The 47,486-nt window shown below is 71.7% G+C and carries 38 protein-coding genes and 1 pseudogene (1 of these 39 cut by a window edge); 23 read left to right on the plus strand and 16 right to left on the minus strand.

Annotation, left to right across the window (positions count from 1 at the left end; translation table 11 throughout):
• Window positions 1-274, minus strand: partial view of a hypothetical protein gene (locus tag ACZ6TV_RS22885; RefSeq protein WP_465299239.1) — the 5' portion only. 230 nt of this gene lie to the left of the window's left edge; the window shows 274 of its 504 coding nt (coding positions 1-274); the start codon lies at window positions 272-274; the stop codon falls past the left edge of the window.
• Window positions 275-395: 121 nt separating this feature from the next.
• Between ACZ6TV_RS22885 and ACZ6TV_RS22890 the strand changes: the two genes are divergently transcribed.
• The 3 genes and pseudogenes from ACZ6TV_RS22890 to ACZ6TV_RS22900 all read left to right on the plus strand — a co-directional run bounded on the left by ACZ6TV_RS22890 (window position 396) and on the right by ACZ6TV_RS22900 (window position 3,163).
• Window positions 396-1,103 carry an SDR family NAD(P)-dependent oxidoreductase gene (locus ACZ6TV_RS22890; RefSeq protein ID WP_465299240.1) on the plus strand — a complete coding sequence of 236 codons (708 nt, stop codon included), beginning with the start codon at window positions 396-398 and terminating at the stop codon, window positions 1,101-1,103.
• A gap of 213 nt (window positions 1,104-1,316) precedes the next feature.
• A pseudogene (locus ACZ6TV_RS22895) lies at window positions 1,317-2,003 on the plus strand (proprotein convertase P-domain-containing protein); the annotation flags it as partial.
• A 131-nt stretch (window positions 2,004-2,134) separates the two neighbouring features.
• On the plus strand, window positions 2,135-3,163 hold the full coding sequence (locus ACZ6TV_RS22900) for a fibronectin type III domain-containing protein (RefSeq protein ID WP_465299241.1): 1,029 nt from the start codon (window positions 2,135-2,137) through the stop codon (window positions 3,161-3,163).
• A 3-nt stretch (window positions 3,164-3,166) separates the two neighbouring features.
• On the opposite strand, the gene ACZ6TV_RS22905 is transcribed toward ACZ6TV_RS22900, so the two are convergent.
• Entirely contained in the window at window positions 3,167-4,165 is a 999-nt protein-coding gene (locus ACZ6TV_RS22905; RefSeq protein WP_465299242.1) for a CU044_5270 family protein, read from the minus strand.
• Entirely contained in the window at window positions 4,165-4,737 is a 573-nt protein-coding gene (locus ACZ6TV_RS22910) for an RNA polymerase sigma factor (protein ID WP_465299243.1), read from the minus strand. Before ACZ6TV_RS22910 ends, ACZ6TV_RS22905 begins: the two co-directional genes overlap by 1 nt.
• A 138-nt stretch (window positions 4,738-4,875) precedes the next feature.
• On the opposite strand from ACZ6TV_RS22910, the gene ACZ6TV_RS22915 reads away from it, so the two are divergent.
• The gene (locus tag ACZ6TV_RS22915; protein ID WP_465299244.1) at window positions 4,876-6,192 is read left to right on the plus strand and encodes an FAD-dependent oxidoreductase; all 1,317 of its coding nucleotides are present in this window, start codon (window positions 4,876-4,878) and stop codon (window positions 6,190-6,192) included.
• Window positions 6,193-6,234: 42 nt separating this feature from the next.
• On the opposite strand, the gene ACZ6TV_RS22920 is transcribed toward ACZ6TV_RS22915, so the two are convergent.
• From ACZ6TV_RS22920 to ACZ6TV_RS22955, 8 genes are all read right to left on the minus strand, one after another.
• The gene (locus tag ACZ6TV_RS22920) at window positions 6,235-7,083 is read right to left on the minus strand and encodes a maleylpyruvate isomerase N-terminal domain-containing protein (RefSeq protein ID WP_465299245.1); all 849 of its coding nucleotides are present in this window, start codon (window positions 7,081-7,083) and stop codon (window positions 6,235-6,237) included.
• 15 nt (window positions 7,084-7,098) lie between these two features.
• Complete coding sequence (locus ACZ6TV_RS22925; protein ID WP_465299246.1) at window positions 7,099-8,034, minus strand: hypothetical protein; 936 nt, start codon at window positions 8,032-8,034, stop codon at window positions 7,099-7,101.
• Window positions 8,035-8,141: 107 nt separating this feature from the next.
• On the minus strand, window positions 8,142-9,197 hold the full coding sequence (locus tag ACZ6TV_RS22930) for an enediyne biosynthesis protein (RefSeq protein ID WP_465299247.1): 1,056 nt from the start codon (window positions 9,195-9,197) through the stop codon (window positions 8,142-8,144).
• The gene (locus ACZ6TV_RS22935) at window positions 9,194-11,167 is read right to left on the minus strand and encodes a CRTAC1 family protein (protein ID WP_465299248.1); all 1,974 of its coding nucleotides are present in this window, start codon (window positions 11,165-11,167) and stop codon (window positions 9,194-9,196) included. The genes ACZ6TV_RS22930 and ACZ6TV_RS22935 overlap by 4 nt, the downstream gene beginning before the upstream one ends.
• Window positions 11,168-11,261: 94 nt before the next feature.
• The gene (locus tag ACZ6TV_RS22940) at window positions 11,262-12,617 is read right to left on the minus strand and encodes a cytochrome P450 (protein WP_465299249.1); all 1,356 of its coding nucleotides are present in this window, start codon (window positions 12,615-12,617) and stop codon (window positions 11,262-11,264) included.
• Window positions 12,614-13,147 carry a flavin reductase family protein gene (locus ACZ6TV_RS22945; RefSeq protein ID WP_465299250.1) on the minus strand — a complete coding sequence of 178 codons (534 nt, stop codon included), beginning with the start codon at window positions 13,145-13,147 and terminating at the stop codon, window positions 12,614-12,616. The genes ACZ6TV_RS22940 and ACZ6TV_RS22945 overlap by 4 nt, the downstream gene beginning before the upstream one ends.
• Window positions 13,144-13,584, minus strand: a complete 441-nt coding sequence (locus ACZ6TV_RS22950) for an acyl-CoA thioesterase (protein WP_465299285.1) — start codon at window positions 13,582-13,584, stop codon at window positions 13,144-13,146. Before ACZ6TV_RS22950 ends, ACZ6TV_RS22945 begins: the two co-directional genes overlap by 4 nt.
• A 2-nt stretch (window positions 13,585-13,586) precedes the next feature.
• Window positions 13,587-19,370 carry a type I polyketide synthase gene (locus ACZ6TV_RS22955; RefSeq protein WP_465299251.1) on the minus strand — a complete coding sequence of 1,928 codons (5,784 nt, stop codon included), beginning with the start codon at window positions 19,368-19,370 and terminating at the stop codon, window positions 13,587-13,589.
• 501 nt (window positions 19,371-19,871) lie between these two features.
• Between ACZ6TV_RS22955 and ACZ6TV_RS22960 the strand changes: the two genes are divergently transcribed.
• The 3 genes from ACZ6TV_RS22960 to ACZ6TV_RS22970 are packed head-to-tail and all read left to right on the plus strand — an operon-like array spanning window position 19,872 to window position 23,067.
• Window positions 19,872-20,441 (plus strand): DUF5987 family protein, encoded by a 570-nt coding sequence (locus ACZ6TV_RS22960; RefSeq protein ID WP_465299252.1) that lies wholly within the window; start codon window positions 19,872-19,874, stop codon window positions 20,439-20,441.
• Complete coding sequence (locus tag ACZ6TV_RS22965; RefSeq protein ID WP_465299253.1) at window positions 20,438-22,075, plus strand: GMC family oxidoreductase N-terminal domain-containing protein; 1,638 nt, start codon at window positions 20,438-20,440, stop codon at window positions 22,073-22,075. Before ACZ6TV_RS22960 ends, ACZ6TV_RS22965 begins: the two co-directional genes overlap by 4 nt.
• Window positions 22,072-23,067, plus strand: a complete 996-nt coding sequence (locus ACZ6TV_RS22970; protein WP_465299254.1) for a carboxymuconolactone decarboxylase family protein — start codon at window positions 22,072-22,074, stop codon at window positions 23,065-23,067. The genes ACZ6TV_RS22965 and ACZ6TV_RS22970 overlap by 4 nt, the downstream gene beginning before the upstream one ends.
• Before the next feature lie 40 nt (window positions 23,068-23,107).
• Here the strand turns inward: ACZ6TV_RS22970 and ACZ6TV_RS22975 are convergent, their stop codons facing one another.
• Window positions 23,108-23,752: a MerR family transcriptional regulator gene (locus tag ACZ6TV_RS22975; protein WP_465299255.1), complete on the minus strand. Its 645-nt coding sequence runs from the start codon at window positions 23,750-23,752 to the stop codon at window positions 23,108-23,110.
• A gap of 216 nt (window positions 23,753-23,968) precedes the next feature.
• Between ACZ6TV_RS22975 and ACZ6TV_RS22980 the strand changes: the two genes are divergently transcribed.
• Both ACZ6TV_RS22980 and ACZ6TV_RS22985 read left to right on the plus strand, forming a co-directional pair.
• Window positions 23,969-24,409: a winged helix-turn-helix transcriptional regulator gene (locus ACZ6TV_RS22980; RefSeq protein WP_465299256.1), complete on the plus strand. Its 441-nt coding sequence runs from the start codon at window positions 23,969-23,971 to the stop codon at window positions 24,407-24,409.
• Between the two features lie 531 nt (window positions 24,410-24,940).
• The gene (locus ACZ6TV_RS22985; RefSeq protein ID WP_465299257.1) at window positions 24,941-26,428 is read left to right on the plus strand and encodes an MFS transporter; all 1,488 of its coding nucleotides are present in this window, start codon (window positions 24,941-24,943) and stop codon (window positions 26,426-26,428) included.
• A 99-nt stretch (window positions 26,429-26,527) separates the two neighbouring features.
• Here ACZ6TV_RS22985 and ACZ6TV_RS22990 read toward each other — a convergent pair whose 3' ends face one another.
• Together ACZ6TV_RS22990 and ACZ6TV_RS22995 are read right to left on the minus strand one after the other, a co-directional pair.
• Window positions 26,528-27,499 (minus strand): ScyD/ScyE family protein, encoded by a 972-nt coding sequence (locus tag ACZ6TV_RS22990; RefSeq protein ID WP_465299258.1) that lies wholly within the window; start codon window positions 27,497-27,499, stop codon window positions 26,528-26,530.
• A 582-nt stretch (window positions 27,500-28,081) separates the two neighbouring features.
• A complete protein-coding gene (locus ACZ6TV_RS22995) occupies window positions 28,082-28,630 on the minus strand; it encodes a dihydrofolate reductase family protein (RefSeq protein ID WP_465299259.1) in 549 nt (182 codons plus the stop codon).
• A gap of 820 nt (window positions 28,631-29,450) precedes the next feature.
• Between ACZ6TV_RS22995 and dpgA the strand changes: the two genes are divergently transcribed.
• The 3 genes from dpgA (at window position 29,451) to ACZ6TV_RS23010 (ending at window position 32,035) form a co-directional block, all read left to right on the plus strand.
• Window positions 29,451-30,593, plus strand: a complete 1,143-nt coding sequence (gene dpgA, locus ACZ6TV_RS23000) for a 3,5-dihydroxyphenylacetyl-CoA synthase DpgA (protein WP_465299260.1) — start codon at window positions 29,451-29,453, stop codon at window positions 30,591-30,593.
• Window positions 30,587-31,333, plus strand: a complete 747-nt coding sequence (gene dpgB, locus ACZ6TV_RS23005) for an enoyl-CoA-hydratase DpgB (protein WP_465299261.1) — start codon at window positions 30,587-30,589, stop codon at window positions 31,331-31,333. The genes dpgA and dpgB overlap by 7 nt, the downstream gene beginning before the upstream one ends.
• 228 nt (window positions 31,334-31,561) lie before the next feature.
• A complete protein-coding gene (locus ACZ6TV_RS23010; RefSeq protein ID WP_465299262.1) occupies window positions 31,562-32,035 on the plus strand; it encodes an acyl-CoA thioesterase in 474 nt (157 codons plus the stop codon).
• 20 nt (window positions 32,036-32,055) lie between these two features.
• Here the strand turns inward: ACZ6TV_RS23010 and ACZ6TV_RS23015 are convergent, their stop codons facing one another.
• Window positions 32,056-32,862 carry an AfsR/SARP family transcriptional regulator gene (locus ACZ6TV_RS23015; RefSeq protein WP_465299263.1) on the minus strand — a complete coding sequence of 269 codons (807 nt, stop codon included), beginning with the start codon at window positions 32,860-32,862 and terminating at the stop codon, window positions 32,056-32,058.
• 193 nt (window positions 32,863-33,055) lie between these two features.
• Entirely contained in the window at window positions 33,056-33,916 is an 861-nt protein-coding gene (locus ACZ6TV_RS23020; RefSeq protein ID WP_465299264.1) for a MaoC family dehydratase, read from the minus strand.
• A 42-nt stretch (window positions 33,917-33,958) separates the two neighbouring features.
• On the opposite strand from ACZ6TV_RS23020, the gene ACZ6TV_RS23025 reads away from it, so the two are divergent.
• The 11 genes from ACZ6TV_RS23025 to ACZ6TV_RS23075 all read left to right on the plus strand — a co-directional run bounded on the left by ACZ6TV_RS23025 (window position 33,959) and on the right by ACZ6TV_RS23075 (window position 46,951).
• Window positions 33,959-34,933 carry an alpha/beta fold hydrolase gene (locus ACZ6TV_RS23025; protein WP_465299265.1) on the plus strand — a complete coding sequence of 325 codons (975 nt, stop codon included), beginning with the start codon at window positions 33,959-33,961 and terminating at the stop codon, window positions 34,931-34,933.
• 270 nt (window positions 34,934-35,203) lie between these two features.
• Entirely contained in the window at window positions 35,204-35,530 is a 327-nt protein-coding gene (locus ACZ6TV_RS23030; RefSeq protein WP_465299266.1) for a phosphopantetheine-binding protein, read from the plus strand.
• A gap of 52 nt (window positions 35,531-35,582) precedes the next feature.
• A complete protein-coding gene (locus ACZ6TV_RS23035; protein ID WP_465299267.1) occupies window positions 35,583-36,953 on the plus strand; it encodes a condensation domain-containing protein in 1,371 nt (456 codons plus the stop codon).
• Window positions 36,954-37,427: 474 nt separating this feature from the next.
• Window positions 37,428-38,609: an acyl-CoA dehydrogenase family protein gene (locus ACZ6TV_RS23040; RefSeq protein ID WP_465299268.1), complete on the plus strand. Its 1,182-nt coding sequence runs from the start codon at window positions 37,428-37,430 to the stop codon at window positions 38,607-38,609.
• Between the two features lie 315 nt (window positions 38,610-38,924).
• Window positions 38,925-40,121, plus strand: coding sequence for an MFS transporter (locus tag ACZ6TV_RS23045; RefSeq protein ID WP_465299269.1), 1,197 nt, complete (start codon window positions 38,925-38,927; stop codon window positions 40,119-40,121).
• Window positions 40,122-40,758: 637 nt separating this feature from the next.
• Window positions 40,759-42,369 (plus strand): FAD-binding oxidoreductase, encoded by a 1,611-nt coding sequence (locus tag ACZ6TV_RS23050; RefSeq protein ID WP_465299270.1) that lies wholly within the window; start codon window positions 40,759-40,761, stop codon window positions 42,367-42,369.
• A gap of 176 nt (window positions 42,370-42,545) precedes the next feature.
• Window positions 42,546-43,571, plus strand: a complete 1,026-nt coding sequence (locus ACZ6TV_RS23055) for an IS630 family transposase (protein WP_465299286.1) — start codon at window positions 42,546-42,548, stop codon at window positions 43,569-43,571.
• A gap of 94 nt (window positions 43,572-43,665) precedes the next feature.
• On the plus strand, window positions 43,666-44,217 hold the full coding sequence (locus tag ACZ6TV_RS23060; RefSeq protein ID WP_465299271.1) for a dihydrofolate reductase family protein: 552 nt from the start codon (window positions 43,666-43,668) through the stop codon (window positions 44,215-44,217).
• Window positions 44,218-44,771: 554 nt separating this feature from the next.
• Complete coding sequence (locus tag ACZ6TV_RS23065; protein ID WP_465299272.1) at window positions 44,772-44,936, plus strand: hypothetical protein; 165 nt, start codon at window positions 44,772-44,774, stop codon at window positions 44,934-44,936.
• 30 nt (window positions 44,937-44,966) lie between these two features.
• A complete protein-coding gene (locus ACZ6TV_RS23070; RefSeq protein ID WP_465299273.1) occupies window positions 44,967-46,136 on the plus strand; it encodes an epoxide hydrolase family protein in 1,170 nt (389 codons plus the stop codon).
• Window positions 46,133-46,951 carry an SAM-dependent methyltransferase gene (locus ACZ6TV_RS23075; protein WP_465299274.1) on the plus strand — a complete coding sequence of 273 codons (819 nt, stop codon included), beginning with the start codon at window positions 46,133-46,135 and terminating at the stop codon, window positions 46,949-46,951. Before ACZ6TV_RS23070 ends, ACZ6TV_RS23075 begins: the two co-directional genes overlap by 4 nt.
• The last annotated feature ends 535 nt before the right edge of the window (window positions 46,952-47,486 follow it).

Consider the following 47,486-nt stretch of genomic DNA (forward strand, 5'->3'; position numbering starts at 1 on the left):
CGTGCTCCATCGGCCCGGGCCATTCGTCGTGGGTGTCGCCGAAGCAGGTCCCGGCGGCCAGGATCGGCGCGGCCTCGTCGTCGCCCAGCCACCGCCAGGCGACCTCGCCCCCGTCGTAGGTGAACTCGGCGACCCGCCCGCCGACGACGTCGCGGAAGCGGCGGCTCAGCCCGATCGCGGCGAACTCCAGCAGCCACGCGACCGCGCCGTCACCCTCGGCGACGTCGGCGTCGGCGACCAGGTCGAGAACGCCCGGCCCGTACGACGTACCCATCAGCCCGCACCTCACATCATCGGCAGCGTCATCGGCGCACCATCATCCACCCGGGTCGCATCACGGCGCGGATCGCGGGTAGGCCGCGGCAGTCCCCGCACAGCGGAGCATGGAGCGTCCCATGAGCACTCAGCACGTCGCCGTCGTCACCGGCGCCTCGCAGGGCATCGGCGCGGCCGTCACCGCCGCGTACCGCAAGCTCGGCTACGCCGTCGTCGCCACCTCCCGCTCGATCGGGCCGTCCGGCGACCCGCTGCTGGCGACCGTCGCCGGTGACATCGCCGACCCGGCCGCCGGCGCCCGCGTCGTCGAGCGGGCCCTGGCCACGTTCGGGCGCGTCGACACGCTCGTCAACAACGCCGGGGTGTTCGTCGCCAAACCGTTCACCGACTACACGTCCGCCGACTTCGACCTGGTCACCGGCGTCAACCTGCGCGGCTTCTTCGACGTGACGCAGCGCGCCGTCGCGGCGATGCTCACCCAGGGCGGCGGGCACGTCGTCAACGTCACGGCCAGCCTCGCCGACCACCCGACCCCGGGTGCGCCGTCGGCACTCGCCGCGCTCACGAAGGGCGGGCTCAACGCCGTCACGAAGTCCCTGGCCGTCGAGTACGCGGCCCGCGGCATCCGGGTCAACGCCGTCGCCCCCGGCGTCGTCCGCACCCCGATGCACGCGCCGGAGACGCACGACGCACTCGCCGCGCTGCAGCCCACCGGCCGGATCGGCGAGCCGGGTGACATCGTCGACGCCGTCCTCTACCTGGAGACCGCCGGCTTCGTCACGGGCGAGGTCCTGCACGTCGACGGCGGCCGGGCCGCCGGTCTCTGACCCTCCGGGCCCGGGTGTCGGGTTCACGACGTCCGGTTCGCCGCCGCCGGCCGTCCTCCTCGTGACCTTTGCGGGAAACAAGGAGGAACGATGCGCACAGCGGGAACATCGGCACTGCGGTGGATCGGCGCCGGGCTGCTGGCACTGTCGGCGGCGGCGGTCACCCTGGCGGTGGGCGGCAGCCCCGCCGCCGCGGCCGGGACCTGCACCGCCGTCAACAACACGGACGTCGCGATCGTCGACCTGACGACGGTGGAGAGCACGGTGACGGTCTCCGGCTGCACCGGCAACGCGTCGGCCACCAGCACGGTCGAGGTGCACATCGTCCACACCTACCGCGGCGACCTCGTCGTCACCCTCGTCGCGCCCGACGGCACCCCGTACATCCTGCACAACCGCAGCGGGGGCAGCGCCGACAACATCGACCAGACCTCGACCGTCAACCTGTCGTCCGAGGTCGCCAACGGCACCTGGCGGCTGCGGGTGCAGGACGCCGCGGCGTCGGACAACGGCTACATCAACACGTGGACCCTCGACGCCGGCACTGGGTCCGGGCCCAGCTGCACCGGCACCAACCCCGCCGACGTGACGATCGTGGACCTCGCGACCGTGGAGAGCCCGATCACGATCAGCGGCTGCGCCGGCAACGCGTCGGCCGCCAGCACCGTCGAGGTGCACATCGTCCACACCTACCGCGGCGACCTCGTCGTCACCCTCGTCGCGCCCGACGGCTCCACGTACATCCTGCACAACCGCAGCGGGGGCAGCGCCGACAACATCGACCAGACCTCCACCGTCAACCTGTCCTCCGAGGCTCGCAACGGCACCTGGCGGCTGCGGGTGCAGGACGCCGCGTCGTCGGACAACGGCTACATCAACGCCTGGACCCTCACCCTCTGACCCTCTCGCCGGCCGGGGCGCCTCCCACCTGGGAAGGCGCCCCGGTCATTGACATCCGTAGTTCAGGAAGGTTTCCTTACAGAATCGCGGCCGGATCGGTGGCCGGTCCGGTTCGGGTGAAGGGGCATGCCATGCACCGGCTGATCGCTGCCGCCCTGGCGGGCGTCCTGGCAGGCGGCACGGCAGGGGTTCAGGTGGCGCCGGGTGCTGCCGCCGCGATCCCGCCGCCGGAGGTCGACCTGCTGGCGAACCCCGGATTCGAGTCGGCGGCGTACGGGCTGCCGCTCACCCGGTGGACCTGCGACCCGGGCACGGCCGCCACCTGGGGCGGGCACTCCGGGCAGTACTCGCTGACCGGGACGCCCACGCCGGCGTCGAAGGCCGAGTGCGCGCAGGTCGTCCCGGTGCGGCCGGGCTCCTCCTACACCCTGTCCGGCTGGGTCCGCGGCGGGTACGCCTTCCTCGGCACCGAGCTCGGCGGGACCTGGGCGCCGCCGGGCGAGCAGTGGACCCGGCTGTCGGTCGCCTTCGCCACCGGACCGGCGACGACGGCCGTCCGCGTGTACGTGCACGGCTGGTACGCCCAGGCCGCCTTCGACGCGGACGACCTCGTGCTCTCCGGCCCGGACAGCACGAGCACCGTCCCGGCGCCGCCGGCCGACCTGGCACCGTCCGAGGCCACCAGCCACTCGGTGCGGCTGAGCTGGACCGGTTCGCCGGGCGCCGGTCGGTACCGGATCTACCAGGACGGCGCGTTGCGGGCCACCACCGCGGGCTCCGAGCCGACCGCCGTGCTGACCGGGCTCGCTCCCGGCAGCTCGCACACGTACGCGGTGTCGGCGGTCAGCGCGGCCGGCGAGTCGGCGCCGTCGGGGCCCGTCACGGCCAACACGATGCCGAGCCGGGACACGCCGCCCTACGCGCCCCGTTCGGTCGTCGCCACCGTCGCCGGGCCCGGCCAGGTGTGGCTGGCCTGGGAGGCGGTCCAGACCGCGACCGACGGCTACGACATCTACCGCGACGGTGTCCGGATCGCCTGGGCGTACGGCCCGGCGCAGCTGGTCACGAACGTGGCCGCGGGCCCGCATACGTTCGAGGTGACCGCGCTGAACTCCGCCGGGGCGTCGCCGAGGTCCATCGCGGTCACCGTCGTCGGGTGACCGCTACCGGGTGTCCCCGGGGCGGTCGACGATGGTCATCGTCGCGTAGATGACCTGGCGGTACACGTCGCCGCGGTGGCTGACCAGGTCGGCGTCGTCGCCGTGGGTCACGTGGTCCTCGACCGCGACCAGCCGCTCGCCGATGAACCGGTAGGTCTGCTTGTCGAACAGCAGCTCCTGCGACAGGTAACCCTCGAGGATCCGGCCGAGCCCGACCGCCGGGCGGCCGTCGATGTTCACCGCGTCAGGGTTGACGGTCATCCCCGGCGACCGGGCCAGGTGCCGGAAGATCGCCGCCTGCACGTTCGGCGGCACCACGTACTGGCCGATGAACCCGTCCACGTCGACCGCCATCGACCCGGGGCCGGGCACGGCGTCCGGGACCTTGTCCGGGCCGGTCATCGACGTGATCGTCGACCAGGGGACCCGGCCCCAGGTCACGCCGCCCTCCCCGCGCCTGGTCACCACGAGCCGGCCGTTCTCGTAGCCGGCCCTGACCTGACCGTCGACGCTGTTCCACTCCTGGATCCTGCGGTTCTCGCTCAGCTCCGGCCTGATCGCGGCGTTCGGGTGCTCGTTCTCGTACGCCGGCTTGTTGCGCAGCTCGAGCGTCTCGATGTACATGAACTGGTCCGGCCGGGGGTGCTTCCACGGCCGGCGCTCGGCGGACCAGGCGGCGTTCTCCAGGTACTCCGCGGCGCTGGCCGGCACGGCGAACGGCAGCACCGCGGACAACGCCGGCCCGGTGCCCGGCACCGGCGGGCCGTCGCCGTCCCTGGTCACCGCGACGGCGACGACCGCGGCGGCGACCATGGCGGCGGCCGCCGCGGCGATCCCGGCCGTGAACGCGAAACGCTTCCGGCGGTGCCGGTCCAGGCTGGTCACCCGCTGCTCCTTCGAAGACATCCGCTCGCGCAGGGCCGCCCGGGCCCGGCCTTCCGCCGCCCGGCCGGGGACCTCGTCGGGCCCGAACGCCTCGCGCAGCACACTGATCTCGTCCATCACTCACTCATCTCGATCTCGGCGCCGAGCGCCTGCCGCATCTCCTGACGCGCCCGGTGCAACCGGGACCTGGCCGTGCCGGCGGGAATGTCGAGCGCCGCCGCGGCCTCCTGCTGGCTGAGCCCGGCCCACGCCACGAGCAGCAGCACCGCCCGCACCGGCTCCGGCAGCCGCCGCAGCGCGCCGGCGAGCCGGCCACGCACGGCCGTCGCGTCGATCCGTCCCGCGACGGCGTCGGCGTGGTCGGCCGCGTCCTGCCCGTCGCCGGCCCTGGCCAGGGCCCGGTACCTGCGCGTCTCGGCCCGCGCGTGCCGGGCGATGAGGTTCGACGCGATGCCGTACAGCCAGGGCCGCACGTCGGCGCGCGCGCTGTCGTACGTGTGCCGCCGGTCGAACGCGATCAGGAACGTCTCCGACGCCACGTCCTCGGCCAGGTCGGGCCCGAGCCGGCGGGCCGCGTACGCGTAGATCTGCCGGTAGTGCCGGTCGAACACGGCGGTGAACCGCTCGGGCGCGGCTGTCGCCTGCGCGATGAGGTCGGCGTCGGTGTCCGGCTGTGTCACCACTGCCACGTCCGCCTCCTCCACGTCGTCCACAGTTGCATCACACCCGTACTTCGCCGGACGCGGCAGAAGTGTTCGCGGGGTCCCCATGCGAGGTGCGCATGCGGGAAGACGACGGGCCCGGCCGGCCCGCCTAGCGTCGGGGCCATGGTCTCCGCAGGCAACGCCGTGGTGCTCGGCGCCGGCATGGCCGGCCTGATCGCCGCCCGGGTGCTCAGCGACGCGTACGACACCGTCACGGTCATCGACCGCGACCCGCTGCCCGACGTGCCGTCGGCACGGCGCGGGGTCCCGCAGTCCCGCCAGCTGCACGTGCTGCTGGCGCAGGGCCGGCGCGCGCTCGACGAGCTCTTCGAGGGCCTCAGCGGCGAGCTGTGCGCCGCCGGCGCGCCGCTGGTCGACCTGCACGACCAGGTGCACTGGCGCAACGACGGCCACCCGATGCGCCGGGCCGCGTCGGACCTCGTCGGCGTGGGGGTCAGCCGCCCGCTGCTGGAGGGCACGGTGCGGGCCCGGGTGCGGAGCCTGCCCAACGTCCGGTTCTGCCCGCCCGCCGAGGTGACCGCGCTGCTGAGCACCGAGGACCGCGGCCGGGTCACCGGTGTGCTCGTGACGCCGCGCACCGGTGCCGGGTACCGGATGCGCGCGGACCTGGTGGTCGACGCCTGCGGCCGGGCGTCGCGCAGCCCGGTGTGGCTGGCCGGGCTCGGCTATCCGGCCCCGCCGGAGCAGCGGGTCCCGGTCGACGTCACCTACGTCACCCGCCTCTACGAGCGCGACCCCCGGCACCTCGACGGCCTGCTCGGCGCGCTGACCAATGCCGTGCCGGGCCGCCCGCGCACCGGCATCGTCGCCGCGCAGGAGGACGGCCGCTTCGCGGTGGCGCTCAGCGGGATGCTCGGTGAGCAGCCGCCGCCGGACGAGGAGGGCTTCGCGCGGTTCGCCGAGTCGCTGGGGATGCCGGTGATCAGCGAGGTGGTGCGCGGCGCCGTCCCGGTGGGCGGCCCGGCGCGGATGCGCTACCCGGCGAGCGTGCGCCGGCACTACGAGCGGCTGCGCCGTTTCCCGCTGGGCTACCTGGTGGTCGGCGACGCCGTCTGCAGCTTCAATCCCGTGTACGGCCAGGGCATGACGGTCGCCGCCACCGAAGGGCTGCTGCTGCGCTCGCTCCTGCCCGGCGGCCCGGACCGGCTGGCACGGCGCTTCTTCCGCGGCGCCGGCAAGCTCATCGACGGCCCGTGGTCCATCGCGGTCGGCACGGACCTGCGTTTCCCGCAGGTGCCGGGGCCGCGCTCGGCCCGGGTGCGGCTGGTCAACTGGTACGTGCACCGGCTCCACGCGGCCGCCGTCGCCGACGCCGTGCTGGGTGCGGCGTTCCTGCGCGTGCTCAACCTCGTGGACCCGCCGGCCCGGCTGCTGCGCCCCTCGATCGTGCGCCGGGTCCTGCGCGGCGGGACCCGCTGACCCGGCACCGCCTCCGCCCGCGGTGTCACCGCGGGCGGGGTGTCATTTCGGGCAGCGGACCTTGCGCATGAAGGCGGGCAGCAGCCAGGGCCGGCGGCCGCCGACGCGGACGCCGCCGGACAGCGCCGCCCGCACCGGCGAGACCCGGCCGAAGAGCATGAGGTTGAACACGACCGGGTCGTAGCCGACCCGGACGTCCGGTCGCGTTCCCGGATCGGCGACGCTCACCACGTTCCCGGCGAGCAGCAGGGTCACCGGGTCCGTGTACCGCGACTCGAACGCGACCGCCACCCGGACGTCGGGCAGTGCCTTCTCGGTGTCGAGCAGGTGGCCGTACCCGTCGCGGACCAGCCCGACGAAGAAGACCTCGAAGAACGGCGCCGCCTCGGCGGGCGGGACCACGTGCGGGACACCGGCGGCCCGGGCGATGTCCCGGCCGTGGATGTGGAACTCGTTGACGATGTGGGCGAACAGCCCCGCCATCGTCAGCGTCGAGCTGCCCAGCCAGGGCAGCGGCGACGACGGGTCGACGTGGCGCGTGGCGTCGAGCATCGCCGCGCAGTCCGCGCGGATCCGGGCGGCGAGGGTCGCCGGGTCGCGTTCCCCGAACGACCGCATCACCTCGGTGTTCAGCAGGTCGACCCGGTCGACCGTGGTGCGCCGCCACTGCTCGTGCACGTCCGGGAGCGGGAACGCCGGCTCCGGGTAGGCCCTGGCGATGACGGCGTCGAGGTCGGTCAGCGTGGCCACGTGGGCCGCGGTGTCGGCGACCGACCAGTGCCGGGTCGCCGGCCGGCCCGCCGCGGCCGCCTCCACCAGGGCGGCGAACCGGTCGCCGGCGGTGGCGACGTCGCGGCGGATCCCTTCCCACTGCCGGGTCGACACGTCCATGCCGGGCGCCTCCGCTCAGTTGTAGGGCATCGTCGGGAACCAGCCGTAGCCGAACATCGCGGGCACCCGGACGGTCCAGTAGACGACGGTGAATACGCCCAGCGCAAGCAGCAGCGCGCCGGTGACGGCGAGGGTGCGGGCCGGTCGCGCGGCCAGCCAGCGGACCAGGCCGCCGCGGGTGACGAGGACGACCAGGGCGAACAGGGCGGCCACGATCGCGATGTTGCCCAGCGACTGCAGCACGAAGGCACCGGCGCCGTAGAGCGGGTTGCCGTTGTCGGCGGCCCACTGGAAGAGCTTGTGGAACAACGGGTACGGCCGGCCGATCAGGAAGGCGCCGACCAGCATGCCGAGGACGAACACCCGGGCGAACGGGCGGCGGGCGAACGGGTCCCGGACCGTGCCGAGGGCGGCGAGCCCGAGGTAGACGAACGCGAGACCGATCACGCCGAAGACCACGACGGACTGCACCAGCCGCACGGGCATCCCGCCGGCCGTCGTCGCCGTCGAGAGCTGCGGCAGGGAGTCGCCGAGCAGGACGCCGACGAACCCGTAGACGGCGGCGACCACGACCGTCCCCAGGGTGAGCAGGCCCAGCGGCCGGAGCATGAAGCGCAGCCCGGCCGCCGGGGTGCCGCCGGCGCCCGCGTGGGTCATCGGCCCGATCGAGGCGGCCATGGCGATGTTGCAGGCCGTGAACGTGCCGGCGAGCCCCGAGACGAAGGCGAAGAGCAGTCCCGCCGCGGTGCCGCCGATGGCGGTCGCCTTGGCGTCGTGGCCCAGCAGGGTGTTGGCGACGTTGTCGCCGATGGTCTTGTCGACGAACTCGTACGACCAGAGCAGGGCCAGCGCGACGCCGGCCAGCACGCTGCCGGCGATCAGCCGGCCGGTCCGGCCCGAGCGGGCCGGCGCCCGCGTGTGCCGCGCGGCCGGTTGACGGATGTCGGTCATGACAGCCTCATCTCTTCCAGGTGCGACGGTGGCGACCGGCCGGTCCGTCCCGCCCGCGGCTGCTCGCGCGGGTCCGGCGGGACGGACCGGCCGGTCCACGGCGGGGATCAGCGGGCGATGGGGAGCTCGACGGCCGCGGGCGGCGGCACCGGCCGCACCTCGGCGCGCTCACCGCGCCGCCCCAGCAGCCACTTGCCCCACCAGTACAGGCCCCGGGCCAGGCACACGATCGTGACCGCGAAGAACAGCGTGTAGACGACGTTGAAGAGCATCAGGACGCCGTACACCGTGGCCACCATGGAGCCGAACATGAACTGGTCCATGGGTTTGGAGGGGGTGGTGCCCGGATCGGTGATCATGTAGTTGGTGAACAGCACGAACGCCACCCCGGTCATGACGCTCAGCGCCGCCCAGAGCTGCACGTCCCAGACGTAGTGCCGGATCAGCGCCTGGATGACGAAGCCGCCGACCCAGCCCACGATCAGCGCGACCTTCTTCGTGAGCATCGCGTTGAGGATGGTGCCCGCGGTGAGGATCACCATCGGGATGAACATCCGGAAGACGTCGGGCACGTTCTCCGTGAAGTGGTACGGCGGCGCCACGTTGACCCACGAGAACGTGAGCAGCGCGACGGTGATGCCGAAGTTCGAGGGGTTCATGAAGTGCCGCATGCGGCCCTTGATCGGGGCCTGCAGCACGGCCTTCTGCCCGACGGCCACCACCACCGCGAAGGCGATCGGCCAGAACAGGTCGTTGGCGTAGAGCAGCATGTTCGCGGCGAGCGCGGTGATGTGCGTCGGCAGCAGGAACGTGTAGACACCCCATGCGCCGTTGCCGCTGTAGGCCGGCCGGCGGCCCAGGGCGCGGGCGGCGACCCACTCGATCGCCACCTCCGCGGTGTACCCGATCGCCAGGGCGAACAGCGGCCAGGTCCAGGGCTGCTCGAACCCGAGGATCGTGTAGCCGAGGATGTTGAAGATGGACATGGAGATGGCGAAGTTGCGCAGGGCGAGGTAGCGGGGGTCGCGCTTGTCCACCCGGGGCACGGGCGGTCGCGGGTCGGCGCCGGCGGCTGCCCGGGCCGGGCCGGCGCCGTTGCGGGCCGCGTCTTGGGCCTCGACCGTTGTGGTCGCGCCTTCCTCGGCGCGTTTGACGTCCGTCATGACTTGGTCAGCTCCTGGGCCTGGTCGGTGAGCATGAGGTCGTGCCACCCCGCGGACAGCGACAGGGTCTGCTGGTGCGTGGCGCCGGTGAGGTCGCGCCAGCTCAGCTCGACGGTGACGGGTGCGGCGCCCTGGGCGCCCAGCCCGAAGAACACGTCGAAGCTGCGCTTGCCCGAGTGCCCGCCGCCGCCGTCGAGCTGGCCGAGCTGGGTCCGGCCGTCCGCGGTGGTCACCCGTGCCTGCGCGCCGTACGCCGGGGTGCCGGCGTCGCCGGTCTGGGCGGCACCGAGCGCGGGCCGGTGCAGCCGCAGCCCGAGGAAGTTGCCGACCTCCGCCTTGGTGTTCTTGTAGAAGGCCGGCGGCCCCCACTGCCGTGCCACGGCGAAGTCCTGGCGGCCGTCGCCGTCGATGTCGCCCACGGCGACCCCCCGCGTCGGGGTCTTGTCGGCGAGCCCGAGCTGCGGGCTCAGGTCGGCGTAGCGGCCGTTGCCCTCCGGCGCCCAGAACGCCAGCGCGTTGGAGCCGGCGATGTCGTCGCCCGGCTGCGCGTTGGGCCACATGGCCGGCTCACGCAGCATCAGGTCGTTGCTGGCGGCCAGCTCCTGCAGCCAGTTGAACCGGTTGATCGTGCCCTTGACGAAGCCGCAGGACTGCACCACGACGAGCCGGCCGCTGTTGTCGAAGTCGGCCATCTTCGCGTCCCAGCCCCAGCCGACCCAGGCGAGGTTCTTCGCCGAGGCCCTGTTCACGAAGGGCGCGATGCCCTTGCTGAGCTGGTCCCGCGCCTCCTGGGGGGTGGCGGCGGTGTTCTGCCAGACGAAGTTGCTCTCCTCCAGCCCCCACGCCTCGGTGATGTTGCTGACGAAGGCGTCGAAGCGGCCCCGGCTGCCGAGGTCGGCGAAGTCGACGGACATCCCCTTGAACGAGTCGTGCCCGACGACCAGCGACTTGGGGTCCAGCGGGCCGCGGCGGCCCTCGGCCAGCGCGAACTTGATGCGGCCCGGCACCGACACGTTGTGGAAGAAGCGGTCGTTGCCGAAGTCGTTGGCGAGGTACAGCTCGGGCAGCAGGTCACCGTCGAGGTCCGCGGACGCCGAGGCGAGGGTCCAGCCGGAGGCGTACCGGGGGTCGATCGCGGTCTGCGGCTCGTAGGTGACGCTCGGCTCGGCGCCGCCGGTGGCCGCGGTCCACCGCAGGACGTGCGCGCCGCCCGCGTTCTGCGCGCGGGACATGGAGTGGTTCATCTGCACGTTGGGGATGCCCTGCGGGTCGAGCACCTGGGTGTCCGGGAAGTAGTTGAAGATGCCGATGTCGGGCTTGCCGTCGCCGTCGAAGTCGGCGACCGCGGTCGCGTTGGTGTTCCACAGCGGCCCGCGGTAGAGGCCGTCGGCGGTCTGCTGCTGGGGGATCAGCTCGACCGGGTGGTACGACGCCAGGCTCAGCGACCCCTGCGCGTCCTCCTTCTGCAGGAACACGACGGGCGTCCGGCCCCAGTAGACGACGAGCAGGTCCATCCGGCCGTCGACGTTGAAGTCGCCGGGCGTGCACCCCATCGGCGCGATCGCCGGCCCCATCGGCAGCGGCGCCGGGTCGAGCAGGAACGGCGCGTAGCCGGCGGCTCCGCCGGGCGCCGGGGTGACGACGACGCTGTCGCTGCGCGGGTCGACGAGGCACAGGTCGTCGGCTCCGCCCTGTCCGTCGAGGTCGTTGAGCGCGACCCCGGCGCCGACCGACGAGATCCAGGAGCGGATGTGCTCGTACTTCGGGTTCACGGTGCGGATCGTGCGCTGCGGCAGGCCCGGCGGGAACGCGATGGGCAGTTCGGTGAACGCGAACCGCGCCGCCATCGTCTGCCGGTCCTCGATGGACGCGGACGGCAGCCGCGAGACCACGAACAGCCCCGCGACGAGTACCAGGACGAAGACGACGGGAATGAGCCGGCGCAGCGGACCCACTGGTTTCGGTGGCAACGGTCCCCCTCGGGTGGCGCCCGTCCCCTGCGAGGACGGGCTTTTTCGGGTGGTGTCATGGGTGACGGCGGTCCGCGGTCACCCGGTCTGTCCTTCAGTCGGCGGAGCTCACGTGCATCGGCATGCCACCGCGCATGCGCAGCGACAACATCGGCTCCGGCACGACCTCGTGCGTGGCGACCTTCGTGAGCGTCAGGTCCCGGGTCAGCATCGCGAGCACGAACGCGGCTTCCATCAGGCCGAGGTGGTTGCCGACGCAGAACCGCGGTCCCGCGCCGAACGGGATGTAGGCGTACCGCGGGCGGTCGGTGGCCCGGACCGGGTCGAAGCGCTCGGGGTCGAACTCCTCCGGGCGGTCCCAGAAGTCCGGGTGCCGGTGCAGCGTGTACGGGCAGATCAGCACGTCGGCGCCGGCGGGCACGCGGTACCCGCCGACCATGTCCTCCGCGAGCGCCTTGCGCGGCAGGATCCACACCGGCGGGTACAGCCGGACGACCTCGTCGATGACCATCGCCGTGTACCGGAGCCGGCCCAGGTCCTCGAAGGTCGGCAGCCGGTCGCCGAGCACCGTGACCGCCTCCTCCCGCAGCCGGTGGCGTACGTCGGGATGCTTGTCGATCAGGTAGAGCGCCCAGCTGAGCGTGCTGGCCGTGGTCTCGTGCCCGGCGAGCAGCAGCGTCACCAGCTCGTCCCGCAGCCGCTGCCGGCCGACCCGGGGGTCGGGCTCGGCCCGGGCGGACACGATGAGCCGCGACAGCACGTCGTCGCGGTCGCCGGAGACGGCGCCGCGCTCGTCGACGAGCTGGTCGACGATCGTCTGCAGGCGGCGGCGGGCCCGCCGGAACCGCAGCTGGCGCGGCAGCGGCACCCACGGCGGCACGGCGCTCAGCGACGCGAGCTCGAACATGGCCTGGTCCTGCACCATGGCGAAGTCGCGGCCGATCGTGGGGAAGCGGCCGAGGTCGGTGTCGAGCAGGGTGCGCCCGAGCACGCCGAGCGTCAGGCCCGTCATCTCGTGGAGCACGTCCACCGGCCCGTCCCGGCCGAGCGTGCGCAGCCGCCCGACGAGGGCGGCCGCCTCCTCGGCGACGACGCCGGCCTGGTCGGCGATGCGGCGGCTCTGGAACGCCGGCTGCACCACCCGGCGCTGCTTGCGCCACAGTTCGCCCTCACTGGTGAGCAGCCCGTCGCCGAGCGCCCGGCGGGCGTGCACCAGGCCGATGCCCTTGTGGTAGTTGGCCGCGTTGTCGGCGAGCACGTGCTTGGCGTGGCCGGGGTGGTTGAAGAAGTAGAGCTCCTTCGGCCCGACCGGCAGCCGTGCGGCGTCGCCGTAGCGGTCCGCCGCCGAGGTCATCATGCCGAGGCGGTCGCGGCCCATCATGATCAGCATGCTGACGGCGGCGGCGCGCGACGGCCCGTTCAGCGTCCGCGGGGTGACGGCGGCGGTCATGACGTCACCACCGCGGACGGCGCCATGTCGAGGCGGTGGAACCGGCCGCCGAGGAAGACGAGGGCGTCGCCGTCGCCGTACCGGCACATGCCCCGCGGGCGGCCGAGGAAGATCGTGTGGTCTCCCCCGTCGTACGACCGCCACACCTCGCACTCGATGTGGGCGACGGCGCCGGCGAGCAGCGGTGCGCCCGTCCTCGCGCCCGGCCGCCAGTCGGCGAACTCGAACTGTTCCTTCCCCAGCGGGCGGCGCCGGTCGGCGTAGTGGCGGGCCACGGCCTCCTGATCGGCGGCCAGCACGGAGACGCCGAAGCTGCCGGTGCGGCTGAGCGCCTGGTGCATGAGGGCGTCCCGGTCGACGCACACCAGGATCAGCGGCGGGTCGAGCGACACGGCGCTGAACGAGTTCGCGGTCATGGCGTGCGGCTCGTCCCCGCCGACGCTGAGCACCGTGACGCCGGTGGCGAAGGCGCCGTACACGCGACGCATCTGCGCCTGGTCGGCCACCGCTTCGGTGTCGAAGGTCGTCATCGCCGCCCCCCGACCGCCGCGTACGGCTCGAGGGCGCTCTCGAGCGCCTCCGGAACCCTGGTGGGCACGGTCCGGTTGTTCGGGCCGCGCATGCAGGCGACACGCTGGGTCCCCCGGGCGACGAGGGTCTCGCCGGCCGCGCCTGTGCGCACGTAGTCGAACCCGAACTCCAGCTGCGTCTGCGCCAGTTCGATCAGCCGCATCCGGACGGCGATCTCGTCGAACGCGGTGAGCTCGGCGAAGAACTCGCACTCGACCTTGAGCGTGAAGAGCTTGAGGTCGGCCTGCAGGTCCTCCAGGACCGCCGGCGCCCGGTCCTTGAGGAACATCTCCCGGCACCGGCCCTGCCATCGCAGGTAGTTGACGTAGTAGACGTTGCCGACCATGTTGGTCTCCTCGAACCCGACGGTGTGCCGCAGCTCGTAGTAGCTCTCCATGCTCATCCCTCCGCACCAGCCAGAACAGTGATCACGACGTGCCCCTCGCCGCCGCGCAGGCTGGTGACGAAGGAGGCGGCCCGGGCGCCGCCGGCGCCGAAGAGCACCCAGCCGGGACGCTCCGTGCCGGCCAGGACGAGCGGTCCGTGCATCGGCAGCCCGGCCTTCTGCATCGCCTCCACCACGGTCCACACGCGGGTCGCGGCGAGGTCCGGGGTCTCGCCCGGGTGGCCGGCCAGCATTTCCGCCAGCCCCGCGTGCGGGCCGAGCAGCCCCTGCCACTCCTGCGGGCCGCGCGGCGCCACGCTCTCGACGTCGCAGCCGAGGACGCCCTCCGCGGCGACGGCGAGGGTGATCCCGGCGCCGTGCGCGATCGACACGGTGTGCTCGCCGGCGACCTCGGGCCTGCCGTCGGGCCGGTACGTGATCTCGACCGGCCGGCCGAGCGCGTGCCCGGCGGCGACCGCGCTGGTCCGGCGGCGGGCGGCGGTCCGCTGCGCCGGGTCCTCCGGCGCGGGCGCGGCGGTCTCGATCGCGACCGAGACGCCGGTGAGGCCCAGCTCGCCGAGCCCCCGTTCGAGGAAGGGGGCGAGCAGCGGCGCCACCCACGGCCCGGTGCCGTCCTGTTTTCGGACCGCCCGCAGCCGCAGCCCCTCCCAGCGCTCGACGGTCACGCCGGCCTCGTCGCGCAGGGCGATGTCGTAGACGTACGTGTCGCCGTCGCGCTCCCGTTCGGTGGCGCAGTAGCGCAGCTCGCGAGCGTCGGAGAGCTTCGCCCCGCCGGGATGGATCCGCTCCACGCCGGCGGGCAGCAGCGTGGCGTGCGGCACGCACACCTGGTTGCCGTGCATGAGCGCGTCGCGGACACCGGGGTCGCCGAGCAGCAGCGTCGGGGAGACGTACGGGGCGAACCATTCCGTCGAGTCGTCCGCCGCCACGACCGCGTCGACGTGGCGGGCGGCGGCCCGGTGGTACCGCTGGAGCCGCTGGAACCGGGCGCCCTGGAAGAGGATCACGCCGTACAGGTCCTGCGGCGGCGCGATCGGGGCCGGCGCCAGCCCGTCCGGAACCTGGTCCGGGGGGCCCTCCGGGACGGTGTCGCCACCGAGGCGCAGCCGCGCGGTGAAGTGGTCGGCGGCGAAGCCGGTCTCCTCGCTGCGGATCGCGACCTCGACGGTGTCGTCGTCCGTCACCAGAGCCGCCACCTGGATCCTCGTGTGCCCGTGCGACGGGACGACGATGGGCCGCAGGAACTCCGCCCGTTCGATGACCGGCACGACGTCGGCGCCCGAGACGGCCGCGGCCACCTGAGCCATGGCCTCCATCCCGAACACGGCCGGGAACAGCAGGTTGCCGTCGAGGTCGTGGTCGGCGAGGTAGCGGTCGGTGCCGACGTTCAGCTCCGTCTCCACCACCAGCTCGACCTGGTGGTAGCGGATCAGCACCCGGTCGACGAAGCGGAGCAGCGGCAGCGACCGCTGGTGGTACCGGACCGTGTGGATGCTCCCCGTGCGCCCGCTGATCACCACCACGACCGGTGCCGCGGTGTCCGCGACCAGCCGGCGCAGCAGGGCGATGCCCTGATCGGGGGTGAGGGGCGTGACGCCGTCCCGGTTGAGCGACTCGACGACCGACAGCCGCTCGCCCATGCCGACCCCCGACCAGACCGACCACTCCAGGCACAGGGTGCGGCAGTCCGGGTACGCCCGGGCGAAGGCCGTGGTCTCCTCGGCCAGCCAGTCGTTGGCGGTCGCGTAGTGCGCCTCGCCCCGCAGGCCCGCCCGGCCGATGATGCTGCCGAGCGTCACGAGCAGCCGCAGCCGGGACGGGTCGACCGCGTCGAGCACCGCCCGCAGACCGTCGACCTTCGGCGCCATGGCGGCGCGGAATGCGGCCGGCTCCAGGCTCGTCAGCGCGGCCGGTTCGTTGCGGCCCGCGCCGTGCAGGACGGCGGTGACCGGTCCGAGTTCGGCGGACAGCTCCCGCACCGCCCGGTGCACGGCCGCGGGGTCGGTGACGTCGGCACGGGCGTACCGCACGGTGACGCCGGCCGCCGCGATCCGGGCCAGGTTGGCCGCCAGCTCGCCGTCCTCGGCGGGGTCGGAGCGGCCCAGCACCGCCAGCCCGGCACCGCTGTCGGTGGCCAGGGCGAGGGCGCACTCGGCGGTGATGCCCTTGCCCCCGCCGGTGACCAGCAGGACGTCGTCCGCGCCGAGCGGGGCCACCGAGGCTCCCGGGCGCACCGGCATCGCGTGCAGCGTCGGGACCCGGCGGACCCCGCCGTCGTGGTGCACCTCGGTGAAGGAGGTCGTCGCGGCGACCTCCTTCACCACCAGCTCGACCGTCGCCTCGGCGGCCGGCACGTGCACGACGGTGACCAGCACCGACGGCGCCTCCAGGTGCAGCGTCCGGGCGATCGCCGCCGCGCCGCGGCCGTGGCCGACCAGGACGAAGCGGGTGCTGCCGGCGGCGAGGGCCTGCTGGGCTCCCCGCAGGGCCGGCTCCAGCTGCTCCTCCGTGCAGTCGGGCGGCAGGCAGACCAGGACGCCGCCGCCGAGCCCGGACAGTTCCAGCGTGCTCGCAAGCCGCGCGGCGAACGGGTGGTCCGGGCCGGCGTGCAGGTGCCACGGCCCGTTCTTGGCGGTGGCGTCGGCGGGGACCGCCGGCAGCGGCTGCTCGTCGAGGTCGACCCGCCAGGGCCGGGCCCAGGAGGCCACCCCGGCCACCGCCGGCGCGGCGGCGGTGTCGCTGTCGCGGGCCGTGCTCGCGAGGGCCTCCATCGTCTCCGCCAGCTCGCGGACGGTGGCGGTCGCGAAGTTGATCGGCAGCTGGGCCGGCGGCACGTCCAGCCGCTGGGCGAGCTGGTTCACCACCTGGCCGATCGTGATCGAGCTGAGGTGCAGGTCGTCGAGCAGCCGGCTGTCCGGCCCGACCAGGTCGAGCGGCAGTTCGGCGCGCTCCGCCGTGAGCCGCCGCAGCAGGTCCTGCGTGGACTCCTTGCCCGGCCCGCCGGGGTCCGCGACGGCGGCGGGCGCCGCCACGGCGGGACCGCGCTCGATCGCCGGGCTCAGCTCCGGCGCCTGCTCGCACGGGCTGGCCAGGAAGGAGAACGTGGCGCCGACCTCCAGCGGCCGCACGAGCCGCCCGTCGAACAGCGCCGCCGGGGCGGGTGCCGCACCGGTGACGTACGCGGCGCCGGCGACCCGGAGCAGGCTCGTGAGCGACTCGCTGTCGGTGTCCAGCGCCACCACGGGGACGTCGGTGACCGTGCCGGCCAGCCCGGTGAGGACCTGGCCGGGCCCGACCTCGACGAACAGGTCGGTGTTCTTGGCGGTCAGCGCGACGGCCTGGTTGAACAGGACGGGGTCGGTGATCTGGCGGCGCAGCAGGTCACGCACGTCGGTCCGGGCGGGCAGCACGTCACCGGTGACGGTGGAGACGACCCGGGCCCCGACGTTGTGGAAGGTCTCGCCCGCGAGGGCGCCGGCGAAGGCGTCCGCGGCCGGGGCCACCAGCGGGGAGTGGAAGGCGTGCGAGACCCGCAGCCGCGTCGCGCTCAGCCCGGCCGCCCTGGCGTTGCGGCAGACCGCCTCGACCGCCTCGACCGACCCGGAGACGACGGTGTGATGCGGCCCGTTGTAGGCGGACACGACCACGGGGAGGCTCGCGATGATCGCGTCGAGCGCCTCGGGAGGCGCCCCGATGTCGGCCATCGTGCCGGCCCGGCTGTGCCCGGCCATGGTTCGGCCGCGCAGGCCGGCGACCCGCAGCAGGGTGTCCTCGTCCATGGCGCCGGCCCATTGCAGGGCCACGATCTCACCGAGGCTGTGCCCGATCGCGGTCGACGCCCTGATGCCCAGCAGGGCCAGGGCGTGCTGCCCGGCGACGGACCCGGTGACGATGCGCGGCTGGGCGACCTCGGTCGCGACGACGTCGCTGCCGGCCGGCAGCGCGGCGCGCAGGTAGACGTCCTCGACCTCGGCGAACCGCCGCCGCAGCGCGCCGCCGCTGACGCCGCGCCCGGAGCCCTGCCCCGGGAAGAGGAAGCTGATCCGGGCCGGTCCGCTGACGTGCCCGAGCAGGAAGCGGCCGTCCGGGCGGATCAGGGTCGCCTCGCCGGACTCGACGGCCTCGCGGGCCGCGGTCAGCAGCTGCTCGGCCTCCTGCGGTGACGAGGCGACGACCGCGGCCCGGAACGGCCGGTCCCGCAGGTCGCGGTGCAGCGTCGCGGCCAGGTCGGACAGCTGCGCGTAGGAGACGGCGGGGACGAAGGCGCTCAGCTCGGCGAGCCGGGCGGCGAGCTCCTCCGCCGAGGCGGCGTCCACCAGCAGCAGCTCGGCGTCCTGGGCGGAGGCGGCGAGGGCCCGCACCCGGCGGTCGGGCACGGACCGGCGCGGCCCGTGGCGTTCGAGCACGATGTGCGTGTTGATGCCGCCGAAGCCCATCGCGGTGACACCCGCCCGCACCTTGGTCGCGGCCGGCCACGGCTCGGCCTTGCGCAGCGTGCGCAGCTGGGCCCCGTCGGCGGTGAGGATCTCGTGGGGGTCGACGGAGCCGACGCTCGGGGGCAGCACCTCGTGGTGCACGGCCATCGCGGCGCGGATGAACCCGGCCACCCCGGCGGCGGCCTTGGTGTGCCCGATCATGCCCTTGACCGAGCCGATGACGGCCGGCGGCGCCCCGGGGTTCGCCGCCTCCCGGGCGGCGGACAGCGCCCGCAGCTCGGTGGCGTCCCCGACCTTCGTGCCGGTGCCGTGTCCCTCGAAGAGCCCGACGGTGTCGACGCCGAAGCCGGCCCGGGCGTACGCGCGGCGCAGCGCGAGCCGGTAGCCGTCGACCTCGGGCCTGGTGATGCCGCCGCTGCCGTCGGAGGAGACCCCCCACCCGGCCACCGAGGCGTAGATCCGGTGACCGGCCTCGACGGCCCGGTCGGTGCGCATCAGGACCACCATGCCGCAGCCCTCGCCGGGCCAGAACCCGTTGGAGGCACGGTCGTAGACCCGCATCTCGCCGGTCGCCAGCGCGCCGGTCTTGGCGAAGCCGATGACCTCGAACGGGTCGATGGACAGGTCGACGCCGCCGGCGACCGCGACGTCCAGGTCCCCGTCGAGCAGCGCGCGGCACGCGGTCACCACGGACAGCAGCGACGAGGAGCAGGCGCCGTCGACGGTGTAGCCGCCGCCCTTGAGGTCGAAGTAGTTGCAGATGCGCCCGGCGATCGTGTTCGACAGCGCACCCGCGAGGGTGTCCTCGTCCAACGGCGGGAACGGGCTCTTGTACGCCGTCTCATAGGCGGCGAGGAAGCCGGACAGCTTCTCGTCGTCCCACCCCTCCGCCCGCAGCGCCGCCGCCACGGTCCGCCGCACGTACGGCCAGCGCAGCCGCATCTGGTTGGCGCGGGAGAACTCGCCGGTCAGGGTGTTGCCCACGATCACCCCGGTCCGCTCCTGGGGCAGGCCCTCACCCATCGGGAACCCGGCGTCGGCCAGCGCCGTCGCGGCGGTGTCCAGCGCCAGCCAGTGCGCCAGGTCCGTGGACCGGTACGTGCTGCCGGCGACCTTGTAGGCGACCCGGTCGAACTCGTAGCCCTCCAGGACGGCGGCGTTGCGCGCGTAGAAGCGGTCCGGGGCGGCCGGGTCCGCGTCCCAGTAGTCGTCATGGTTCATCCGGACGTCGGGGAGCCGCCGGAACGCCCGGCGGCCCGCGATGGCGTTCTCCCACAGTTCCTGCGGCGAACGCGCGTCGGGGTAGCGGCAGGCCATCCCGACCACGGCAATACTGGTCATCGCTCACTCGGCTTTCGGTCGCTACCAACGGGAACGAAGGCGCTCCTGACGCGCCGGCGCCAGATCTCGCGGGCGGGCAGGACGGCGCCGGCGGACAGCCCGGTCCGTGCCTCGCCGGTCAACCGTGCCGCCTCGCTCACCGGCATGCCGCGGGCCTGTTCGTCCTTGCGGTGAAATCCGCACCGCGCATCGGAGGTCATAATTCGGCGGCGAAGCTTGTTACAAGCGCTCATCGTCTTCTCCGGTCTAGCCTGAGGCCTCATTGTTACGCATTTATGGGCTGGCGGTTCTCCTGCCTTGCGGTGATTCAAAGTCGCCGCCGAGGGTGTGAATAAATCAACTCAGGACATCGCGATAAATGGAAAGCGGAAAGTGAAGGTCGCCATTTTCCGCTGATCAGCGCAACACGGGAGATGGACGCGGAGGCCCTGCTGATACCACCATGACTTCCGTCGGCCCCCATCCGGAAACGACATCCCGACCTTTGTGAAGGAGCGTGCCGTGGACTCCGAAGAGGCGGCGGAACGGCGGATACGCACGATGGTTCTCGAGGCATTCGCCGACACCATCGTCCCGGGCGAAAAGCGCGGCGCCGACGACCCCGCGATCGCCGGTGCCGACACCGGCGGCGGCGCCGTCGCGAGCGGCGCGATCGAACTGCTCGAGCACCCCGCCGGCGGGCTGGCACCGGCGCTCGACACGATCTGCCTGGAGCTCGACGGGTACGCCCGGGACCACGCCGACGCCGTGGGCCTCACCCTCGACCCGGACCTGCCGCCGTTCGTGGCCCTGCCGTTCGAGGCCCGCACGGCGCTGGTCCAGGAGCTGACCCGGCCCGACCACCCGGACAAGCAGCTGTGGGTCGGTCTCGCGCTGTTCTGCAACATGGCCTTCGACAGCGCGCCGCACATGCACACCGTGGACGCGCTGGCCGCCGGGCATCCGGGCCTGCTCGCCATGCGGTACGCGACGCCGGATCCGGACGGGCTCTGGCGGTTCCCCGCGTTCTCCTACGGCCGTCCGCTCGCGAACCTCCACCCATCCACCACGGCCACGGGGAGCCCGGCATGACGGTCACAGAATCCACCGACGTCCTGGTCATCGGCAGCGGGTTCGGCGGTGCGATCGCCGCCTACCACCTCGCCGCCGGCGGCGCCCGGGTGAAGGTCTTCGAGCGCGGCCCGTGGCTGCAGGCCGACGAGTTCGAGCACGACTTCAAGCTGGGCGCGTCGTACACCCGGGTGTTCGACTTCGTCATCGGTGACGGCATGAGCCTGCTGGGCGGCAACTGCGTGGGCGGCGGCAGTGTCGTCTACTTCGCCACGATGCCCAGGGCGCCACGGTTCGTCTTCGAGCGCCAAGGCAGCATCGGGCGGCGCATGTGGCCCGCCGCCATCGACCGCGACGCCCTCGACCCCTGGTACGACCGGGTGGCCGAGGCGCTGCCGGTGACCCAGCAGACGTGGGACCGGGTCCCCTACGCCGGCGGCCTGTTCGCCGCCGCCTGCCACCACGCCGGCCGCACCGCCAACCCGGCGCCGTCGGCCATCGACGTGGACATGTGCACGAACTGCAACTGGATGATGGCCGGCTGCCGCTTCGACGCCAAACGCTCGCTGCTGCTCAACTACCTGCCGGCGGCGCTGGCCCACGGCGCCGAGATCCGGCCGCTGCACGAGGTGCAGCACCTGACCCGCAACGCCGACGGCAGCTACCGGGTGCACTACCGCGTCGTCGACGCGGAGGACTACCGGATCCTGCACGACGCGGGGACGATCGATGCCAAGATCGTCGTGGTCGCCGCCGGCGCGGGCGCCACCCCGGTGATCCTGCAGCGGTCGGAGCCCCACCTGGGCCGGCTGCCGCACGCCGTCGGGCGCTACTTCTCGGGCAACGGCGAGCGGCTCAACACCGCGGTGTTCGACGAGGACCGGGTCCGCGAGGTGCTCAAGCTGTCGCGGCCGGACGGGCGGGCGTACGAGGCGTACCAGATCGGCCGGGGTCCGACCGTGGCCAGCTGGGACCGGCTCGACGGCACACTGCCGGAGTTCGAGCGCTACTCGCTCGAGCAGCTCTACTTCCCGCCCGCGCTGGGCACGATCCTGGCCCAGGTGCCGGACGCGAACCCCAGCTGGTTCGGCCGGGAGAAGAAGGAGATGCTGCGCCGCTGGCAGTCGTGGCTGACCATCTTCATCATGTCCGAGGACGACAACGAGGGTGTCTTCGGCCCGCCGCCGGAGACCGGCAACGCCCACCGCTTCTCGCAGCAGATGCTCGGCCACGGCCCGCTGCGGTACCGGCCGACGGAGAACACCTGGCGCGGCTGGTCGCTGGCCGACGCCGACATCAAGGACATCCTCGAGCGCGACGGGCTGTCCCGCGTGATGCCGTGGACGAACGACCTGGTCGGCGCCTACACCGTGCATCCGCTCGCGTCGTGCCGCATCGGCGACGACCCGGCGACCTCGGCGCTGGACGACCGCCACGAGCTGCGCGGGCACCCCGGCATCTTCGTGACCGACGGGTCCGCGGTCCCCGGCGCGCTGACGGTCAACCCGGCCTCGACGATCGCGGCGCTGGCCGAGCGGGCCATGCCGGGGATCGTGCGGGCGCTGCAGGAGCGCGGCGTCGCGGTGACGTACGGCGCGCCGTCCCCGGACGGCGAGACCGCCGGCCGCCGCGCGGTCGCCCGCCTGCGGTCATGAGCCGCACGATCGCCCGGCTGACGCGGCGGGCCACCCTGTCGCATCTGCGGCACGTCCCCGCGGTGCACCCGAAGGCCGCGCCGGTGCCGGTCCGTCAGGTGTACGAGCAGGTCGAACGCGACTTCGGCCTGCTCGCGCCACCGGTCGCCCTGCACGCCGCCGCGCCGGAGGTGCTCGCCGCCGTCTGGTGCGTGGTGCGGGAGAACCTGCTCGTGTCCGGCACGACGAGCCGCCTGGAGCGCGAACGCGTGGCCGCCGCGGTGTCCGCGGCCAACTCGTGCCCGTACTGCGTGGACGTCCACCGGACGGCGGTGCGCGGGCTCGGCGGCGACCTGCCGTCCTCGCTGCCGGCGGTGCTCGCGCCGGAGCTGATCGGGGTGGCGGTCACGTTCCACTACCTCAACCGCATGGTGAACGTCTTCCTGCAGGACTCCCCCTTCGGGGCGGTGCCCACCGCGCTGCTCGGCGGCGCCCAGTCCGTGGCGGCACGGCTGATGGGGCGCCTCGCGGGCCGGGAGCCGGTGGCCGGGCAGTCCCTGGCGTTGCTGCCGGCCACCGCCGGCACCGCGCGGCAGTTGCCGGCCGACCTGCGGTGGGCGGCGGGACTGCCGCACGTCGCGGCCGCCATGGCGGGCGCGGCGACGGTGATCGAGGACGCCGGGGAGCGGGCGGTGCCGGCCGCCGTCCGTGACCTGGTCCACGAGTGCCTGAACGAGCGGTCCGCTCCCCTGGGCGGGCTCGCGGACGCGTCCGGACGGCTCGACGCGCGCGTCGCCGGCCTGTCCGCGCCGGACCGGCCCGCCGGGCGGCTGGCGCTGCTCGTCGCCTTCGCCTCGTACCGGGTGCCGGACACCCTGGTGGCGGAGGTCCGGGCCGGAGGGCACGACGACGCCGGGCTGATCCGGCTGGCGGCCTGGGCGGCCCTGGCGGCGGCGCGCCACCGCGGGGACACGCTCGCCACGGCACACGAAACGTCCGGCTCCGCGGCCTGACCACGGGATCGGCGGCCCCCGGCGCGGCGCCGCGGCCCGCTCATGACCCCGGCCCGTCGCGGTGACCGCCCTGGCGCAGGGCCAGGTGATGTTCCTGCGCCAGGCGCCGCAGCGCGCCGAGGGCGACCTCGAACAGCACCGTGCGGGCCGCCGCCGCGTCCCGGTCGACCGGGCCGTCGGCCGGCAGCAGGTCGAGCTCCCGCACCGCGACCTGCTGCGCGGCCGCCGCGAACGGGGCGAAGAAGTCGATGTCGAGCTGGCAGCCGAGGTCCTGCAACGCGGCGACCACCCGGACGAACGTGTCGCGTCCCGGCGCGTCCGGCGCCACCCGCCAGCCCTGCCTGTCGATGAACGCGTCCACCCCGGCCCGGATCCGCTCGAGCGACCCGGTGTCGGCCACGGGCGCCGGTTCCGGCACACCGGCCCGGTTGGCCGCCTCGTACAGGTCCCGCAGCGGGACACGGTCGTGCTCGATGAGCGGCAGCAGGTCCCGCACCGACGCGAGGTCCATCCGGCCGAGGCCGGTGAGCGCCCGGATGAGCCGCAGCCGCCGCAGGTGCTCGTCGCCGTACTCGGCCTGGTTGCGGGCGGTCGGCGTGCCCGGGGGCAGCACCCGTTCCCGAAGGTAGTACTTGATCGTCCCGACCGGCACTGCACTGCGCCGGCTGAGGTCCGAGATACGCATCGATTCGCCTCCGGCCGAGGCCGTCGTCAGTGGGAGCGGTCGGCCAGGGTGATGAGCCGCCGTGCCCGGGTGGCCCCAACATCGTCCGACGGGCCCGGGCGGCCGGGCATCTTCCGGGCTGCCGAGCCGGGCCCGGCCGCCGCCGGGTGAGACGGCCCGCCGCAGGTCACCGAAACTGTGAGATCAACGTCCGCCGATCGGCGATACCATGGGCGGATGGCGAGCCGGACCCGCGGGGGTCGGACCTGTTCCGTGGCCCAGGCGCTCGACGTCGTGGGTGAGCGGTGGAATCTTCTGATCCTCAGGGACGCCCTGCTCGGCTCGACCCGTTTCGACGCGTTCCTCACCAGCCTGGGCATCGCCCGCAACGTCCTCGCCAACCGGCTGAACGGACTCGTGCGCAACGGCATCTTCGTCCGCGTTCCGTACCAGCACCGGCCGTTACGCCACGAGTACCTGCTGACCGAACGGGGCCGCGAACTGACCGTCGTCATCGTCGCGCTGATGGAATGGGGCGACCGGCACTTCGTCGACGGCGAACCGTTCCGGGTCGCGGTGCACAGCGGCTGCGGCGGCGCGGTGCACAGCCGGCTCGTCTGCACCGGCTGCGGCGGTCCGGTGGCGCCGGCGGAGGTGACCACCCGCCGCAACGACTGACCACCGCGACCGGACGGTGCAGGCGGTAATCGGCCGGCCGCTTCCCGGCGGCCGCCGCCCGATTGCATTTCCGCGCGGACACCCTGATCAACTCCGTGGCCGGCGTCCGGGCCCGCGGACACGCGAACAGCCCCGGCACCCTCACCCACATCGGTGTCCGTCTACATAACGAGTCCCGGCCACCGGAGTGACGCGACGAACTGCCATCCGGCGGCTATCATGACGACCCGGATAAACAACAGAGTTCGCCCTTGATCGGCGGACTCTTCATCCGGGCAACAGCGTCAATGTTGTTTTGGCTACCGGTCGGTTTTTTTCTCGAACTAAGTGCTGTACAGTGTTGGCGGACGTCACGCGCTGATATCCAGGGCATCGACATACGTCGCCCGCCACGTCTTGGCCTTTCCGGAGCCGCGATGCTCTCCCGCGGCAGCTGCGGACGTCTGGGAGCGATTGATGGTGGATAAAAACCGAAACTCCTCCCCGGTCCAGGGCATGCGGCGGGATCGGCCCGGTCGGTGGATCCTGTTCTTGCTCGGCTCGGCCTTTCTCCTGCTGCTGCTCGATGGGACGATCGTCTATGTCGCGCTCCCCGGCATCCGCCGAGGACTCGGCTTCTCCACCGGCGGTATTCACTGGGTGATGGCCGCCTACCTGCTCACCTTTGGTGGATTGTTGCTGTGGGGTGGCCGGCTCGCCGAACGGGTGGGCCGCAGGCGCGCATTCGTCGCCGGTTTCGGCCTGTTCGCCGCCGCCGCACTGCTGTGCGGGCTCGCCTCGTCCCCCGGCATGCTCGTCGCCGGCCGGGCGGTCCAGGGGCTCGCCGCCGCGATCGCGGCGCCCACCGTCCTGCCGTTGCTGGCGATGACCTTCGACAACGGTCCGGGACGCGCGACAGCGCTGCGGATCTGGACCGTCGTCGGCGCGTCGGCCGGCACGGCGGGCCTGATCATCGGCGGCCTGGTCCTCGCCGGCCCCGGCTGGCGATGGATCTTCCTGGGAAGCGCGCCGGTGAGCCTGGCACTGGCGGTGGCCGGCCCGTTCCTGCTGCGCGACAGCCCCGACCCGAGCATCCGGCGCCCGCTCGGCACGATCGCGGCGGTGACGCTCACCGGCGCGCTCGTCCTGCTGGCCGTCGCGGTCACCGGCACCGCGACGACCGGTTGGGCGAGCGCCCACACGATCGTGCTGATGCTCGCCGCCGCCGCCGCGTTCACGGTGTACGCGTTGCTCTCGGCGCGCGCCGCGGGACCGCCGCGGCGGGTCCGGCCCGGGCTGCGCCTCGGTGTCATCGCCGTGCTGGGGGCGGCCGGCGTGGCGGTCGACGGGACGTCCCTCACGCTCGCGCTCCACCTGCAGGAGGGGCTCGGCCTGACCCCGATGGACTTCGCCCTGACGATGATCGCGATGACCGGCACGATGGTCGTCGGATCGTTTGCCGGGCAGGCGCTGGCCGTCCGCCTCGGGCTGCGCGCCGCGGCGGCGACCGGACTCGCCCTGATCGCCGCGGGGTGTGCCGTGCTGGCCGTCGCCTCCGGCGTCGGCGGGGTGGTGGCCGGCCTGCTGGCGCTCGGGGCGGGCACCGGGACGACGTTCATCGCGGGGCAGATCGCCGTGGTGACCGCCATGACAGGGGCACAGTCCCCGTCCTCGTCGCAGATCGCCGACACCTCGTTCAGCGCCGGTGGAGCCATCGGTCTCGCCGCGCTGTCCACGGTCCTCGCGGTCCGCGACCGGGCGGTGCCGGCCGTCGACCCGGCCGCCGGCCTCCGGGGCGCGTTCGTCGTCGTTCTGGGCGCCGCCGTGCTCGCGTTCGCCGCGGCGCTGCTCCTGCTGCCACGGCCCCGGGCGCGGGACGCCTGCGCGCCGCACGACCACGACGCCGCACCCCGGCAGGGCTCCGGCGATCCGCCGCAGTACCTGGCCGGGCCCACCGAGACGGTCATCGTCAGCACGACGAACCCCGCCCGCCGCGGCGCCGGACCGGTGCACGGCGGCGAGCGGTCCTCCGGACGGTGAGGCACCGCGCCCACGACCCGGCGGGTGGACGGCAGCGCAGATCCCACGGTCCGGCCGGACCGTGGGATCGCTTGCGGAGATGCGCTACCGCCTGAACGGTCAGAGGCCGACGGTCCAGACCTCGCCGCCGAGCGTGATGACGTACGCGGTGTTCCCGACGATCTCGATCGACGTCGGCTGGTTCAGCCCCTCCGCGACGACGGCGAAGGTGCCGTCCGGCTTGGTCAGCAGCAGCTGACCGGTGTTCGGCAACGCCGGCGACCCGTGCGGGTTGCCCGGCGGGAAGAAGCCCTGCGCCAGGGCGTAGAGCTTGGTCCCGCGGCCGAACTCCACGTCGACCAGCAGCCGCCCACCCGAGGCCACCTGCTTCGGCTGGGGGGACCGGGCGTCGAACGACACGACCTTGCCGTCCTCCGGCAGGTTCGGGGCCGGGCCGGCCTCGGCCATGTAGACCGTGTTGGCGCGCACAGCGATGCCGGTCGGGACGATGTTGCCGAAGGCCACGACCTCCGAGATTCCACCGGTACGGGTGACGCGCAGCACCCGGTTCAGGTGGCCGTCCGTGACCAGGAAATCGCCGCGGAAGGCCTGCAGCGCGTACTGGGCCCCGGTGGGCACCGCGTATTCCGAGGTCGGCGGATGAGCGATGTTCCAGGTGCCGATGTCGGCGACGACCGTGAAGGTGCTCGGGCCGTCCATCCGGTAGAGCCCGACGACCTCGGTGCCGCCGATGTCCGATGCGACGAGCGTGACCAGGACATAGGCCTTGCCGTCGAGGAACTCGACGTCCATCGAGCCGCCGGGTTCACCGAGCGGGAGCGGCAGGCCGGTGGCGTAGGTGGTCACGGCTCCGGTGCGCCGGTCCACCCGCGAGATCTCGCCGGACCAGCGTTCCGTGACGTAGAGCGCCCCGTCGGGGCCGATGGTGCTGCCGGAGCCGCCGGACAAGCCGGTGGCGAGCCGGCTGGGAACGGCGCAATGGTCGGCGGTGGATGCGCCCGCCGCCGCTGGAGTGAGCACGACCATCAAGGCGGCAACCGCGGTCGAGAACAGCTTTCGGTGCAGATTCAAATCAGCCCTCCGTGCCATTGAGTGTCATCACGGTGCGTCACTGCGAGATGTCACAGTAGTGGCGCCGTGAGATTGACACAAGTCATTGACTGTGCGATGGGCGTGTGATTCGCCTGCGGGTAGCCGCTTTTTCCGGCCGGGCCGGGCCTCTCACCTGCGCCGGGCCGCATCGGCGATCATCGGTGACCGGTCACGCTCTGCACGGACAGAGCAATCGTGAAGATGCCGCACCGCGGGCCGGACGGGAGTATTGGTGCAGGAAAGGCACGCGATGCGCGAATGACCGTAATGCGGGACCGGCCCATTCAAGATGAAGGCGGGATGACGACATGGACAACGCCGCGATTCCCGGGAAAGGCGCGCCGCACATCGGTCTTACGTATCGGATGCAGTAAATGAATTGCCCGGCAGGGCCTGCCGGTGCCGAGCCGCCCACCCCCGGCGCGCCGATCCGACCACCGGGGGTGGCGCCCCCTGGGCGGCACACGCCACAGCCGGGTCACGCCCGACGCCGGCCACGAACGCCCGACCGCTCCCGCACGGGACCGCGGTGCCGATCCCATACCGAACGCTGCCGGAGGTCTACCTTCTCGGCTCGTACCGCATCGCGACGACACCCGACCTGAACTCCGTCTTGCCCACGAACTTCAGGTCGATCGGCTTCGCCAGCCCTTCGAACAGGGCCGGTCCGTGGCCGACCAGCCTGGGCGCGACCGCGAACTCGTATTCGTCGATCAGGTCCAGCTCCGCCAGCGCGGTCCCGAGCTTCAGGCTCCCCACGAACAACCCGTTGCCGGGCTCCTGCTTGAGCCGCTCGACGGCCTTCCCCAGATCGCCGCGCAGGATCTCGGCATTCCAGTCGGCCTTCTCCAGCGTGCTCGACACGACATACTTCTTTGCCGCGCCGATCGTCCGGATGAAGAATTCCGTCGATTCATCCCTCGTCCCCGGCTCGACCGGCGGCCGCCATGCCGCCTCCATCATCTCGTAGGTGACCCTGCCGAAGAGGACCGCATCGGCACGAGCCATGTTCTCGGCATAGTGGCGATGGATTTCCTCGCCCCCGGGCATTTCGCGATGGTCGCAACATCCGTCCAGAGCGACGTTGATGGAGAACCGAAGAGGTCGCATTGCGTCAGGGTACCATCGCGCGCCGGGCCGCCGAGCCAGGTCAATACGTGGTCGTGCCGGCCGCGCCTTCGAAATGATCTTTCGATCGATATGAGGAAATCTCCGATTCGCTCGCCGCCGGCAGGAGAAACGGACCGCGCACCGACGGCGTCGGCATACGTGCGCGGCCACCAGCTCGACGCCGGCCGTCGCCCCCTGTCACCCGGACCTCGCCGACGGCCGGCAGCTCGGCCGCGGGTGGCAGGCCCTGGCCGAGCCGGACAGGCATTTCGGCGTCGCGGCACACACCGCCGCGCCGGTGCCCCGCGGGCCCTCGATGCCGGGCACCCGCGGCTCCACGCCCGTCGCCCATGCCGTCGCGCACGAGCCGGCCGCGTGCGCAGGGGCCCGGCCTCGAGCAGGCAGACCTTGACGTCGGGAACCGCGCCACCGTCGACAATCACGTGCTCATACGTTCGCTCGTCCCTGCCTCCGGTCGATTCGCCTCCAGCGGAATCGCCGGATTCGATGCTGAACGGCGGTGCACAGCGCGGCATATTCGCGCTTGCCTGAACCGCGGGGCGCACAAACGTGTGTCATCGAGGCGACGGCACGGCACAGCGGAAGATGCCCGCCGTGGCGGACGCATCGACGATGGCTGCGACGCGACGCTCGGGCAACTTCCAAGATGTGGACGCCGCTTCTCGGGCCCATCGTCAGCTTACGAGCGCAGGTGCGACCTTGACCGAAAGGCGACGGGTGGCACGGATGCGGTCACCGGTGCACGGCTGTCCAGCTACCCAGGCACCGGCAGAGATGGAGAGGAATCATGCACTTGCCAATGACCGTCGACGTTGCCAAGAATCGGATGACAAGTGGTCGGACGCTGGCGGCAGACTCTCCGTGGTTCCCGTCCAGCCCGTATGCCTCCTCGATAGCCGGCGTGGGCTCGGCCGTGTCGTCCACGTCCTTCTCGCAGGAAGACGTGCTGGACGCCCTCGACATCTCCGATCCACGAATACGCTCGATCTTCCTCAACAGCGCGATCCAGCGCCGTTTCCTGACCCTGCCGCCGCTGGCGGATGACGGCACCCGGTCACCGGAGGCGCAGGGAGATCTGCTCGACAAGCACAAGGCGCTGGCCGTGGACATGGGCGTGCGCGCGCTCCAAGCATGCCTGGACAACGCCGGTGCGTCGATATCCGACATCCGCTATCTGTGCTGCGTCACGTCAACCGGATTCCTCACGCCGGGGATCAGCGCCCTGCTCATTCGGGAGCTGGGGATCGACCGTCACTGCGCTCGCACGGACGTCGTCGGGATGGGCTGCAACGCGGGGCTCAACGCGATGAACGCGGTGTCGAGCTGGGCGTTGGCCAACCCCGGCGAGCTTGCCGTGATGGTGTGCACGGAGGCCTGCTCGGCCGCGTACGCACTGGACTCGACGATGCGGACCGCCGTGGTGAACAGCTTGTTCGGCGACGGCGCCGCGGCGCTCGCGGTCGTCGCCGGCCCAGGGGCCGGCGCCCTGGGCAAACCTGAGCGGCCCCGCATTCTCAAGTTCGCCAGCTGCCTCATTCCAGAGGCACTGGAGGCCATGCGTTACGACTGGGACAGCACACAGAACCGGTTCAGCTTCTTCCTCGACCCGCAGGTGCCTTATGTCATCGGTGCTCACGCGGAGCTCGTGGTGGACCGGTTGCTGGCCAAGACCGGCCTGCTCCGCAGTGACATCGCACACTGGCTGGTGCACTCCGGCGGCAAGAAAGTCATCGATGCCGTGATGGTAAATCTGGGATTGAGCCGATACGACGTCCGGCACACCACCGGGGTCCTGCGTGACTACGGCAACCTGTCGAGCGGCTCGTTCCTCTTTTCGTTTGAACGTCTCCAGCAGGAGCAAGTCACCGCCCCGGGCGATTACGGAGTACTCATGACCATGGGTCCAGGTTCCACGATCGAGACGGCGCTGATCCAGTGGTGACGGCGGAAACAGTCCGCACCGGCCGGAACGACCATCATGCCGCCGGTGCCGTGGACAGTGCGCGAGGTGACATCGAGCTTCGCATCGATGGCTCGAAACCACTGACGATGGCGTGCGTCTCCGCGATGGAGACGATCTGCGCGGCGGTCGAGTCGGTCGAGGGCACGACCATGCTTCCCGTGTATGTGTCCGGTACGCCTGACGCAGGCTGGGTGCACCACTTGGACGTGGCGTTGGTGACCAAATGGGAGCGTTCGCTGCGCCGCCTCGAGCGTCTCGGCGTCACGACCGTCGCGATCGCCTCCGGTGACTGCGGGGGCGTGGCTCTGGATGCCCTGCTGGCCACGGACTATCGCATCGCAACGCCGGACGTCCGCATGTCCCTGCCGACGGACGGGGAGGCGACCTGGCCGGGCATGGCGATCTTCCGGCTCGCGCAGCAGGCCGGCGGGACGCGTATGCGCCGGGCGATCCTCTTCGGCACTGCGATCGATGCGTCCGAAGCCGTCGACCTGGGCCTCATCGACGAGCTGGCCGAGGATCCGGCTCATGCGCTGGCCGCCGCGGCCGCGAGGACGAGCGCACTGTCGGGCACCGAGCTGGCCATCCGCCGGCAGCTGATGTTCGATGCCGTGACGACCAGCTTCGAGGAGGCCCTGGGCCGCCACCTCGCCGCCTGCGACCGGGCGCTGCGGCGGTCAGCCGCCGCAGCGGCCACCTCCGGCTCAGGGACGACCTGAGCCGTGTTCGGTCCGTGTCCGCCGGCGGCCGGCCGTCCGCCGGCGTGACATCGATCGACAAGGAGCGAGGTCTCCGGTACCTGCGTGTCGGCCAAGACGCACCAGGTACCGGAGACCTCGTGGGCGTGAGCAAGGCCCGAGATGAACGTGAGCAAGGCCCGAGATGAAATCGGACGAAATCAGTCGCATCTTGGTCACATGTGGACGCGGACGTGACGGAGGCGGCCAGTGCGAAAGCAGTACTACGAATACCGGCACGTCGTGGGTTTCGACGAGACCGACCTCGTCGGCAACGTCTACCACGCCAATTACGAGCGCTGGCAGGGCCGGTGCCGCGAGATGTTCCTGCTCGAGCACGCTCCTCCGAGCGGGCTCGACGAGCTCCGGGGCCTGGAGTTGTCCACGGTCGAGTCCGAGTGCGAATACCTGGTCGAGCTTTCCGCGTTCGACGAGGTGTCCATCAGGATGCGGGTGGAGGAGGTGACGCCGACCTGGATGGGCTTCGCCTTCGACTACGTACGGGTGCGCGAGGGCGTGGAGAAGCTGATCGCCCGGGGCCGTCAGCGGGTGGCGTGCCTGCGCGGCGTGAACGGCGTCGCGGCGCCGGCCCGGGTACCGGCGGACCTTGAGGCGGCGTTGAAGACATACACGGTCGCCCCCGTCACCTCCTCCATGGTCACCGGTACCGGCGGCCGGGCGTAAACCGTTCCACGACCCGATCTCTACGACCCGAGCCAGGCCGGTTCGGCGTCCGGTTCCCCGGCCAGGATCGTCCGGTGGAGCTGCTGCAGCCGCGGGCCCGGCTCGACCCCCAGTTCGTCCCGGAGCACGGTGCGGATCCGGCGGAACTCCTCCAGTGCCCGCCCGGAACGACCGGACCGGTACAGGGCGGTCATCTGCAGCGCGCTGAAGTTCTCGTTCATCGGGTTTCTCATCACCAGCATCGCCAGCTCCCCCAGCAGGTCCGCGTGACGGCGGAGGGCGAGGTCGGCCTCGATCCGGCGTTCCAGCACGCCGAGCCTGGTCTCCTCGAGCGCGGCCACGTCCGCCGCGAGGATCCGGCCGACCGGTACATCCACCAGGACCGGTCCCCGCCAGAGCGCCAGCGCGTCGCCCAGCAGCCGGGCGGTGGCGGCCGGATCTCCCGTTTCCGCCGTCCGGCGGCCCTCCCGCACGAGGTGGCCGAACTCCGCCACGTCGGTCCGGCACAGTCGCGCGTCCATCTGGTAACCGGAGTGCCTGGTGTTGAGCAGCCGCCGTGCCCAGCTGGTGTCCCCCGCGGCCTTCGCCAGCTTGGCTCTCAACTGGGATATGTAGGTCTGCAGGGTGGTGGCGAAGCTGCGCGGCGGCCTGTCCCCCCAGAGTTCCTCGATGAACGTCTGGGTGGTGACCACCCGGCCGGCGTGGAGGGCGAGCAGCACGAGGATCTGGCGCTGCTTCGGCGCGCTCGGCATCACCGGACGGTGATTCAGATGCACGGACAGCGGGCCCAGCATCTGGAAGACGACTTTTCCGGATTCCTCGTTCATCTCGCAGCTCCAAGGGGCGGGCACCGGGGGATTTGCCGTTGCTTGAGCTTGCCTTGAGCGGAACCCGAGCTTCCAGAGACCCCGTCACGCCCTGACGGTGAAAAAATCACGCCGTCGCCATGATTTGCGACATGTACCGCCGTCAATGCGTCATCGCGGAGGACGAATCGATGCGCGGATCGCGTCCACGGGTTCACGGCACCGAGGGGCCGCGATACCTCAGCCGGCCGCGGTCGATCACCACGGTCCCGTCCTCCTTGGCGGTCCGGAACGAGGCGGTGCCGTCGTCATCGCGCCAGATCGAGACGATCAGCGATTCACCCGGCGTCACGGGAGCGGTGAACCGGCCCGACATCGCGATGAACCTCGCCGGATCGGAGTCGCACAGCTCGTGCAGCAGCGCCCGCCCGGTGAAGCCGTAGGTGCACGGACCATGCAGGATCGGCCGGCTGAAACCGCCTCGTGCGGCGACCGCCGGATCGGCGTGCAGCGGGTTCCGGTCACCGGAGAGCCGGTAGAGCAGCGCCTGCTCCGGCCTCGTCCGCTGCACGACCCGGCGGTCGGGGTCCCGGCCGGGCGGCTGCCACGACGCGGAGGCGCCGCCGCCGCCGAACCCTCCCTCGCCCCGGATGAAGAAGCTGTGCCGTGCGGTGACGAGGGGGTCGCCGCCGGCGAGGTCGACCCCGACGCTTTCGAACTCCACCAGCGCGCCCGAGCCCTTGTCGTACATCCCGGTGACGGTCGACGTGACGAGCACCGAGCCGGAGACCGGCAGCGGCCGATGCAGCTCTATGTGCTGCTCGGCCTGCACCAGCATGGCCCGATCGAAGTCACCGAGGCGGCGCGCCGCCGGGGCCCGGGCCAGCAGCACGCCGTAGGTCGGCAGCACCTTCTGCTCGACGCCTTCGCTGTTCTCCGTGGTGAACTCGAGCTCGCGCAGCGGGTCGCCGAGGCCCGCGCCGACACCTATGGCGTACAGCAGCGCGTCCTTCGAGGTCCAGGATCGCTCGTACGGTTTGCCGGGCAGGCCGATGAGACTGTGATCGAGTGACATCACGGCCCTTCGAGTGATCCGCACGCCTTGAGGCGTGTTGGCGTGGTGCCGCGAGCCACCCCACCGTCACAGAACTCCGAGGCCGACCGCGACTCCGGGCTTGCTCACCCGTCTCGCAATCGTGAAGGTGGCCGGTCCGCCCGGCGAGGTGATGATGCCAGTGACTGCTACGTGCGAGGAGGCAAAGTGCGGTGCACTGTGCGGACCCCGGGCGGCGGGCTGCTGGCCGTCGAAGACCGGGGTGATCCGGCCGGCCGGCCGGTCCTGGTCCACCACGGGATACCGAGCTCTCGGCAGGCGGCCTTCTTCGGCCCGTGGGTGCAGGATGCCGCCGGCCTCGGGCTGCGGCTGATCAGCTACGACCGGCCGGGCTACGGCGGATCCTCGGCCCGGCCGGGCCGCGCCGTCGCCGACACCGCCGCCGACGTCCGTGCGATCTGCGCGGAGCTCGGCATCGATCGCCTGGCCACGTGGGGCTTCTCGGGCGGTGGAGCGCACGCGCTCGCGTGTGCCGCCCTGCTCCCGGACCTGGTGACCGCGGCCGCCTCGCTGGCCGGGGCGGCGCCGTTCGACGCCGAAGGCCTTGACTGGTTCGCCGGCCAGCATCGGGATCAGATCGATGAGACCCGCCTATACCTCACCGACGAAGCCGCCGCCCGCAGACAGATGAACGAGGACCGGGAGGACTACCTGGTCGCGTCGGCACGCGAGCCGGTCAGCGCCGGGTTCCACGGATTCGCGATGTTCTGCGCGGGTGCCGGGCTGGCGCCGGGCATCCGGGGATGGTGGGACGACAGGAGCATGCAGCTGCGGCCGTGGGCGTTCGACTGCGCCGACATCGCCGTGCCGGTGCTGCTGATGAACGGCCGGCAGGACATCCTCGTACCGCAGAGCCACGGCGAATGGCTGGCCAAGCGCATTCCGGGCGCCGAGGCGCGGTGGTTCGACACCGGGCACGCGCAGCTGGCACGCGATCGTGTGCCCGAGGTCCATGCCTGGCTGTCTGAACGGATCTAGCCGGCCGTCCGGTCCGGTGCCCGGCGCGTCCTGGGCGGCACACCAGATTCCGGAGACCTCGCCCGTTGTCGCGGCTTCGCGGGAGGCCGGACAGGAACGTCCCGGCGCACCCGGCCGTGTCCCCTGCCCCGCCTCGTGGTGCCACCGCGGCCTGGCACCGACCAGCCACTGATCGAGGCGCGCAATTGCGGAGATGCGTCCGGACAGGCCACCGATCACGTTGGGAGCTGCGACGGATCTGCCGTTCCAGGCTCGCGAATGGAGAAGAACATGAGTCCCAGCTCCACCCAGGCACAGGTCGCCGCGCAGGGCGCTCAGCCGCCGGACGCGGAGCTGCCCGAGCCGGTGTTCGCCAACCCTTCGGCCTACCGGGCTCCCGAAACGCCTCAGCAGGAGACCCTGTGCTCGCTGTTCGCCGAGGCTCTCGGCGTGGCCCAGGTGGGGTTGGACGACAGCTTCTTCGACCTCGGCGGCCAGTCGCTCAACGGCATCCGGCTGGTCAACCTCATCAACAAGACACTCGGGTCGGAGCTGTCGATCGACGAGCTGTTCGACTACCCGACCGTCGCCGACCTGGACGGGTACCTCCAGGGCTGAGCGTGGCGCCAGGCTCCCACATCGCACCCATCGTCACCGGCAGGAGACAGGCATGAGCACAAGCGACGCCAAGGGTCTGGTCGCGACGACCGGAGTGGCTCCGCTGTCCATGAATCAGAAGTTCAACAGCCTCTTCGACAGGGGCGGCGACGACGGTCCGTTCGGTTGCCGCAACCATGTGGTCGTCGGGTGGCGCGTCACCGGGGAACGCCCGATCGACGTCGACGCGCTGCGCGAGGCGCTGCTCGACGTCGTGCGGCGGCACGAGGCGCTCCGGACGCGCATCACCGGGACGGACGGCGATCTGCACCAGGAGATCCTGCCGCCGGGTCCGGTCCAGCTGGACGTCCTCGACCTCCCGGCCGTCGCGGCGGCATCGCGCGCGGAACGGGCGGAGACGCTGATCCACGAGGTCGAGACGGGGACGATGGGCACGCGGGAGGCGCCGTTCCTGCGGGCCGTGCTGGCCCGTTTCGACAGCCAGGACGCCGTGCTGGTGCTGATGGCCCATCACCTCAGCGTGGACGGGCAGTCGATGGCGCTGACCGTTCGCGACCTGGCCCACTACTACGCCGCCCGCACGGGGCACGGCGGTGCGGACCTGCCGGTGGCTCCGCAGTACCGCGAGTACGGCATCTGGGAGAGCGAGGCCGCCGCGTCCGCCGAGGCCCGCGAGTTCTGGCGCCGCCGGCTCGACGGCGCCCGGTTCACCGCGATCCCCACCGACATGCCGCGCTCGGCCGGCCTCGCCGAGTCGACGGCCCGGCACCGCTTTGTGATCCCGGGTGATGTCATGGCCGCCCTCGACCGTATCGCCCGGTCGAACCGCGCCACCCGGTTCATGGTCATCGCCGCTGTCTACAAGCTGTTCGTGCATCGGCTGACCGGCGTCACGGACGTGGTGATGGCGACCTTCACCTCCGGCCGGGGCGGCGGCGGGCAGTTCGACGAGACCGTCGGTACGCTCTACAACTTCGTGCCGCTGCGGACGGACCTCACCGGGTGCACGTCGTACCTGGACGTGCTCCAGCGGGTCCGGCGAACCTGTCTCGAGGCCTTCTCGCACGACATCCCGACGCTGCAGATCTTCGGCGAGGCGCCGCAGCTGATGGAAACGGTCATGACCGACAACGCGACCGCGATGGTGTTCGAGAGCGTCCCGACGGATTTGGTGGCCGACGCACCGGGCGATCTGAGATTCGTGCGCATCACCCGGCTGGTGCGATCGCAGGAACTGGCGTCGGCGATTCCGGACGGCGCGCTCTGGGACGTCAACATCGACCCGTCCGGCGACGGTATCGGCGCCATCGCCTACAAGCGGAATCTCTTCCGCGACGACACCATCGCGTCGATGGCCGAGGAGTTCGGCAGGATAGCGCGCGCCTTCAGCTCGTCGCCCGACGCTTCACCGGGCCTGCTGTGACATCGACGTCGTGCCCGGCGGCCGGCTGGAGACGGGCACCGGCTGCCGGGCGGTACGAGCGCGGACGGCGAAGTCCCGGCCACGGCTTCGCCGGCGCCGGCGCCGGCGACGAGCCGGCCTGAACCCGGGCCCACCACGAGCCACTGCCGCCGGCCGGACAGCTCGCGCCCTTCCTGCGGCACCGGCCGGAGGGCTTGCTCCGCACGCCCGCGAATCGAACATCTCCCCCAATGCGGACTCGACCATTATTCAATCACCGAGATGGATCAATTTTGCGATATCCTGCCACCGGCTGCGCCTGCCCCGGGCAGCAATCGCGGAGGTGCGGAAGATTGCCCGGCTTGAAATATTTTCGGTGCGTGAAAAATTGCCGCCGAGGTCTGCCCGTACCACTCACCAGGCGTAAAGCAACCCCGACCGCCGTGACCATGCGCGCTGACGCATGGCGATGGACGCCCGCTAAGGAGAAAGACGATGGAGATTACCCAAGCACCGCCCAGGGCGGAGCTCGTTCGTCGCGCCTCTGAGCTCGTCCCGCTGCTGCGGGAGAAGGCGCTCTGGATGGACGAGAACCGGCGGCTCCACGACGACGTCATCGACGCGATCACCGACGCCGGACTTCTGAAGATGCGAGTTCCGGCCCGCTACGGCGGCTACGAGTCCGACATGGGCACGGTCGTGAGCGTGCTGGGCGAGCTCGGGCGGGGCGACGGCTCGACCGCGTGGACCGTCGCGGTCTGGTCGATCAGCGCGTGGATGACGGGGCTGTTCCCCGACGAGGTCCAGGACGAGATGTTCGCCTCCCCGGATGTGCGCATCAGCGGGATTCTCAGCCCCGGCGCGATGGCCGTGCCGACCGACGGTGGCTACATCGTCAACGGCAAGTGGTCGTTCAACACCGGGGCGCAGCAGAGCGCGTGGAACACGAACGCGGCGGTCACGCCGACCGAGGACGGCGGCTTCGCGCCGGTCATGGTCGCCGTTCCGATCGCGGACCTGCTGGTCGTCGACGACTGGCACACGTCGGGTCTGCGCGGCTCCGGCAGCATCACCACGATCGCCAAGGACCTCTTCGTCCCGGCGGAGCGGGTGCTGCCGATGGGACCGGTGCTGCAGGGCCAGCACAAGTCCAAGCTGAACGCGAATGCACAGATCTTCAACGCGCCGTTCATGCCCACCGCCTGCGCGACCGTCAGTGCGCCGGCCCTCGGCCTGGCCCTGGCGGCGAAGGACGCCTTCCTCGAGCGGCTGCCCGGCCGCAAGATCACCTACACCAGCTACGAGAACCAGAGCGAGGCGCCGATCACCCATCTCGAGGTCGCCAACGCGATCGTCAAGATCGATGAGGTGGGGTTCCACGCCCACCGCGCGGCGAACCTGCTCGACGCCAAGAGCCGGGCGGGCGAGTTCTGGACGCTCGAGGAGCGGGCGCGCATCCGGCTCGACCTGGGCGCCGCCTGCCAGCGGGCCGAGGAGGCGGTGGACGTCCTGGCCGGTGCCAGCGGCGGCTCCTCCATCTACCGCGACGTCGCGATCCAGCGCATCCGGCGGGACGTGCAGGTGCTGAACCTGCACGCGATCCTGCACCCGAACACCAACCTCGAGCTGTACGGCCGGATCGTCTGCGGCCTGGACTCCAACACGCTCTACATCTAGCTCGGCAGCGAAGCGTGGCCCGTCTCAGCGCCGACGTCCACGAGCGGGCCTCCGCGCGGCGAGTTGAACGGGGCAGGTGAAGTCTCGCACCGGTGAACCCGGGTCCGACCGATCTCGTCGGACTCGGGTCAACACGTGTTCGCCGGTCCGCCTGACGTCCAGGCGATCCCGCGGACGCGTCCGGACCGGGGGCACGCCGAGATCGTCCCAAGAGTGACCGACACAGAAACCGGAGGCGTAGCCGTGCCGCGATTGAACCCGGTTCGAGCAGTCAGCTCCCTGATCCCAGAGTCCGGCCCCAGGCGCGTGTACGCGTTGGCGTTGCTCGTCAACACGTTCGGAACCGGGCTGCTGATGGTCAGCCTGCCGCTGTACCTCATCCGAATCGTGGACCTGTCCGCCACCGAGGTCGGCATCGGCCTGACGATCGCATCGACGGTCACCCTGCTGGTGGGCCTCCCGCTCGGCGACATGGCCGACCGGCGCGGTCCGCTCGAGGTCACCAAGGCGATGCTCCTGGTGCAGTGCGCCGCGACGGTCGGCCTGCTCTTCATCGGCAATTTCGCCGCCTTCGTCGCCGTCGTCACCGTGGAGATGGTGGCCGCGAGGGCGGTCGTCACGGCCGAAGGGGCGCTGCTGCGACGCGTGGCCGACGACAGCGCGGCCGACTTCCGCTCGTTGACCCACGCGATCACGAATGTGGGCTTCTCGCTCGGCTTCGCCGGCAGCGGCATCGCGATCCAGGTCGGCACACCGGCCGCCTACCACGTGGCGATCGTCATCGACGCGCTGACCTTCCTGGGTGCCTGGATGGTGCTGCGCCGCGGCATGCCGCGGTACGACCCGCTGCCGGTTCCGCACACCGCACTGCGCTGGGGCGTGTTGCGCGACAAGCCGTACGTCGCGCACGCGGTGCTGGGCACCGCCTTCAGCCTGCAGTTCAGTGTCCTCCTGCTGCTGCTTCCGATCTGGGTGGTCGATCACACGAACGCCCCGGACTGGTCCGTCTCGGCGTCCCTGGTGATCAACACCATCCTGGTCGTCGCGTTCCAGGTCCGCCTGGGCGGCAAGGTGCAGACGCTCCGGCAGGGTGGGCTCGCCTGGCGGCGGGCCGGGTTGGCCTTCCTGTGCAGCTGCGCCGTGCTGGGCTTCGCGGCCGGGCTGCCCGCCTGGGCCGCGCTGATGATGATCGTGGTGGCCGTCAGCGTGCACACCGTCGGCGAGATCTGGCATCTGGCCGCCGGGTTCGCCCTGAGCATGGGCCTGCCTCCGGCCCACGCGCAGGGTCAGTACGACGGCTTCAGCAGCATCCTCGGCGGGATAGGCGTGGCGGCCGCTCCGGTGCTGCTCCTCGGACCCGTCCTCGACAACGGCCGGACCGGCCTGATCGCACTCGGGGTGTTCTTCGCCTTGACGAGCATGCTCATGCCGGCCGTGGCCCGGTGGGGTGAGCGGACCAGGCCGGCCGCACCGCCCGCGGCCGAGCCGAAGGCCGCCGACACGGCGGCGTGATCCGGGCGGGCGGTCGTCGGCCGGGGGTGGACAGCGCCACCGAAACGCGTCACGCACGTATGGCATCAGCCGCACGTGCGCGACGAGCTCGCGCTCGGCTGGAATTGGGGCCGACAGGAAGGGCTCGACGGGGTCGCAAAGGCGTTGCTACACTCACATCGATAAATGTCAGTGATACACTCCGCTCTATGTATTAGAGGACAATGGATCTGGACTGAATCCCCCATACGGGACGTGCGTCATGCCATCGATCGGACGGCAGCGGACGGTCCACGCCCCACGGCGGCCGCCATCGCCGGAAATCCCCTGCCCACCAGCTCCATGAGCCGGTGGGCGGTGATGTCGGGCAGCCAGGCGACGCCGGGTCGATGACCGGCGCCGGCAAAGCGATCGGCGAGGTCGGCCCAGGCCGCCGTACCGCATTCTTGACATCAACCGTCCGGAACCGTTGACAGCCCGGACCAACACTTCAGCCCCGCGCTCGCCACCGGCTGCAGACACCTGAAACGGCAATGCTCATCACCGCCGGACCGGTGTCTCGTCACGGTGTTCAAATCGTCTGATCCGAAAGCCGTAGCTGCCCTTGTCGGCAAGGCGCGGGCACGCCGTTGGTCTTGAGCACCTGGGGAGACGCGCCATGTCCGAACACACTCGACGTCAGGTGCTGCGCACCGCCGCAGCGGCCGTCGGGCTGGCCGCCGCGCAGACCGTCGTCGCGCCGGCAGCCGCTGTCGGCAGCCCTCCGGCCGGCGGTGCCGCCGGCGGCTGCCCGCCCCCTTTGGGGCCGGTGACCGTGACCCCGACCGACGTCCGCTACCCGGAACTGGTCCGCGGGCGCAACCAGCGATATGTGGCCAGCCCGGACTACGTACGCGTGGTCGGCTCCACCCAGCAGGTCGTCCAGGCGGTGTCCGACGCGGTCCGGGCCGGTAAGCGGGTGGTGGTCCGCAGCGGCGGGCACTGCTTCTCCGACTTCGTCGACAACCCGGCCGTCAAGGTCATCATCGACCTGGCCGGGATGACGCAGGTCTACTTCGACCCGGCCCGCAACGCCTTCGCCGTCGAGGCCGGCGCGACCCTGGCCGAGGTGTACCGCCGGCTGTTCTACGGCTGGGGCGTCACCGTGCCGGGCGGCTGGTGCCCGATGGTCGGCGTCGGCGGGCACATCACCGGCGGTGGATACGGCGTGCTGTCCCGCGAGTACGGCCTCGTCGTCGATCACCTCGACGCCGTGGAAGTGGTGGTGGTCGACCGGCACGGCCGGGTCAAGACCGTGGTCGCCACCCGGAACCCGGCCGATCCCAACCACGACCTGTGGTGGGCACACACCGGCGGCGGCGGCGGGAACTTCGGCATCGTCACCCGGTACTGGCTGCGGACACCCGGCGTCACCGGCACCGATCCCGGCACCCTGCTGCCGCCGGCGCCGGCCACCATCCTCGACTTCTCCTGCGGTTGGTCGTGGGACGGGATGGACGAGCAGAAGTTCGCCCGGCTGGCACGCAACTACGGCCAGTGGTGCGAGGAGAATGCCGCGCCGGGACTGGCCAACAGCCGGATCTACAGCGCGCTGGACCTGCAGCGCCGGCAGAACGGTGCGCACGCATTGTTCGGCCAGGTCTTCGGTCCGGACGCCGAGCGGCTGCTGGACGACTTCATCGCCGCGATCAGCGACGGCGTGGGTCCGCCGCAGGACGTCCGCAAGGACTGGAAGCCCTGGATGACCGCCGTGCTGGGCAGCGCGGACGACTCCGGGATCTTCCGGTTCCGGATGAAGTCCGGCTACCTGCGGTCCCGGTTCACCGAGACCCAGGTCTCGACGATCTACCGGCAGCTCACCCAGCCGGGTGACGAGGGCCTGCTGGTCGGCTCGGTCGGCCTGGGCAGCTACGGCGGAAAGATCAACACCGTGCCGTCGGCGGCCACGGCGACGGCCACCCGCGACGCCGTCATCATCGTGTCGTACCTGGCGGCGTGGATCGACCCGGCGTTGGACGCGGCGCACGACGCCTGGCTCCGCGACTTCTACCGCAACGTGTACGCCGGCACCGGCGGCGTGCCCGACCCGCTGGACGGCGCCTACATCAACTACCCGGACAACGACCTCGCCGACCCGGCCTTCAACCGGTCAGGCGTCCCCTGGTCCACCCTGTACTACAAGGGCAACTACCCCCGCCTGCGGCGGGTCAAGGCCGCCTACGATCCCTTGGACGTGTTCCACCACGCGCTCGCCGTGCGGCCCGTCTGACAGCGGCCGGGCCGCCGGGGTGGCGAAGCCGTCTTCACGGCCGAGCAGGGCGCACAGGTGGAAGACGGTGACACCCTGACAGAGGTAGAACACCCCGAACGGCGACATCGGCGTGCTCGGTGTGGCACGGTTTCTTGATTCTGTTGTCCGTACGTGATGTGGGTGTGGCTGGGCCGGTGGAGTTGACGGCGGACGAGCAGGCCGAGCTTCGAGCGCTGATCAAGAGCGGTGAGGTGTCGGCGGCGGTCGGAAAGCGGGCGCGGATCGTGTTGTGGCACGCCGAGGGCCGCCCGAAGAAGGACATCGCCTTCTTGGCGGGGGTGTCGCGGCCGACGGTGGATCTGTGGCTGGGCCGGTACGCGGCGGACGGCGCCGCCGGGCTGCTCGCTCAGCGGCCGGGTGGGCCGAGGGAGCAGGTCCCGGCCCGGGTCAAGGCCCGGGTCCTGGCGCTCACGGGGGCGACCCCACCTTCCGAGACGGGGCTGTCGCATTGGTCCAGCCGCCAGATGGCCGCCTATGTCACTCGCACCGAGCAGGTGCCGGTGTCGCATCACTGGGTGGCCAAGCTGTGGCGCGAGCACGGCCTCAAACCGCATCGGTCCGGCACGTTCAAACTCAGTAAGGATCCGGCCTTCGCCGCGAAGGTGTACGACATCGTCGGTCTCTACCTGGATCCGCCCGGCGGCGCCGTCGTGCTCAGCTGCGACGAGGAGACCCAGATCCAAGCGTCCGACCGGACCTGGCCGCCGCTGCCGATCGAGTTCGACCACAGCGGGAAACGCACCCGCGAATGCCGGCCCTCCCGCAGCGGGCCGGCGTTCCTGGCCTTCCTGAGGAAAACCGTGGCTCCGCACTGCGGGCGCGAGGTGCATGTGGTGCTGGACAACCTGTCCGCCCGCACCACCCCCGACGTCCAGGCATGGCTGGAAGCGAACCCGCACGTGCACCTCCACTTCACCCCCGAGGGCTCCAGCTGGGTGAACCAGATCGAGGCATGGTTCGGGATCGTCACCAGACAGGCGATCCGGCGCGGGACCTTCTCCTCTGTCCAGGTCCTGATCCGATCCATCCGCGACTACATCGCGGCCCGCAACGCCGACCCCAGCGCGTTCCAGTGGACAGCGACCGCCGACGAAGTCCTTGCGAAGGTCCAACTTGTCCGGACCAACATCAAACAACTCGTCGACAACGACGCGAAGTAAACCCAACAGAATCACGAAACGCTACCGCTTCTTGATCTACTGTCGAGGCGCGTCCAAACGCTTGCAATCCACCATCGGTTGCTATGCTCGTGCGATGCGCCCACTTCGTTATTCGATCCACGTCACTCTGGACGGATGCTGCGACCATGCCGCTATGGACGGCGACCTGGAGATGCATCGCCGCGGAGCGGAAAGTCTCGCCCAGGCGGATGCTCTTATTTTCGGCCGGGTCACCTACGAGATGATGGAGTCGGCTTGGCGCCCCATGGCGGCCAATCCAGGATCACTCCCGGAAGAGACGAAATTCTTCGCCCAGACGATCGACAAGGCGAAGAAGTACGTCGTCTCGAGTTCACTCGAGAAGGTGGACTGGAACGCTGAGATTTTGCATGGCGATCTGGGTCAGGCCGTCGAGAAGCTCAAGGAGAGCCCCGGCGACGGCTTGTTCGTGGGCGGCGTGAAGCTCCCGCGAGCCCTCGCCGAGCTCAACCTGATCGACGAATACGAATTGGTGGTCCACCCCCGCCTGGCGGGGCGCGGTCCTTACCTGTTCAACGGTATGCCGAAGCCGCGCGATGTGAAGTTCACGGGCAAGACGGACTGGAACTCGGGCGCGACGGCGATGCGATACGAGCCGGTAAGGTAAGACGAGAAAATCCGCCGGCGCCGGCACGCGATCACGTGCCGGCGCCGGCGGACCTGTATCCGGGGCGCCGCGGGCCGAGCGGATGCACCTTCTCGGCGCCGCTGAGCGCACGTCCGATGGTGCTCGGGTTCCTGCCGCGTCACGTCCCGCTCTCCGGAGGTTCGGTCAGGAACCCAGGATCGTCCGGGTCCGGCCGGCGGCGCACCTCTCACGTTGCCGCGAGACCGGCCGCGATCGCGGAGATGTGGCGCGGCGGGTTACCGAACACGTCGGGAGCTGTCGCCCGCGCCCGCGGACGGAGAACAGCCACTACCTCGACGACCACACCGCATGGGCGCCGCCCCGGTCGGTTCGCCCGGTGACACACACACACAAAGAAGTCCGCCTCCGCGAGCGTCTCGTGGGGGCGGACTTTTCTTCGTGGCCTCATGCCGTCCCGCCGCGTTTCCCCAGCACAGCGGAAGGTGCCCGGCCCGTCGCGTTCTCCGATGCTGGCTTTGGCCGCTGGCTCGGCCCGGGGTTCACGGTCCGCGCAGTGAGGACGAGATCAGGACATGGCCGTCGCCGCCATCCGGTTCCGCGCCCTGGCCGACCAGCTCACGAAGTCCGCGGTGCCGTCGCCGGTCCAGCTCATCGACGAGCCGGCGACCCTGCTCCGCCCCGCCGGATCCCGCGCACGTCGCGGCGATCCGGCGGCCCCTCCCCCGCGCCGCTCATAGCGGCTCACGACTGATTCCGGAGGTTGCCGGATGCGTCCGTTCCGCATCAAGTTCCCGCAGTCCGACCTCGACGATCTGGCCCGTCGTCTCGACCACACCCGCTGGCCGGACGAGATCCCCGGCGTCGGCTGGGACCGCGGTGTGCCGCTGGACTACGTGAAGGAGCTGGCCGGCTACTGGCGGACCCAGTTCGACTGGCGGGCGGTCGAGGCCCGGCTGAACGCGTACCCGCACCATCTCACCGAGATCGACGGCACGACCGTGCACTTCATGCACGTCCGGTCGGTCGAGGCCGGGGCCATGCCGCTCCTGCTGACCCACGGCTGGCCGGGGACGGTGGCCGAGTTCCTGGACGTCATCGGCCCGCTGGTCGATCCGGTCGCGCACGGCGGCGACCCGGCCGACGCGTTCCACCTTGTCATCCCGTCGATCCCCGGCTACGGCTTCTCGGGCCCGACCGGGGAGACCGGCTGGGACACCGGCCGGGTGGCCGGCGCCTGGAAAGAGCTGATGCACCGCCTCGGCTACGAGCGTTACGCCGTGCAGGGCGGGGACTGGGGCTCGCCGATCTCGCTGCGGCTCGGCCTGGCCGACCCCGAACACGTCGCCGGCGTGCACATCAACATGTGCGTGGCGCTCCCGCCGCCCGACCCGGCGGCGATGGACGGCCTGGACGACGCCGACCTGGCCCGGCTCGACTTCGGCCTGCGGTTCATCCAGGACGGCATGGGATGGCAGAAGATCCAGTCGACGCGGCCGCAGACCCTGGCCTACTCGCTGACCGACTCGCCGGTGGGGCAGCTGGCCTGGATCGCCGAGAAGTACAAGGAATGGACCGACTCGGCGAAGGTGCCGGAGGACGCGGTGAGCCGCGACCACATCCTCACCGCCGTCACCATCTACTGGCTGACCGCCACGGCCGGCTCCAGCGCCCAGTTCTACTACGAGTCGTCCCACGTGGACGCCGACTTCGTCCGCACCTGGGCCGGACCGTGGCCGCTGACCATGCCGGTCGCCGTCGCGTCGTTCCCGCGGGACGCCGTGCGGCCGGTCCGCCGGTTCGCCGAGTTGATCCTCCCGACGCTCAGCCAGTGGACCGAGTTCGACCGCGGCGGGCACTTCCCGGCCCTGGAACAGCCCGACCTGCTGGTCGGCGACATCCGCCGGTTCGCCCGCTCGCTGAGGGAGGTCACGCGATGAACGTCGCCGACATGGGCCGGCACTACGACGAGCGGTCGCCGATCGAGGCCGAGTTCCGCGACGGCCAGGTCCACATGTACTACTGGTACGACCGGGAGGACCGCGCGACGCTTCCCGAGGCGGTCGAGCGGATCAGCCGCAAGGTGACCGACACGCTCGGCCTGCGGGCCGGCGAACACCTGCTGGACGCGGGCTGTGGCACCGGCAAGACGGCGGTGGCGCTGGCCCAGCAGTTCGGCGTCCGGGTCACCGGCGTCACGGTCAGCGCGTTCGAGGTCGACCAGGCGAACGAGCGGGCCGCGGCGAGCGGCGTCGGCGGCCTCGCCCGCTTCGAGTACGGCGACTACACGCGGCTGGGTTACCCGGACGGCACGTTCGACGCGGTGCTGGCGCTGGATTCGCTGCAGAACGCACCGGACCTCGACCAGGTGCTGCGCGAGCTGTTCCGGGTGCTGCGCCCGGGCGGCCGGCTCTCACTGTCCGACTTCAGCCGCGAGGCGGACGGCGACCCGCGGCGCCTGGCCGCGTTCATGGCCAGCCTGAAGCTGACCGCGCTGCCGTCGCTGGCCGAATGGACCGAGCGGGTGCGGGCGGCCGGCTTCGAGGTCGAGGAGTACACCCAGTGCGGTCCCCGGGTCTACGGCCGGAAGGCGAAGTTCCTGGATGCCGCGATGGCGCGGCGAGCCGAGGTGGTCGCGAAGTTCGGCGAGGACGCCGTCGCCAGCTTCTCGCGGAGCATGATGGGATTCTTCGCGGCGCGCAGCGACCAGGTCGGGTACGTCATCGTGTCCGCCCGCAGGCCGTACCCACGCTGAGTCGCCGGTGCCCCGTCCCGGCGTGGGCCGGGACGGGCGCACCCATGCGCGCAGAAGCTGACGGCCGGCAGGTCCGGGCCGCACCCGGACCCGCCCGCGTACGTGCTGCACCGTCATCGGACCGGCATCATGCGGCCGCCTGACGTACGGGCCCACCGAGACCTCGATGTACGCCGTGCGCGACCGGCCGCCGCGGGAACCGCAGCCGTCGGTCGTGCCGGTCGGCCGCCCGCGCCGGCGTTGCCGCGCGGCGACGCTGCCTGGCCGGCCCCGGTCGCCGGGACGAGCCGGCGCGACGGCCGGGGTAGGCAAGGTCGAAGTGGGCAGGCCCGGCCCGGCCGGGTGACAGTGAGACTCGCCCGTGACCTGGTCACCACCTACGCAGGGATGGATCATCAATGACCGCGAACACAGACACCGCCGAACGTCACGCCTCCGCCCCGCCCGAGCCGGGTTTGACCGGGGATGAGGTGGTGGCGCGTGCTGAGGCGATGGTTCCTGAGCTTGTTGAGCGGCAGGCTGAGACGGAGGAGCG

This window comes from Dactylosporangium sp. NPDC051087 (assembly GCF_055586325.1).

What these genes read in the sequence shown, in the direction of transcription:
- ACZ6TV_RS23020 (WP_465299264.1), bottom strand. Translation starts at nt 33,916, where the DNA reads ATGTCACTCGATCACAGTCTCATCGGCCTGCCCGGCAAACCGTACGAG.
- dpgA (WP_465299260.1), top strand. Translation starts at nt 29,451, where the DNA reads ATGACCGTCGACGTTGCCAAGAATCGGATGACAAGTGGTCGGACGCTG.
- ACZ6TV_RS23060 (WP_465299271.1), top strand. Translation starts at nt 43,666, where the DNA reads ATGCGCCCACTTCGTTATTCGATCCACGTCACTCTGGACGGATGCTGC.
- ACZ6TV_RS22945 (WP_465299250.1), bottom strand. Translation starts at nt 13,147, where the DNA reads ATGACGACCTTCGACACCGAAGCGGTGGCCGACCAGGCGCAGATGCGT.
- ACZ6TV_RS23040 (WP_465299268.1), top strand. Translation starts at nt 37,428, where the DNA reads ATGGAGATTACCCAAGCACCGCCCAGGGCGGAGCTCGTTCGTCGCGCC.
- ACZ6TV_RS22905 (WP_465299242.1), bottom strand. Translation starts at nt 4,165, where the DNA reads ATGGACGAGATCAGTGTGCTGCGCGAGGCGTTCGGGCCCGACGAGGTC.
- ACZ6TV_RS23035 (WP_465299267.1), top strand. Translation starts at nt 35,583, where the DNA reads ATGAGCACAAGCGACGCCAAGGGTCTGGTCGCGACGACCGGAGTGGCT.
- ACZ6TV_RS22955 (WP_465299251.1), bottom strand. Translation starts at nt 19,370, where the DNA reads ATGACCAGTATTGCCGTGGTCGGGATGGCCTGCCGCTACCCCGACGCG.
- ACZ6TV_RS22930 (WP_465299247.1), bottom strand. Translation starts at nt 9,197, where the DNA reads ATGACGGACGTCAAACGCGCCGAGGAAGGCGCGACCACAACGGTCGAG.
- ACZ6TV_RS22970 (WP_465299254.1), top strand. Translation starts at nt 22,072, where the DNA reads ATGAGCCGCACGATCGCCCGGCTGACGCGGCGGGCCACCCTGTCGCAT.
- ACZ6TV_RS23065 (WP_465299272.1), top strand. Translation starts at nt 44,772, where the DNA reads ATGGCCGTCGCCGCCATCCGGTTCCGCGCCCTGGCCGACCAGCTCACG.
- ACZ6TV_RS23030 (WP_465299266.1), top strand. Translation starts at nt 35,204, where the DNA reads ATGAGTCCCAGCTCCACCCAGGCACAGGTCGCCGCGCAGGGCGCTCAG.
- ACZ6TV_RS22980 (WP_465299256.1), top strand. Translation starts at nt 23,969, where the DNA reads ATGGCGAGCCGGACCCGCGGGGGTCGGACCTGTTCCGTGGCCCAGGCG.
- ACZ6TV_RS22975 (WP_465299255.1), bottom strand. Translation starts at nt 23,752, where the DNA reads ATGCGTATCTCGGACCTCAGCCGGCGCAGTGCAGTGCCGGTCGGGACG.
- ACZ6TV_RS23070 (WP_465299273.1), top strand. Translation starts at nt 44,967, where the DNA reads ATGCGTCCGTTCCGCATCAAGTTCCCGCAGTCCGACCTCGACGATCTG.
- ACZ6TV_RS23050 (WP_465299270.1), top strand. Translation starts at nt 40,759, where the DNA reads ATGTCCGAACACACTCGACGTCAGGTGCTGCGCACCGCCGCAGCGGCC.
- ACZ6TV_RS22965 (WP_465299253.1), top strand. Translation starts at nt 20,438, where the DNA reads ATGACGGTCACAGAATCCACCGACGTCCTGGTCATCGGCAGCGGGTTC.
- ACZ6TV_RS22995 (WP_465299259.1), bottom strand. Translation starts at nt 28,630, where the DNA reads ATGCGACCTCTTCGGTTCTCCATCAACGTCGCTCTGGACGGATGTTGC.
- ACZ6TV_RS22940 (WP_465299249.1), bottom strand. Translation starts at nt 12,617, where the DNA reads ATGACCGCCGCCGTCACCCCGCGGACGCTGAACGGGCCGTCGCGCGCC.
- ACZ6TV_RS22890 (WP_465299240.1), top strand. Translation starts at nt 396, where the DNA reads ATGAGCACTCAGCACGTCGCCGTCGTCACCGGCGCCTCGCAGGGCATC.
- ACZ6TV_RS22920 (WP_465299245.1), bottom strand. Translation starts at nt 7,083, where the DNA reads ATGGACGTGTCGACCCGGCAGTGGGAAGGGATCCGCCGCGACGTCGCC.
- ACZ6TV_RS23015 (WP_465299263.1), bottom strand. Translation starts at nt 32,862, where the DNA reads ATGAACGAGGAATCCGGAAAAGTCGTCTTCCAGATGCTGGGCCCGCTG.
- ACZ6TV_RS22915 (WP_465299244.1), top strand. Translation starts at nt 4,876, where the DNA reads ATGGTCTCCGCAGGCAACGCCGTGGTGCTCGGCGCCGGCATGGCCGGC.
- ACZ6TV_RS23075 (WP_465299274.1), top strand. Translation starts at nt 46,133, where the DNA reads ATGAACGTCGCCGACATGGGCCGGCACTACGACGAGCGGTCGCCGATC.
- ACZ6TV_RS22925 (WP_465299246.1), bottom strand. Translation starts at nt 8,034, where the DNA reads ATGACCGACATCCGTCAACCGGCCGCGCGGCACACGCGGGCGCCGGCC.
- ACZ6TV_RS22950 (WP_465299285.1), bottom strand. Translation starts at nt 13,584, where the DNA reads ATGGAGAGCTACTACGAGCTGCGGCACACCGTCGGGTTCGAGGAGACC.
- ACZ6TV_RS22900 (WP_465299241.1), top strand. Translation starts at nt 2,135, where the DNA reads ATGCACCGGCTGATCGCTGCCGCCCTGGCGGGCGTCCTGGCAGGCGGC.